This is a genomic window from Guptibacillus hwajinpoensis (genome assembly GCF_001039475.1).
Taxonomy (GTDB): Bacteria; Bacillota; Bacilli; order Bacillales; family Guptibacillaceae; genus Guptibacillus; species Guptibacillus hwajinpoensis.
Genome location: NZ_LELK01000001.1, coordinates 1,150,745 through 1,207,809, shown reverse-complemented (window position 1 = coordinate 1,207,809; position 57,065 = coordinate 1,150,745). Strand labels below are relative to the sequence as shown.

Genomic DNA, 57,065 nt, shown 5'->3' with positions numbered 1-57,065 from the left:
CGGTGGACAGAAGCAAAGAATTGCTATTGCAAGAGCGATTCTAACAGATCCTAGTATATTAATTCTCGATGACGCAACAAGCGCTGTTGATATGCAGACGGAAGGGAAAATCCAGAAAGCATTTCAAGAAGTAATGAAAGGAAGAACGACATTTATTATTGCGCATAGGATCTCTTCGTTAAAACACGCTGACGAAATACTCGTCTTAGATGAGGGGAAAGTTGTTGAGCGTGGAGGGCATAGTGACCTTATTGAGAATGATGGCTACTACCGTAGCATCTACGACATTCAATATCAGGATCGGGAGGAAATCAGGGCAAGGCAAACTGGTTGAAATGGGGTGTAGAGTTGAAACAAAATCGAAGAGCGAGGTTCCACTACTCGCAAGACACAGCAATAGAAAAGCAATTTAATTGGAAGCAAATGACGCGGCTACTTGGATATATGGATCCTTACAAGAAAAATTTGCTGCCAAAAGCGATTATCTCTATGCTTTTATCAACAGCTGTACGGTTAATTATACCTATTTTTATTGGGGTATTACTATTTGATCATGCGATTAAAGATCAAGATGAAACGCTGTTAGTTCAATTAATTATCGGGATTGCGGCCCTATACTTACTATCATGGGTTGCGAACACCTATCGGATTAAATGGACGAATCAGCTTGGGCAGTATATTATCTATGACATTCGACAGGGGCTCTTTAAGCATATTCAACGCTTATCGCACGGCTTTTTCGATAAACGTTCTGCAGGATCAATTTTAGTCAGGATTATTAATGATGTTAATTCCATGCAGGAGCTATTCACAAGTGGTGTTATTAACCTATTAATGGATATTGTTCTACTGTTCGGCATTATTGTTATTATGTTTGTTCTTAGTCCTCAGTTAACACTCGCCATCATGATTATTCTGCCATTAATGTTTTTGATTTCGACAAGCTTGAGAAAGAGAATTCGCCGGTCGTGGCAGCAAGTTCGAATTAAACAGGCAAAACTCAATTCTCACTTAAACGAAAGCATACAAGGAATTCGTGTTACCCAATCTTACACGCAGGAAAAAGGAAACATGGAATTCTTTGAAGGTGTTAATCATGAGAATTACGCTAGCTGGAGAGATGCAACACAAAAAAGTGCATTTTTTAGACCATTCGTTGAAATGTCGAATGCGATTGGGACTGCAATTCTGATTTGGTTTGGTGTCTATCTAATTCAAAATGGAATGGACTATGGTGTATTTGTTACATTTGCTTTCTATCTAGGGATGTTTTGGGAGCCTATTTCACGTCTTGGTCAAGTTTACAACCAATTGCTCGTTGCAATGGCTTCCTCCGAGCGAATTTTTGAATTTCTAGACGAACAACCGAACGTACCTGAGAAAAAGAATGCTATTGAAATGAAGGAAATGAAAGGCGAAATTACATTTAAAGATGTTGAGTTTTCTTATGATGAAAGCCGTAAAGCTCTTCATGAAATGAGCCTGAAAATGAAGGCAGGCGAGACGGTTGCGCTTGTTGGGCATACTGGATCAGGTAAGTCGACAATTGCAAACTTAATCAGTCGATTCTACGATCCTACCAATGGAACAGTACGAATTGATGGAGTTGACCTAAAAGATGTTAAACTTGATAGCTTACGAGAAAAGGTTAGCGTTGTACTCCAGGATACGTTTATCTTCTCAGGTACAATCATGGAAAATATTCGTTTCGGTCGACCTGATGCAACGGATGAAGAAGTGATAGAAGCCGCTGTTGCTGTTGGGGCGGATCATTTTATTAAACGATTGAGTAATGGGTATGCAACGGAAGTAGAAGAGCGAGGCAATGTTTTATCTGTAGGTGAACGACAGTTGCTATCTTTTGCTCGTGCACTCCTAGCAGATCCGAGAATTCTGATTCTCGATGAGGCAACAGCTAGCATTGATACAGAAACAGAACTGAAAATCCAAAAGGCTCTTAACGTAGTACTCAAAGGAAGAACAGCCATCATGATTGCTCACCGACTTTCTACCATTCGTGAAGCTGATAATATTATTGTATTGGATCATGGACGAATACTAGAGCAGGGTAATCATGGCGAATTAATGCGTAGTGGTGGCACGTATTATGAACTTGTTAAGTCTCAGTTTAATATGATGGACGCAGGATAAAGAAGCCGGTAGCGGCTTCTTTTTTTTGCTTATGTTAACAAACAGTGTTGATTTTTGGCTCATTTACGCCCTTTGGTGACCTTTCAGCAGAGCTGAAAGGCGATTGAAACTGAGGTTTCACTCGAATGAGCCAAAAATCGAGCAATATGAGCTAACATGGCCAATAAATAAGGATCTCTCAATCATTGCGCAATCCTTTTTTAATAGGCTCTTTTCTAAAAGATTGTTGCTTTTGAAAGAATTTCTTATATAAAAAGCCACACTTCGCTAATTGGAGCGGAAGGAGGCTCACCGCCCGCCCCGCGGAAAGCGAGCATCCTGGAATGGAAATCAACTCGCAATAGCAACAATGTCTTCGAAAAGGGTCTAAATTATATACTTTGTGATACTTGTCACAAAGTTAGAGATAGGTCATAATAAGGTTATTAACAAGCATATTATTTCAATCGTTTCTATTGATAGCAATGAGGGAAACAGATTAAGAGATAACTAGAAAACGGAAGAAAAGGGGATGGACGAGTTGGATTTGGATTCAGCGATGCTAAGTCGTATGTTAACAAGCTTAACACTCGGATTTCATATTATCTTTGCAACACTAGGTGTAGGGGTTCCGCTATTAATTAGCTTAGCAGAATTTATTGGTATTAAACGGAATGATCCTTACTACACATTACTCGCTCGTCGATGGACGAGGGGATTTGTTGTAACCGTCGCAGTTGGTGTTGTGACCGGAACAGCAATAGGACTTCAACTATCGCTATTATGGCCTAATTTCATGCAGCTTGCTGGACAGGTTATTAGTTTACCGCTATTCCTTGAAACGTTTGCTTTCTTCTTTGAAGCAATCTTTCTAGGAATCTACCTTTATACATGGGACCGGTTTAAGAAGCCGATTTATCACTGGATCATTTCAATACCAGTCATTATAGGGTCAACGCTTTCAGCAGTGTTTATTTCAACAGTGAATGCATTCATGAATGCTCCGCAAGGATTTACGATGGTCGGTGGTGTTTTGACGGATATCGAGCCACTCGTAGCCATGTTTAATCCAGCTACACCAACCAAGGTAGGGCATGTTGTGATGTCTGCCTATTTAACATCTGCAATGGTCCTTGCAGCGATAACAGCATTTAGTATGTTAAAAGGTAAGCGTAGCATCTATTATAAGAAAGCATTAAAACTTACAATGACAGCTGGGTTTATTTTTGCAATTGGGACAGCGGTTATTGGAGACTTCTCGGGTAAGTTTCTTGCAGAATACCAACCTGAGAAATTAGCAGCTGCAGAGTGGCATTTTGAAACGACAGAAAATGCTGATCTTGTTGTTGGAGGATTTCTAGATCGAGAAACGGAAGAAGTAAAGTATGGCCTTGTTCTACCTAATTTCTTAAGTATTCTTGCTCATGGTAATCCAAATTCAGAAGTAATGGGGCTAGATCAAGTTCCGGAAGACGAAATTCCACCTTTATTTATTCACTACTTATTTGATGGAATGGTAGGAATAGGTATGTTCCTTGCAGCACTAACCTTTTTCTACATGATTGCCCTGCGATTAAAACGATTTAACGTAGAAAACAAGTGGCTGCTTCGATTAATTGTTCTAGCAGGACCACTTTCTGTGCTTGCTATTGAGTTTGGTTGGATATTCTCTGAAGTTGGTCGTCAGCCATGGATTTTATGGGATATACTCAGAACGGGACACGCAGCAACAACTTCTGATAGCGTTGGATTAATGTTTATCCTTTTCTTATTGCTATACATCGTGTTAGGCACACTTTGTGTAACAGTGCTCCGTAAAATGTTTAAATCAAATCCAGCAGAGAACGAGCTAGAGGAAATTGCGAGAACGAAATAAAGAGGTCAGTTCGAGAGGGGTGAAGCAATGGACATTCAATTAGTAGGAATAACCGTACTTTGGGTTTTCCTTTACGGGTACTTAATTACGGCCTCCATCGATTTTGGAGCAGGTTTCTTTGCTTATTATGGGGAACTCACTGGACGTGAGCATATTATTAATAAAATTATTAGCCGTTATTTATCTCCGGTTTGGGAAGTAACGAACGTGTTTTTTGTTTTCTTTTTCGTTGGACTAGTCGGTTTCTTCCCAGATACAGCATATTATTATGGTACAGCTTTACTCGTTCCAGGTAGCATTGCAATTATTCTTATCGCCATACGGGGATCTTTCTATGCTTTTGGTAACTATGGCGCAAAGAAGAGTAGAGTATACACATTTCTATATGGCGTAACAGGATTATTAATTCCAGCATCTCTTTCAACAGCACTAACGCTATCGGAAGGAGGGTTCATTGAGGAGGTTAATGGAGAAGTTGTTTTCTTAGCAGGAGAACTATTTTCAAGCTTCTATTCATGGTCTGTTGTTCTTCTGGCAATTGTTTCTGTGCTCTTTATTAGCGCCGCCTTCCTTACGTATTATGCAAGCAGGGCGAACGATGAGCCCGCACTAGAGTTGCTACGAAAGTACGCGCTGTTCTGGAGTGCGCCAACGATTCTATCCAGTATCCTTGTTTTCGTAGCGCTTCAACAGCACAACCCAACTCATTTTGAACGCACTTTAGACTACGCGTGGTTTTTCATAGCGTCGTTATTAAGTTTTTTAATTGCAACATACCTGATTTTCAACAAAAAACGGTACGGAACGGCGTTTCTTTTTGTAATGTTACAGTTTTTCTTCGCCTTTTTTGGTTACGGAATTTCACATTTACCTTGGATTCTATATGATTATATTACAATCTACTCTGGGTATACGAATGAAACAACCGGTGTTTATCTTGTTATAGCCTTTATAGCAGGCCTTTGTCTTCTTGTGCCGTCGCTTATTCTGTTAATGAGGTTATTCCTATTTGATGCAGAATACGTAAAGGGGAACAAGTCGCAATGAGAACGTATTGACACTATGTATGAAAGTGGTAGGATAGAGTGGATAGTACGCCTACCATCTTGCTGGTAGCGTTTCTCTCTGGATAAGTAGGAGGAATGTAGGTTGAAAAAGCAATTTGCTGTAATTGGACTCGGTCGTTTTGGTGGTAGTATATGTAAGTCATTAAGTCAGCAGGGAATGGAAGTACTTGCGATTGATATGGATGAGGATAAAGTGAATGAATTCTCATCAGTGGCAACGCATGCTGTAATCGCTGACTCGACAGACGAGAGTGTCTTAAAAAACCTTGGTATTCGAAACTTCGATCATGTCATTGTAGCGATTGGAGATAATATTCAATCGAGTATTCTAACAACACTAATTCTTAAGGAATTAGGGGTTAGCAAAATCACTGTGAAAGCACAGAATGATTACCATGAAAAAGTGTTAAATAAAATTGGAGCGGATAAAATTGTGCATCCTGAACGCGATATGGGTGTTCGAATCGCGCACAATATCGTCTCTAATAGCGTATTAGATTACTTGGAACTATCAGATGAGCATAGCATCGTTGAGCTTATTGCTAATTCTAGAATGGATAATAAATCGATTATTGAACTGGATATTCGTGCTAAGTACGGGGCGAATATTGTAGCTATTAAAAATGGCGATGAGATCATCGTTTCACCACAAGCCGATCAAAAGATCTATAAAGGTGATATTCTAATTGTTATTGGCTCTGACCAGGATATTAATCGTCTTGAACGCCAATTATTAAATCGTGATTAATACGTATAGAACATAAAAAAACAGCCTGTCGGAATGACAGGCTGTTTTTTGGTTTATTAAATTTCCATAATGATCGGAAGGATCATTGGACGACGCTTTGTTTTCTCGTATAAGAAAGGAGCTAATGTATCAGTGATTTCATTTTTGATTTCTGACCACTGACTTGTGCGTTTTTCCATTACTCCGTTTAGATGCTTCGATAAGATCTCTTGAGCATCATTGATAAGGTCACCAGATTCTCTCATATAGACAAATCCTCTTGAAATGATGTCTGGTCCAGAAAGAATTTTGAACTCTTTCATGTTAATAGAAACAACTACAATAACAAGACCTTCTTCAGAAAGAATCTTTCTGTCACGAAGAACGATATTACCGATATCGCCAATTCCTTTTCCGTCAACATAAACAGAACCGGATGGGATTTTTCCGCTTATTGAAGCTTCATTCTCGCTAAGTGCAAGCACTTCACCATTATCCATGATAAAGGAGTGATCTTGCGGGATACCGCAATCTTGAGCAAGCTTTGTATGCATTTTTAACATGCGATACTCACCGTGGATGGGCATAAAGAACTTCGGCTTAATTAGACGGAGCATAAGTTTCTGCTCATCTTGTCCACCATGACCAGAAGTATGAATGTCGCTAAGCTTATGGTGAATAACGTCTGCACCAGCACGAGAGAGTTGGTTGATAATTCTAGAAACACTAACCTGGTTACCAGGAATAGGTGAAGAAGAGAATACAACCGTATCTCCGGGGATGATCTGAATTTGACGATGTGTTGCATTAGCAATTCTAGAAAGTGCTGCCATCGGTTCGCCCTGACTACCAGTACAAAGAATTGTAACTTTGTTCTCAGGTAGGCGGTTAATTTGGTGTGCATCAATAAAAGTATCTTTTGGAGCGTTAATATAACCAAGCTCTTGACCAATCGTGATGTTTGCTTCCATGCTTCGACCAAATACTGCAACTTTACGTCCATTTTCTACGGCAGCTTCAACAACTTGCTGTAGACGGTGTATGTTCGATGCAAATGTTGCGAATATAACACGTCCATCAACTTTTCTGAAGATGTCCTGAATCGTTTCGCCAACACGGCGTTCTGACATTGTGAATCCAGGCACTTCACTGTTTGTACTATCTGAAAGAAGAGCAAGAACGCCTTCTTTACCGATTTCAGCCATTTTAGTTAAGTTAGCTGGTTCTCCAACTGGAGTAAAGTCGAACTTAAAGTCACCAGTGTGAACAATGTTACCAGGTGGTGTCTTTACTACAACACCGTAAGAATCTGGAATACTGTGAGTTGTTCTAAAGAACATAACGGATGTTTTTCTAAATTTAATGATGTCTTCTTCTGTAATTTCATTTAGTGATGCACCACGTAGAAGGCCATGCTCTTCAAGTTTATTACGAATAAACCCAAGTGCAAGCTTTCCACCGTAGATAGGTACATTAATTTCACGAAGCAAGTAAGGGATGCCGCCTATGTGATCTTCGTGGCCGTGGGTAATAAATAATCCTTTGATCTTATCTTGATTTTTAACAAGGTAAGAGTAGTCAGGAATAACATAGTCAATTCCTAATAACTCCTCTTCAGGGAATTTAATTCCTGCGTCAACAAGAATAATTTCATCCTGAAACTGAATTCCGTACATGTTTTTACCGATCTCTCCGAGTCCGCCTAATGCGAAAACGGCTGTTTGATGATTTTTAACAAATTTCATAGTCTATACATTCTCCAATTCAAAGTGCTCTGATTTTTGCTCAAACTCAAGAAATTCATCTTCTACGGTTTGAATAAATTCGATGTTATGGTTACGTTCCTTTAATTTGTAACGAACTTCCCGTTCAGAATTAGCCTCAACGTACAGGCTCTTTGTTCGTTCTCTTACAGGAACCTCCTCTTTAGTGTCCTGATAAAAAACTTTATAAATCATTCTAAATCTCTCCTTAACTCAGACAATTTGTGTGCATCTCCATTTATTATATAGGAAATTGGTTTCTTTTTCATGTTTCTAGTGATATTTCCATTATAATTAGGAGAATTTGCACGATTTATTGAAAAAAAACGTTATTCAATAGAGTGTTTTGGTTGTGGGAAAAGTACATTTCTCCACGTTTGCTTTAGTTTACGCTTCATTTTTCGATACAAGTTTCTCATCCTTTCTTTTTTATTGGCTATTGTTATTATTTATCAGTACTCTATGAATTAGTTTGGAAAAAGGTGGGAATAAGTACCGAGAGACAGAAGTATGCATTTCCTGTACCATGTAAGAGGATGCATGAGTAGAGGAGTGGAGCCGTGAGACTTTTTGCAGCACTAATTTCATTAAGTTTAATTTGGGGCATGTCTTTCATGTTTATTAAATTAATTGTACCAGTTGTTGGACCATGGGGAGTTGTTTTTTATCGATGCCTACTTGGTGCTAGCGCAATCTTTATCTATCTCCTTATAAGAGGAAGGGTTTTAGAGTTGAAGAAGAAGCTACCGTGGGGTAGTCTGATCCTTGTAGGAATAATGAACGCAATCATTCCCTGGGGAATGATTGCATTAAGTGAAGAACGGATATCAAGCAGCCTTGCTGCAACATTAAATGCTACAACTCCGCTTTTCACAACTGTGCTTGGTGCCCTTTTCTTTGGGCGAATTCTAAAAGGTAAACAATGGTCTGGAATTATTGTGGGTTTTATTGGAATCCTTTTTCTAATTGATCTCGATCTAACAGCGTTATTTAAAGAAGATTGGCGCGGTATTGTTCCTATGTTGTTTGCTACAGCTTGCTATGGCTTTGCTTCTCAATATGCAAAAAAGAAACTTACAGCTGTCCCTGTAGACGTTCTTGCTCTCATTACATTATCGGTAGGAGCCCTTGGCGGATTAACTCTTATGTATTTAACGGGTGAAGGGACTGAGCAGTTTACGTTACTGCTTCAACGTGATATTCTAATATCGCTATTTGGTCTTGGTGTACTTGGATCAGGCATAGCGTATCTGTTGTTCTATTATATGATTCAAAAAGGTAGCGCTGAATTCGCGACGCTTGTAACATACCTTGTACCTGTAACGGCTTTGATTTGGGGAAGTACCTATTTAAATGAAGCTATTACAATCCCAATGATAGTTGGTCTGCTATGTGTTTTTGCAGGGGTATACATGTCTAGTCGATCTACAAAAATTGCGCGAAATTCTTATAAGAAATCTGCCTAAGGCTGATTAAAATAATAAAGATAGGTGAGATAAGATGAACAATGAGAAAATTGTATTCTTTGATATCGATGGAACACTTTTAGATCACGATAAACAAATTCCAGCCTCAACTAGGGAGTCACTTAAAAAACTTACTGAAAACGGAATTCATGTAGCGATTGCAACAGGTAGAGCGCCATTCATGTTCGCGAACCTTCGTAAAGATCTGGGAATAAACACATTTATTAGCTTTAATGGACAATATGTCAAGCATGAGGATAACGTTGTTCTTACCAATCCTCTTAGCAAAGATGAGATTATTTCGTTAGAGGAAGCGGCTAAAGAGAATAATCATCCAATGGTATTCCTTGATCATGAAGCGATGATGAGCAACCATGATCAGCATCCGCATATTATGAAAAGCATGGACGATCTTAAAATGCACTATCCGGGCTTTGATCCGTCTTACTATCATTCAAGAGAGATTTATCAAGCGTTATTATTCTGTGAAAGTAATGAAGAAGCTAATTACCGTAACACTTACGGCAACCTAGACTTTATTCGCTGGCATGATTTCTCGATGGATGTAATACCTCCTGGTGGTTCAAAAGCAAGAGGAATTGAAGCTATGATTGAGCATCTTGGATTTAAACGTGAGAATACGTATGCTTTTGGCGATGCGTTAAACGACATTGAGATGCTGAAGTTCGCTGGAACAGGGATAGCGATGGGGAATGCATACGAAGAAGTGAAGAAGGTAGCAGATGTGATCACTGACCCAGTTGATCAAAACGGCATACGAAGCGGCCTAGAAAAAGTTGGGCTGCTTTAATAAAGTTAGTAGACATTGTTGTTATTGCGGTTAATTTCCGCTCCAGGATGCTCGCTTTCCGCGGGGCGGGCGGTGAGCCGCTCCAATCAGCTAAGAATAGTTCTTTATACAAAAAATCTTTAAGTGCAATAATCTTTTAAGAAAAGAGGCTTAATACAGGGCGACCTTTCACTCGAATGAGCCAAAAATCGAGAAATCAACTATATGAGCTAACATAGCCAATAAAAAGGATCGCGCAATGATTGCGCGATCCTTTTTATTAACATACTACCGATTGAGTGGCGATAATCCGCTAGCTTCCTCATTATCAATGCGATCATAAAACATGATTCCGTCGAGGTGATCAATTTCGTGTTGAACAACGATCGCTGGCAAGCCCTTTAATCTAATTTTTACCGGTTCACCCTCAGCATTTGTGCCTTTCACGGTAATTCTCGCAAACCTTGGAACGGCTCCTGGTACTTCACGGTCAACAGAAAGACAGCCTTCTCCTCCATCTAGAAAAGTCTTTTCTACTGAATGACTGATAATTTTGGGGTTCATTATTCCGTAGCTATATAACGTTCCTTTATGGTCTGTTACGTGTACAGCAATCATTCGCTTTCCAATTCCTATTTGAGGTGCTGCAATTCCAATCCCTGAACGAAGCTCATATTCCAGTGCAGTTTCTGGATCTTGACTGTTAATTAAGAATTGCTGCATATCTCGAAGAATTTGTTTCTCCTCTTCAGTAGCTGGAAGATCAATCTCCATAGCCTGCTCAGTTAGGATCGGATCTCCTTCTCTGCGAATATCTTTCATTGTTAACATGTAGTGTTTCACTCCTATTCAAAACGGTCTTCCTACTATATAAGTATATTCAAATTTATTGAAGGAATAAAGGATAAAGTAATCCATCATGTGTTTAGGCTTAGTTTAGCATATTAGTGAAAGGTATTATCTAGTGAAGATTGTACGTGTCTATACGCCTTATACATTTTAATATGTTAGAATGATTTTTTTGTGAGGGTGAATCGATCGATATAATATGAAAAATGAACTGTTCTATTGGGTTCTGTATTATGGTATAGTAATCAAGGTATAAATCTAATGGAATCAATTGGATATGTGGGGGGACTTCTTTTGTTGCGTAAATATCGTTTAGGAATTATTTCTCTATTTTTCTGTATTCTCATGGTTGGTTTAACTGGATGTCAATTTGGAAGTAGTACAGAAGAAAAAATGTACGACCATCTAGAGGAAACGGTTGCTCTCGAAGAACAATTTAGAGAACAGCAAAAGCCACTGGCTGAAGCAGAGAAGAAAGAGCAAGATATTTATAATGAAATTGTAGCACTAAGTATGGACGAGTTTGATAAAATCGAAAAGCTTTCTAAAGAAGCTGAAGAATACACTGTTAAAAGACTTGAGTACTTAAAGAAAGAAAAAGAGAGCATTGATGAAGCATACGAAGAATTCGAGGAGATCAAAGATTTAAGCGAAGACCTTGAAGGTAATGTGAAGGAAGATGCTAACACGGTTATAGACAAGATGGATAAGCGCTATAATGCATATGAAAAGTTACATAGTGAATATGAAGCTGGTGTTAAAGAAGATAAGGAGTTGTATAGCTCACTTCAAGATAAGGAGCTTACATTGGAGCAACTTCAAGATCAAATTAAAGTAATCAATGAACAGTACAGCAAGGTTGCTGAGCAAAAAGATGCTTTTAACAAATACACATCAGAATTTAACGATGCAAAAAAGGCGTTTTATAAGTCAGCTGAACTAGATGTTAACTACGGCGAATAATTCAAAACCACTCATCTTGAGTGGTTTTTTTATATATTTTGGCTAAGTTAGCTCATATTGTAGATTTCTCGAATGAGCAAAAAAGCATCGCTGTTCATTAACATAGCCTATATTAAATATAGAAACAGCATGATGAGGGAGTGATTCCTGACTTGAAATCTGTTAGGCTAACCAATCAAGGTGCACATTCTTCTTATTTAAACTAATACAGTTTGGGAAATCAGAATGTAACAGTTACTTTTTGTGATGTAATCTATAAATGATAAATCAATTAATTGACTTGAAACATACTGTATTGTAAACTTAAAAACGAACTTACTCATGAAGAGAAGCACTCCCTTATTCTTACTGATACAGCCTAATAAACGCAGTAATACATAGTACTAGGGATTATTTCTCCAGAAATAAGGGTATGACATTGAGTGTTGTCTAAAGAAAGCAATTTAATCATTGCAATCTGTCATTTAATAACGTTGAAATGGACATGCTAGTTATGTCTGTAAACTGAACGACCCACTCACAATTGCTAGTGCAATTAAATAATCTATCTCTTTATGAATGAAAGGATGAGGTGAAAGGTATGGGAACAAAAACCATCGAAAACATCGAAGGCCAATTTGAAATGTTCCAGATTCTAAATGAAAATGGCGAAATCGTTAATAAAGAAGCGATGCCTGAACTATCAGACGAGCAGCTTCAAGAATTAATGCACCGCATGGTGTATACACGTATTCTTGATCAGCGTTCAATCTCGTTGAACCGTCAGGGGCGTCTTGGATTTTACGCGCCTACTGCAGGACAGGAAGCTTCACAACTAGGAAGTCAATATGCACTTGATAAAGAAGATTGGATTCTTCCAGGTTACCGTGATGTTCCACAGATTATCTGGCACGGTCTTCCACTATATAAAGCATTTCTATTCTCACGTGGTCACTTTGTAGGAAACCAGGCTGACGGCCTTAACGTGTTGAGCCCTCAAATCATCATTGGTGCTCAAATCACACAAACTGCTGGTGTTGCACTTGGACTTAAGAAAAAAGGTAAGAAAAACGTAGCAATTACTTACACTGGTGACGGTGGTGCTTCTCAAGGTGATTTCTATGAAGGAATGAACTTTGCAGGTGCTTATGCAGCTCCAGCAATCTTTGTTGTTCAAAACAACCGTTTTGCAATTTCAGTTCCAGTTGAAAAGCAATCTGCAGCGAAAACTATCGCTCAAAAAGCAGTAGCTGCTGGTATTCAGGGTGTACAGGTAGACGGCATGGACGTGCTTGCAGTTTATAAAGCTGTGACTGACGCTCGTGAACGTGCGATCAATGGTGAAGGTCCAACTCTTATTGAGACAATGACTTACCGTTATGGTCCACATACAATGGCTGGTGACGATCCAACACGTTATCGTTCTGAAGATCTTGATAGCGAGTGGGAAAAGAAAGATCCAATCGTTCGCTTCCGTAAGTATCTTGAAAGCAAAGACCTTTGGAATGAAGAAAAAGAAAACGAAGTTGTAGCTAAAGCAAAAGAAGAAATTAAAGCTGCTATCAAAAAAGCAGACGGAACTCCGAAGCAGAAAGTAACGGATCTCATTTCTCATATGTATGAAGAGCTTCCTTACAACCTTCGCGAGCAATACGAACAATATAGTGCAAAGGAGTCGAAGTAAGCTATGGCGCAAATGACAATGATTCAAGCAATCACTGATGCGATGCGTACGGAGTTGAAAAATGACGAGAACGTACTCGTATTTGGTGAGGACGTAGGTCAAAACGGCGGCGTTTTCCGTGCGACAGAAGGACTTCAAAAAGAATTTGGTGAAGATCGTGTATTCGATACTCCACTTGCTGAGTCAGGTATCGGTGGTATGGCTATCGGGCTTGCACTAACTGGATTCCGTCCAGTACCAGAAGTTCAGTTCTTTGGATTTGTATACGAGGTAATGGATGCTATTTCCGGTCAAATGGCACGCCTTCGTTACCGTTCAGGCGGCTCTTTCCACGCGCCAATTACAGTTCGCTCACCATTTGGTGGTGGCGTTAAAACTCCTGAACTTCACGCTGACAGCCTTGAAGGGTTAATGGCACAACAACCTGGACTTAAAGTTGTTATTCCTTCAAACCCATACGATGCTAAAGGACTTCTCATCTCTGCGATTCGTGACAACGATCCAGTTATTTTCCTTGAGCACATGAAGCTTTATCGTTCTTTCCGTCAGGAAGTTCCAGAAGAAGAATACACAATTGAGATTGGTAAAGCTGAAGTGAAGCGTGAAGGTACTGATATCACGATTGTAACTTACGGTGCTATGGTACAAGCATCACTTAAAGCGGCAGAAGAGCTTGAGAAGGACGGCATTAGTGCTGAAGTAATCGACCTTCGTACAGTTAGCCCACTCGACATTGATACAATCATTGGATCTGTTGAAAAGACAAATCGCGCAATTGTTGTTCAGGAAGCTCAGAAACAAGCTGGTATTGCTGCGAATGTCGTTGCAGAAATTAACGACCGCGCTATTCTTAGCTTAGAAGCTCCAGTGCTTCGCGTAACGGCTCCTGATACAGTGTTTGCATTCTCGGCAGCAGAAGATGTATGGCTACCAGACCACACTGATATTATCGAGAAAGCAACACAGGTTGTTAAATTTTAATTAATTATTAATAAAAAAACATGAAGTGAAGCTGCGATCCGCGCTTCGCTTCAGAATTTATATAAGCAAATTTTTTCTACAATTAGGAGGCGAAGTCCCGTGGCATTTCAATTCAAGATGCCGGATATCGGTGAAGGTATCCATGAAGGCGAAATCGTAAAATGGTTTGTTAAATCAGGAGACGAAGTTAAAGAAGACGACATTCTTGCAGAAGTGCAAAATGATAAAGCTGTAGTTGAAATTCCTTCTCCAGTAGACGGTACAGTTAAGGAAGTTCACGCAGAAGAAGGCGCAACTGTAATCGTTGGCGATGTAGTTATTACATTTGACGCTGAAGGCTATGAAGATGCAGAAGAGGAGCCTGAAGCAGAGCAACCTCAAGCTGAAGAAGAAGAGCCTAAAGCTGAAGCGAAAACAGAAGCTAAAGAAGACAGCGCAGGATCAAAGCCACTTCCTGAAGACGACGAAGAAACGGACCCAACGAAGCGCGTAATCGCAATGCCAGCAGTACGTAAGTATGCTCGCGAAAACGGTGTTAGCATTTCTAAGGTTTCTGGTTCAGGTAAAAATGGACGAGTTGTTAAAGAAGATATTGATAACCACGTTAATGGCGGCGGAGAAGCATCTAAACCAGCTGAAACGACAGAAGCTCCACAAGCTTCAGAAGAGAAAGCTGAAACGGCTACTCAAGAAACGAAACAGCAGCCTGCTGCAGCATCTGCACAGCCTGAAACTCGTGAGAAGATGAAAGGTATGCGTAAAGCAATTGCAAAAGCAATGGTTAACTCTAAGCATACTGCTCCTCACGTAACTCATATGGATGAAGTTGTTGTAACTGACCTTGTTGCTCATCGTAAGAAGTTTAAACAATACGCTGCAGACAAAGATGTGAAGCTAACTTACCTTCCGTACGTTGTGAAAGCTCTTGTTTCAGCACTTCGTGAATTCCCTATGCTTAATGCTTCAATTGACGATTCAACTGACGAGATCGTTCACAAGCATTACTACAATATCGGTATTGCTGCTAACACTGACGCTGGACTTGTTGTACCAGTTGTGAAGGAAGCAGACCGTAAGCCACTTCTTAACGTTTCATCTGAAATTAATGAGTTGGCTAAAAAAGCTCGCGATGGTAAACTATCAGGGGACGATATGAAAGGCAGCACTTGCACAATTTCTAACCTGGGTTCTGCAGGCGGACAATGGTTTACGCCAATTATTAACAACCCAGATGCTGCTATTCTAGGTATTGGTCGCATTGAGGAGAAACCAGTTGTTATCGACGGAGAAATCGTTGCTGCACCTGTTCTTGCTCTATCGATCAGCTACGACCACAGACTTATTGATGGTGTAACAGCACAACTTGCTCTAAACCACATCAAGCGTCTGTTGAACGATCCACAACTCTTAATGATGGAGGCGTAATAATATGGTAGTAGGAGATTTTCCAATCGAATTAGACACACTTGTAGTAGGAGCTGGACCAGGTGGATATGTGGCTGCAATTCGTGCAGCACAGCTTGGTCAAAAAGTTGCCATTGCTGACAAAGGTACTCTAGGCGGCGTTTGCTTAAACGTTGGTTGTATCCCTTCAAAAGCAATGATTAATGCATCTCATAAATATGAGTCTGCAAAGCATTCTGATGATATCGGAATTACAGCTGAGAACGTGAGCGTTGACATGAAGAAAGTTCAGGAGTGGAAGTCTTCTGTTGTTGACAAGCTTACTGGCGGTGTAGCTGGACTTATGAAATCGAATAAAGTAGACGTTATTAGTGGTGAAGTTTATTTCGTAGATAAGAACACTGTTCGTATCATGGATGAAAAGAACTCTCAAACGTATACATTTAACAATTGCATCATTGCAACAGGATCTCGTCCAATTGAGCTTCCAAGCTTCAAATGGAGTAAACGCGTTATTTCATCAACTGGTGCTCTTGCACTGGATGAAGTTCCTAAGAAAATGGTTGTTATCGGTGGAGGGTACATCGGAATCGAGCTAGGTTCTGTTTATGCTAACTTCGGCACTGAAGTAACAATTCTTGAAGGTACGAAGCAAATTCTACCTGGATTCGAAAAACAAATGAGCTCTCTTGTTTCTCGTCGTCTTAAGAAGAAAGGTAATGTAGAAATCATTACTGAAGCTCTTGCACAAGGCGTAGAAGAAAAAGAAGATGGCGTAACAGTAACAGCAGAAATCAAAGGTGAAACGAAGACGTTTGACGCTGATTATGTTCTAGTTACAGTTGGCCGTAAGCCAAATACAAATGAAATCGGTCTTGAAGAACTTGGCGTTGAAATGACGGACAAAGGTCTTGTGAAGATCGACAAGCAGTGTCGTACGAACTTCGATAATATCTATGCAATTGGAGATATCGTTGAAGGTCCTGCACTTGCTCACAAAGCTTCTTATGAAGGTAAAGTTGCTGCTGAGGCTATTAGCGGTGAAAATTCCGTCATTGACTATCTAGCGATTCCTGCAGTTGTATTCTCTGAGCCAGAATTGGCATCAGTTGGATACTCTGAGAAGGAAGCGAAAGATGCAGGATTTGATGCGAAAGCATCTAAGTTCCCATTCGGAGCTAACGGTCGTGCTCTTTCTCTAAACGATAGTGAAGGCTTTATGAAGCTAATCACTCGTAAGGAAGACGGTCTTGTGATCGGCGCTCAAATTGCTGGTCCTAACGCTTCTGATATGATTGCTGAGCTTGGCCTAGCAATTGAAGCTGGTATGACAGCTGAAGATATTGCACTTACAATCCACGCTCACCCAACACTTGGAGAAATTACAATGGAAGCTGCAGAAGTAGCTCTAGGTACTCCAATTCATATTGGTTAATAACTAAACGAAGACTCGGTGAATCATTCACCGGGTCTTTTTTAGTTTCTTTTCTAACTGATTGTTGCTTTTGAAATATTTATTAAATAGAAAACCACACTTCGCTAATTGGAGCATCCGGGAGCAGAAATTAACTATTCCTTTATTAAGAAAGCAGCTTTTTTCTATCTTTAAATTGTTGTTAAATAAGGTAAATGAACATATTAAAGAGTATTCCAGCATATACGTTCAGCGTAAGGAGGGAAAAGCTTGCTAAGACATGGGGGAGTTCTATTCATACAACTATGTATTTGGTTCGCATTTTTTCTTGTGATTCACCAATCTGGACACGATCATTTATCATATAAAGTGATGCTATTCTTTGTGTTTCTTTATCTGATTTGCACGCTTACCGTTAAACTTATTGCTAAAAGCAAAGCAATCCTTATTTTGATGACTCTTTCTACAACGCTCTATCTTATGACAGAGCTCCTATTAATTATTAGTTAAGAGATCTTCTCATACATAAAAAAAGCCACCACCGAACATTTGGTAGTGGCTTCTTCTTGTTATTTAGTATTAGATTCATCTTTTTTAGAACGTGGTGGTACTTTCTCTTCTTTAAAGGCCTTTATGAGTGAAATAATCATCCCGATGATAATAATTGCAAATGGGAAGGCTGCTATGATTGACGCCGTTTGAAGTGCACCAAGTCCTCCAGACCAAAGTAGCACAGCTGCTGCAGAAGATTGAATCACACCCCAAGTTAATTTAATCTTGGTAGAAGGATTCATACTTCCGTTCGTTGTTTGCATACCAAGTACAAACGTTGCAGAATCGGCAGAAGTAATAAAGAAAGTACTAATTAGTAGGATCGCAATAATAGACATAATCGTACCCAATGGATATTGCTCTAATACAGCAAAGAGTGCTACTTCCATACCCTGATTGCTAATGATGTCATAAATACCGGTACCAGCCATATCAAGTGAGATGGCAGATCCACCGAATACTGAGAACCACAAACCACCAAAGATGGTAGGAACCAATAGAACTCCTAGAACAAACTCACGTATTGTTCTCCCTTTAGATACACGAGCGATAAATGTACCAACGAATGGTGCCCATGCAATCCACCATGCCCAGTAGAAGATTGTCCAACTTTGTATCCAAGATGATCCTTCAAATGGTCTCATGCGAAGACTCATGCTAGGCAAATTCTGAACGTATGAGCCTAGAGTAGAAGTGAAGAGATCCATAATAAAGTTTGTTGGACCAGCGAAAAGTAAGAAGAACATAAGTAATATCGCAAGAACGATATTTGTATTACTGAGATACTTTATGCCTTTTGAAATTCCAGTGGAAGCGGAAATCATGTAAAGCACTGTAACAATCAATATAATGATGAACTGTGTATTAAATGAATTCTCGACGCCTGTTAAGTAAGAAACTCCTCCACCAATTTGAGAAGCACCGAATCCAAGGGAAGTTGCAACACCAAATACAGTTGCGATAACTGCGATAACATCAATAATCTTACCAATCGGACCATAAACACGATCACCGAGGATCGGATAGAAAACGGCACTTATAAGACCAGGTGCACCTTTTCTGAATTTAAAGAAAGCAAGTGCTAAAGCAACGATCGTATAGATTGCCCATGGGTGAAGTCCCCAATGAAAGAAACTGTACTGAAAGGCCAAGCGAGCAGCTTCGTCAGATTCTGAAGCTGCACCTGCTGGTGGGTCATAGTAGTGAAACATTGGCTCTGCTACGCCCCAGAATACTAGCCCAATTCCCATACCAGCGGAGAAAAGCATTGCAAACCATGTGATGAGGTTATACTCTGGCACATCCGTCTCTTTTCCTAGACGGAGTCTACCGTATTTAGAGAAGATGAGGTAAATAGCAAAAATCAAGAATCCGGATGCTGCTAGTAGATAAAACCAGCCAAACTTCACTTGTAGAAAACTTTGAAGTGAGGATGTCGTAGAATCTAATGATTCTGGAGAAATTGTTCCCCATGAAATAAAGAGGATCGACAATATGACAGAAATAATAAAGACTGTAGTAAGTTTATTCATATTACATCATTACCTTTCTAATATCTTATTTTTCTTAAGAAGCTTTTCTTGACGATTGGTGTTAGTAAAGAGGGTATCGGATTAATATCACCCTATGTACTTGGTTGAAGCGTAAAACGCCAGGAGCAGAAATCAATCACTGCGTGCAACAAGATTTATTAAGTATGATGTTCTAAATGTTGCCCGCTGTTGACAAAACTATGCAATCCACTATTGCATTACCAGTGTTTTACAGAAAGTTTTCAGTTACGAAAAAGGCACGCTTTCTAGTATATTTGTTGTTTACAATGATGTAAAGGAAAAACACATGGCAGGTATTTAGTCAGAATAATAGTTTAATTACACCAATAAGATGGTTAATTGTGACAATCTTCTCTTTATCCTCCTCATCACTTGGTATATGATGAGGAGAGACTATAGAGGGAGAGAAAGATATGAAAAAAATACTTAAATGGGTAACACTAGCTACTTTGCTTTTGGTAGCAGCGTGTTCGACAAATGCTGGGACGGAAACAAACGAAACTAATGAGCAACAAGGTACTAATAACGAAGAAACAAATGAGGCAACTGCAAATAAAGATAGCGAGGAAACGCAAGACGAAACTTCTGAAGAGCCTAAGGATAAAGAAGAAGAGGTAGTAACAGAAGAAAACGCTACTCCTGAATATAGGTTAAATGAAGCAATATGGGGTTTTGAACCAATTAATGATGCGCCAGAGGAAGCCGTTCTACTTACAATTGATGATGCACCAGATGAAAATTCTGTAGACATGGCAAAAACACTTAAGGAACTTGATGCCCCAGCGATTTTCTTTGTAAACGGTCATTTTCTTGATACTGAAGAAGAAAAAGCGCGTTTGAAAGAAATTCATGATATGGGATTTGCGATTGGAAATCACACGATGTCACATTCAGATCTTAAAACATTATCAGAAGAAGAACAAAGAGAAGAAATTTTGAAATTAAGTGACTTAATCGAAGAAATAATAGGAGAAAAACCTGAATTTTTCCGAGCGCCGTTTGGTTCTAATACAGATTATTCGAAATCCCTAGTGAAAGAAGAGGGTATGCTCCTAATGAACTGGACGTATGGCTACGACTGGGAAAAGCAATATCAGGAGAAAGGTGCACTTGCAGACATCATGGTCAATACATCACTTCTTCAGAATGGTGCAAACCTCTTAATGCATGATCGGGATTGGACAGCAGCTGCGCTAGAAGATATTGTAACTGGATTGAGAGAAAAAGACTACAGCTTAATCAAGCCCGAAGAAATTGAACCGTTACAAAAATAAACAGCCCACCGGGCTGTTTATTTTTGTGAATGGTGAATGACTCTACCGTTGAAAAGTGTCAATTCCGCCTTTAATTTCATAGCAAGAAACTTACACAATTCATTTGCCTTCGCCTTATCTCCATGAGTTGATTGATCAGGTAGTACTACCTGAATACCCTTTTCTGATAATCCAATAATAATCATTCTGTAATTCTCATTTTTACCCTTTAAATAAAACCACTCATTTCCTTCTTTCTCAACTAATTCATATGGATAGGCAGAGTCACCATAAGACCATGAGAGCTGTTCACCGGTTTTTGTCATGATTTCTTCGTAATAGATGAGAAGGTCTTTGACTGTGGCAAGGTTAATGTCGCCTATTTCCCTTGGAGTGAGATAAGCACTTTGAGGCATAGAATTCCCCCTTCTTCATAGATATAGTTTACATCCAAAGTAGTTTTCTGACAATTAACTATTTATGATGCAAATGAACACATAATGAACATAAAAAGAATACAATGTGATATACAATATAGTGTTGACAAAACAATTGTGACACACTATTATGGAGTTAAGCGAAACGGAAGCGTTTTCAAAATTACTTAGGGAGTGTTGAAAATGGGTATTATTATTTGTTCTACTTGTGAGAAAACAATTGATCATGTAAGCGGAGAGAAAGTAAGCACACTATACAGCAGATGTCCAGAATGCAATAAAAAAGATAGAAAATAAGATAATAAATAAGAGGTGGCCAAATGGCTACCTCTTATTTAATTGCCTTATATTCTTTTATAACACGAATCATCTTCAATTCATCATCTTCTGGTCCTTGTACAGGAAGCCCGGCTTCAATGTTCTCATCTATATATTGAAGATTTTCTTCCGTAATCACTTCACCGGGGATGAAAATTGGAATGCCTGGTGGATATACCATTACGAATTCAGCAATCGTTCTACCCGCTGATTCTTTAAATGGAATGACCTCTGTTTCTGAATAGAAAGCATCTCGTGGCGAAACAGCTAGAATTGGAATATCTGGCGCATGAACATCAAATTTCTTCGTTGTTTCTCCTCCTGATTCTCGAAATGCTTCTACCATATCTTTTAACGCATAAACAAGTGCACTTGTTGTTTCCTCAGTATCTCCGGGCGTAACGATGCAAAGAAGATTATATAAGTCTGAAAGCTCAACTTCTAAATTTGCTTCTTTTCGTAACCATACCTCTGCTTCGTATCCTGTAATGCCAAGGTCATGAACTGAAATAATCAGTTTTGTAGGGTCGTAATCATACGTAGCATCTGTCCCAAGAATTTCTTTCCCTACACAATATAGCGGAGAGATCCCATTGATCTCTTCACGCGTTTTTTCTGCTAGTTGAATGGACTGCTCAATCAGTTCATAACCGTCCATCACAAGTCTCTTTCTCGCTACATCAAGTGAAGCGAGGAGAAGGTAAGAAGTAGAGGTAGTCGTTAACATACTAATAATGGTTTGGACACGCTTTGCAGATATAAGACCTTCCTTAACATTTAGCACAGAGCTTTGAGTCATCGACCCACCAAGCTTGTGCACACTTGTAGCTGCCATATCAGCTCCAGCTTGCATAGCTGAAAGGGGAAGACGATCATGGAAATGAATATGAACACCATGAGCTTCATCTACTAATACAGGAACATCATAATCGTGAGAGATTGAAACAATTTCTTCAAGATTCGCTGATATTCCAAAATAAGTTGGATTGATGACAAGTACGCCTTTTGCATCTGGGTGCTGTTCAAGTGCTTTTTTAACTGCATTTGGTGTAATGCCGTGTGATATGCCAAGCTTTGGATCTATTTCAGGGTGAATGAACACTGGAGTTGCACCCGAGAAGATAATGGCAGACATAACGGACTTATGAACGTTTCTTGGAACAATAATTTTATCTCCAGGCGAACAAACCGTCATTACCATCGTCATAATGGCTCCACTTGTCCCCTGAACTGAAAAGAACGTTGCATCGGCTCCAAATGCTTCAGCTGCAAGATCCTGCGCTTTCTTAATCATGCCATGAGGATGATGTAGATCATCGAGAGGTTGAATATTAATTAAATCAATTGATAGGGCGTTATCCCCAATAAAGGAACGAAATTCAGGATCCATTCCTTTCCCTTTTTTGTGTCCGGGTATATGAAATTGAATCGGGTTTTTAGTAGCGTGGTTTACTAAACCGGTAAATAGTGGTGTTTCGTTTTGTTGCAAATTCAGCACCTCTTTATTTATACTTTAAAAGATAAAGCTCTCCACAGTATAGAATGGAAAGCCTAGTTGTTATGGAATTAAACTTCATGTAGTATATTTCTTTTATAGTGACATTTTCCCCTACGTATTCCTTAAACAAACTGAGTATAATCACCTGGAACATAATTTGCAAGTTTTATTTTCATGGACCACATCATTACTAGTGTAAAGAGGACTTTTAAGTCGATTCTCGAATTGTCTAAAACAAGGAGAGGATAACAATGAAGTGGAATACTCGTCTAACTAAATTACTTGGAATTGAACGTCCAATTATCCAGGGTGGCCTTGCATATCTTGCATACCATGAGCTTGCTTCTGCTGTTAGCAATGCAGGCGGTCTTGGTCAATTAACGGCTATGTCGATGGACTCAGCAGAACAATTAAGGGAAGAAATTAAGCTAACAAAAAGAAAGACATCCAGGCCATTTGCAGTGAACTTTGCAATTGGGCAACACGGAAGACCTTTTGAACATATGATTGAAGCTGCTTTGGATGAAGGAATAACGATTATCTCTGTTACAGGAGGGAACCCAAAACCCATTTTCGATCTTGTAAAAGGAACAGAAGTTAAGGTCCTCGTATTAACAGCAGGTAAACGACAAGCTCTCAAAGCTGAGGAATTAGGTGCCGCTGCAGTCATGGTAGTTGGTCAAGAAGGTGGAGGTCACCTTGGGAAAGAAGACACGGGTACAATGGTGCTTGTTCCTCAAGTTGTAGATGCTCTTTCTATTCCAGTAATTGCATCTGGGGGAATTGCTAACGGTCGTGGATTGATGGCCTCACTTGCGCTTGGTGCAGAAGGTATAGAGATGGGGACAAGGTTTATTGCAACAAAGGAATGCACACACGCTCATACTAACTATAAGGAAAGAATACTTGCAAGTAGTGAAACAGATACTGCTATTATTAAAAGGAGTATTGGCGCCCCAGCAAGAGTCATTCGAAATTCGTTCACTGATCAAATCAATGAGATTGATAACGGCGACTATGAAAGACTTAAACCATACATAAGTGGTGAAGCGAACAGGAAGTTTATTTATGAAGGCAGAGAAGAAGAAGGATTTGCTTGGGCAGGCCAAGTAATTGGTGCAATTAACGATGTGCCATCCGTTCAAGAATTATTTGATCGGATTGATCTTGAAGCAGAACAAATAATATCAAAATGGAACTTTATGAAAGGGGAATGAGAATGGAAGTGCAATACCCGCTTTCGATTGAGTGGAGCAAAGAAGAAGTTATTAAGGTGGTTTCCTTTTTCCAATTAATCGAGAAAGCTTACGATAACGGAGTTAATAAAGGGCAATTAGTTAGTGCATATCATGAATTTAAAGATGTTGTACCATCTAAGTCCGAAGAAAAACAGCTGTTTAAACAATTTGATAGGGAAACAGGCTATTCAACTTATCATACCGTAAAAGAAGCGAGAGAAACGGAACGTGACAAGGTGTTAATGAATAAATAGAACCAGGAGGCAATGCCTCCTGGTTCTATTTGCTTTCTTCTAAAGAAAGTTTATAAATTGGCATTACTGTTTCGAAGGTTTCTTTAACAGCAGCAATAAACTTATCTCCATCTTTAAGGATTGGATCATCACTAGAAATATGTCGACCGACTAAGAACTCGCCTTTTTTAACATCTCGAAAACGTGTGAGAACCTTTTCTAAATCTGCGTCTTTGACTATTTCACTAGCACCTTTTTTGGTGTGATCAGTAGAAATCATGTAGGATGACGGAATTCGTTTGTGAATTTCATTAAGATGATCTAGAAACATAGTAGCCATTTCTTGCTTTCCGGGTAATTCGTATATATAAGCTAACCAGATAAAGACGTGATCATCAAACAACCCAATTTGGAAATGAGGAAGCATCTTATAACCACGTTTGCTATCTGAAAACGCCATCCATGTATCAACTGGCGGGTTTTTTGTACGCCGTGCATGTTTTGCAATGTGCAAGTGCATTTCATTTCCTGTAAGTATTTCTAACTCACTTTGAACACCTTTACTAATTTCTATGAATTTTGGCTGAATGCGTTCTTGAATTGCTTCCATTCTTGATTCTAACCCTTCAATTTGGAATGCATCAAAATCGCTAAGTGTAAATCCATTAAATGACATAATAACCTCCAGTATGACAATATATGATGCTCATAGTTTATCATATAAAAGGGTTGAGTATGAAAGTTGACGCTTTATGCACATACCTAGGTTTGAAAAATACGCAAAAGAGGAAAAATACTAACAAATAAAGAGGTTGCATAGTTGGAAGAGAAGGCATAAGATATAGTAATCAAAGCAGAAATATCAGAATATTCAGTTTTATGTTCTGGTATCGCATATACTGCTTAAATGAAAAGAAGAGGGGTGTAGGTTACCATGAAACAAGTGATTCAGTCATTGCAGAGAAACGAGGCAGAAAAACGGATTCCGGTGCTGAGAATGGAAATTGACTATGAATTGGCAACACTACACGATGCAATGACGGCTAGTGATAAAGATGAGATGAAACGATGCAAAGGAAAGCTTGAACTGTTAAGGCAGGAAATGATTCGATTAGAGGCATGATGAACGAACCTTGCAAAAAGGTTCGTTTTTTCTGTTTTTCCTGTCATAATAATATATATAGAATGAAATTATAGTTAAAGGAGAACGAATCATGACACTAGAAACCAACTGGAATCAGATATATGAAGATGCAAAAGGGTGGATTCGTGAAGCGGGTGAAGAAATCATTGCTTCTTTTACAACCTCCTTTGCAATTGATACGAAAAGCAACCCGAATGATCTTGTAACGGATATTGATAAGGAAACAGAGAAGTTTTTTATTGAACGCATTAAGAAGATATATCCTAGCCACAGGATCATGGGAGAAGAAGGCTTCGGAGATCAAGTTGAAGATTTGAGCGGAGTGATTTGGTTTCTTGATCCTATTGATGGAACGATGAATTTCGTTCATCAGCAAACGAATTTTGCAATCTCTATCGGGATTTATGAAGATGGGGTTGGAAAAGCCGCTTTTATCTATGATGTAACAAAGGATGAGCTATACCATTGTTCGAAAGGGACAGGGTTATATTTAAATAATGAGAAATTAAAACCACTGGAACCTGTTAAGCTTTCTGAATCCCTTCTTGCTATTAATGCAACGTGGGTAACAGAGAACCACCGCATAGATCCGAGAACATTTTCACCACTGTTAAAAAAAATCAGAGGAACCAGATCTTACGGAAGTGCTGCCATTGAAATGGCTTATGTTGCTGCAGGTAGACTGGACGGGTATGTGTCGTTGCGCCTTGCGCCCTGGGATTTCGCTGCAGGGAAATTACTGATTGAGGAAGCAGGCGGTGTATGTACAACCGTTGATAACAAGCCCATTAACCTTCTAGATAAAAACACGATTTTTGTAGGTAACGAAACATTCCATTCTCAAGTGCAAAAAGATTACATACAACCTGCTCTTGATCAGAACTATTATTTGAAGACGCCTTCAACGAAATGATTGGAGTTCATCGTAAAGAGTTTGATGGAAGCCTTGTTGATTATCTCTTTGAATGGACAAGCTCTGATCATAAATGGCTATTAGAGGAACTGGGCAGACTACCTAGTGAGGAAGATTTGATTTCCTATGTCCAGATGTATGAAGGAATGGGTTGTGTTTTTCAAGTATGGCTTAAGAATAACGAACCGGTAGCAATAACATGCGTGCTAAACAAAGCACCATCTAATCATAAACCTTGGATTGGCATGATCGTCGTTCGTCCCGAATGTAGACGTGAAGGGATTGGACGTGAGGTTATTCAAGAAATAACTGGAGAATTTGCTGATGTCGTTTTTGCTGGCATTCCATACGACATGAATGATTGGAGTCTTTTTCTAGGACAAAGCGGATTTGAACAATACGGTATTGAGAAACAAGAAAAGGGTAACTATCTAATTTTTGTTCATCCTGGATAATTAACAAAAAAATAAACAGAGCTATTGAAAAACAGCTCTGTTTATCGGTTACTGTTCTGCTTTTCGTTTAATTCGAAAGCCCATTCCCATAAAGAAACCTACTCCAAGAAAAGAAAGAATCCCACCGATCCAGCTTTGTTCAGCTATAGATACGCCGATTGCGCACATACTCGCAACCGCTAGAATGGCCATTAAGAGTAAAAGGAAATTATGCTTGTTCATGCGGAAAGCCCCCTTTATAATACTAGTGTACAATAACCAGGTTCATGGTGAAAGAAGAGAAATTTCGCGTAAAGCAATATATGTGTTATAATGGTCTAGTTATTGAGTTTATCGTCAGATATAAGACGAGAATACGAGGAGAGAATAATTAATGGCAATAAGAGAAGATATTCGTAACATCGCAATCATTGCCCACGTTGACCACGGTAAAACGACGCTGGTAGACCAAATGCTACATCAGTCAGGTACATTCCGTGACAACGAGCAAGTAAGCGAACGTGCGATGGATTCGAATGACCTTGAAAGAGAACGCGGGATTACAATCCTTGCTAAAAATACGGCAATTAACTATGAAGACAAACGAATCAACATTATGGATACACCTGGACACGCTGACTTCGGTGGTGAAGTTGAACGTATCATGAAAATGGTAGATGGTGTTCTTCTAGTTGTTGACGCTTATGAAGGCTGTATGCCACAGACGCGTTTCGTGCTTAAGAAAGCTCTTGAGCAGAAACTTACACCAATCGTAGTTCTTAACAAAATTGACCGTCCTGCAGCACGTCCTGAGGAAGTTGTGGATGAAGTCGTTGATTTATTTATTGATCTTGGAGCAGATGAAGATCAGCTTGACTTCCCTGTTGTATATGCATCTGCAATTAACGGTACGGCTAGCCTTGATCCTGAAGTGCAAGATGACGATATGAAAGTTCTTATGAACACAATTATCGATAACATTCCTGCGCCAATTGACAATAGTGATGAGCCACTTCAATTCCAGATCACACTTCTTGACTACAACGATTACCTTGGAAGAATTGGTATCGGACGTGTGTTTAGAGGAACCATGAAAGTCGGCCAACAAGTTGCATTGATGAAGGTTGATGGAACAGTTAAACAATTTAGAGTAACAAAGCTCTTCGGTTTCATTGGTTTGAAACGAACAGAGATTGAAGAAGCAAAAGCTGGAGACCTCGTTGCAGTATCTGGTATGGAAGAGATCAACGTTGGAGAAACAGTTTGTCCATATGATCATCAGGAAGCACTTCCAATCCTGCGCATTGATGAGCCAACTCTACAAATGACGTTCCTTGTAAACAACAGTCCTTTTGCTGGTAAAGAAGGTAAGTATATTACAAGTCGTAAAATTGAAGAGCGTCTTAGAGCACAGCTTGAGACAGACGTAAGTCTACGCGTTGAGAACACAGATTCTCCAGATGCATGGGTTGTATCAGGACGTGGTGAGCTTCACCTTTCAATCCTGATTGAGAACATGCGTCGTGAAGGATTTGAGCTTCAAGTTTCAAAACCTGAAGTTATCGTACGAGAAGTAAACGGTGTTGCAAGTGAGCCTGTTGAACGCGTTCAAATCGACGTACCTGAAGACTACACTGGTTCTGTAATGGAATCACTTGGTGAGCGTAAAGGTGAAATGGTCAACATGGTGAACAACGGTTCAGGCCAAGTTCGTCTTGAGTTTATGGTACCTGCACGTGGTTTGATTGGTTACTCAACTGAGTTCCTTACACAAACTCGCGGATATGGTATTATCAACCACACATTTGAAACGTATATGCCTCTTATTAGCGGCCGTGTAGGTGGACGTCGTGCTGGTGTGCTTGTTTCCATGGAAAAAGGAAAAGCATCAGAATACGGCATTATGGGTGTTGAAGACCGCGGTACAATATTCGTAGCTCCAGGTACTGAAGTATACGAAGGTATGATTGTTGGTGAGCATACGCGTGAGAATGACATCACAGTTAACATTGTTAAAGTGAAGCAAATGACTAACATGCGTTCAGCTAACAAAGACCAAACGGTATCCATGAAGAAGCCTCGCGTTCTAACGCTTGAAGAAGCACTTGAATACTTGAACGATGATGAGTATTGCGAAGTAACGCCGGATTCAATCCGTCTTCGTAAGAAAATTCTTGATAAAAACGAACGTGAAAAGAACGCTAAAAAGAAAAAAACAGCCCAGTAAGGGTGTCTAAGGCGATTCAAAAGGGGCATCCTTTTGAATCGCTTTTTTTTTGGCTATGTTAATGAGCCAAAAATCGAGAAATCAACAATATGAGTTAACATAGCCTTTTTATTAGAATTTAATACAATGAAATAAGGTACATACATCAAATGAGCTGTGATAAAGTTGATATTAATCTGGGGGTGTCAAAGTGAATACTGAACCTGCAATAGCATCCAATGACCTTTCCTTTTTTGCGAAATTAGTAGGAATTGAAGACAATATGACGGTAGGCTTTTATTTGCTTTATGCGATTATCGTTGCGCTATGTATAGTCGTTTATCGTCTTGGTTTCGCTAAGAAATTACCAGTATTGAAAAACGCAATAATCTACGCAGTACTTGTGATTGGCTGCTTCCCATTAACCTTTTTTGGAATAGGATTACCTGTTGCTGAAGGATTAGTGGCCTCAGCTGTCGTATTAATTATTTATAAGGTTAGACTTCACCAATCCAAGAATAAAGAAGCTTAACGTCAAATACCCGGAGGGAACATTTGAATCTTCAGGATGCGATGTATAATTGGCTTAGCATTAAAGTAGTTGCCGAGGAGAGAGAGACCGATCAAGCAGCACAGGATACGAGTCGTTTTTTCGAAGAGATCTTAATAGAAGATCACGGGTTAACAGATATTAAGATTGAAGTTACAACCGACTATTATGTAGTGAACTATCAAATGAACAATCAACAGAATTTTAAGAAATTTCCTATTGAACTCATTGATGCATTGCTACTCTCGATCCAAAATGAACCGAAGTACAACCAATGAATAGAAAGAAAGACGTGCAGAGTGCACGTCTTTCTTAAAAACAAGTTACTTTTCATTCATTGTATACACAGCAAATAGAATCACTGCATAAATGGCGTGTCCGAGAGTCCAGTACCCGATTGCACTAAGATCCATCAAGTCGGGAGTTGGTTTAATAGCAAGGTAAGTTAATGGGAAGTAAAGAAAAACAGTTGGTAAGGTCAGCACGTATGCTAAGACTGCTTGGGCCTTCTTTCTTCCTGGGAAGTAGCGGGCGCAACCTACACTATAAACAACTCCGATTATTAATGAGATAATAAGATGGAATGCGAATTCGATTATTTCTGGCCAGTTAATGCTCCCCATAATCGGTATAAAGTCGATATTTAGGAGTAGCGTGTACACAAGGTCACCTGTTAAAGCCTGGATTCCTTTTAAGATAAGACCAAGTGCAATGCCGGAAATTGTTCCTGCAATTAGTCCGAGCTTTACTCTACCAATCATCGTTTGACTCATCCTGATGATAAAGCTTGAAATCGCCTGTATCCTTTCGTTCTTTCGTTCGAGTTTCGATCCGTTCATTGCAGGAATCACACATGTAGGTGTGGATCGGTCTGTTGCGAAGCTTCTTTGCAAGTGGACTTCCGCTATCAATATTTTCGATTTTATCACATAGGACGCATTTTACTCGCATCGTAAACACCTCTCATTCCTTGTTGTTAGTATAGCATGAATAAAACGGTGATTTGCAGTGTTATGCGCCAGAAAGCACATTTAATTATGGAGGGATGATCATGCCAAATAAAGTGGATACAACACTTTCGAATGAGCTATTAACTCTATTAAAACGAGAACAGTATGTATTGCTTTCTACAATTGACCATGAAACGACGGGACCAAATGTGAGTGCGATTTCCTGGCTTTATGCGGTAAATGAGCGTTCGATTGTATTTGCTGTTGATAGCGAGTCGAGAATTGTTAAGAATATTCGGGCGAATGACGAAATCACAATTACCCTAATTGGTAATGAGAGTACGTATTCAATTGGTGGTAAAGCAATGCTTGTTGAAGAGCGGATGGAGGGTGTTCCGCTTAAGCTTACGAAATATATGCTTCAAATTAAAGAAGTAAGAGATGTGATGTTCTATGGTGCGAAAATGTCGGTAGAACCAGCATATGAGAAGACATATGATCCGGAAGCAGCAGCTAAACTTGATCGTTCTGTCATGTCTGAGCTAAAGAAATCAAATGCATTAACATAGAAAAAACGGCCAATTAGGCCGTTTTTCTATTGCTCTAGATCTTGTTTCTCTTGCTGCTGTTTCAGTTGTTTCTCATCTTTTCCAGGAAGTTGCTTATCATTGGAACGGACCGGTTCAGGCTCTGATTTATTGGATTTACTTGGAACCTCTGGCATTAGTCGTCCAACAATGTCTGCAAGTTCTTCCATTACTCCTCCGACGGGGTGACCTCTTTGGATTTGTGTGGCGATTTCTTTAAGTCGATAGGTTGTATCAGCATCTGCTGTTATTACAGCATTTGCACCGTAAGGATCTTTTTGTAATGCTTCTGCGACTGTGTACTTAATGGTACTTACGCGAGATCGATCTAGTTTCTGATTTACATCAATGCCTACAACTGCATATTTACCTGTTACGACTGCAGTTGCGTCATTCACATTAGGAACATGTTTTGCAATTGTTACAAGATGCTCCGCTATTTCTGTTGCAGAGCGGGTCTCATTTTCAGGCGTTCGTACAGACTGCTTCACATATTGAACCCGGTCCGTTTGTTCCTTCTTCTCAGCCACAGGTTCATCATTAGCTTGACAGGCTATGAGAAGACACATGATTCCGAGGACACCCAATCTCATTCTCTTCATATTGATTACCTCCATAATAGGTTAGTCGTCTCAAAATAAATCATTTTGCTAATTATTTTCTGAATAACCGTCTAACTTTATACACCTGTTCATAGATTATAAAAAACGTAGATAGTCCCAGTTGCCATTCGTACTTGTGATAACAACTTAAATCTTGTCAGGAGGCGAAGTGTTGGATAAGGTTTACGTCCTAGACACTAACGTGTTACTACAGGATCCAAATGCAATTTACTCATTTGATACGAACGAGATTGTCATTCCTGCTGTGGTTCTAGAAGAAGTGGATTCGAAGAAGAGGTATATGGATGAAATAGGGAGAAATGCTAGGCAAGTATCACGTATGATTGATGGTTTCCGTGAGCGTGGTAAACTTCATGAATCCATTCCACTTGAAAATGGTGGCACACTCCGTATCGAATTAAACCACCGATCATTTCAATATTTACAAGACAAATTTGTGGAAAAAACAAATGATAATCGAATCCTAGCGGTTGCCTTAAATTTGTTCTTAGAAGAAGGGAAGATGAAGTCAGGTAGAACAGTGATACTAGTTAGTAAAGATGCCCTTGTCCGTGTCAAGGCAGATGCGATGGGAATCCAAGCTGAAGATTTTCTAAGTGATCGAGTTGTAGAATTCAACCAGATCTACACTGGGTACGAAGAGCGCTATGTGGATGGTGAGTTATTAAAAAGTTTCTTTGAACACCATTTTATTGATCAAAAGCAATTAAAGGGTAGACCACTTTACCCAAATCAATATGTTATTTTAAAAGATCCGCTTCAATCTTCCTCATCTGGAATTGGGAAGGTTGATATGAATGGAAAGCGTATTGAGAAAACAGCAATGGAAACGGAATACATGTGGGGGATAGGACCGAGGAATGTTCAGCAGCGAATGGCCCTTGATCTTCTAGTAAGGAAAGACATCCCGCTTGTTACGCTTGTAGGAAAAGCGGGTACTGGTAAAACACTTCTAGCTATGGCAGCGGGATTAATGCAAACCGAAGATTTAAACCAATACAAAAAGTTGTTTATCGCAAGACCAATTGTACCTGTTGGGAAGGATATCGGCTTTCTACCAGGGGAGAAAGAAGAAAAACTGCGACCGTGGATGCAGCCAATTTTCGATAATCTAGAATACTTATTTAACGTGAAGAAAACCGGGGAACTTGAAAAAATCCTTTCGGGAATCGGTTCCATTCAGGTAGAGGCTCTCACGTATATAAGAGGAAGAAGTTTACCAGATCAGTTTATCATTATTGATGAAGCACAGAATTTAACAAAGCATGAAGTGAAAACGATTTTAACGAGGGTTGGTGAAGGGAGTAAGATTGTTCTTCTCGGAGATCCTCAGCAAATTGATCATCCTTATCTTGATGAATACACGAACGGTCTAACGTACGTTGTAGAGAAATTTAAAGAACAACCGCTAAGCGGACACGTTAAGCTTGAGAAAGGTGAACGATCTCTGCTTGCCCGAATTGCGGCTGATCTTCTTTAAATGATTGCGATACTTGAAATGTGTTTATATGGATCTGAAGCATTGGAACCATCACCATAATAAAAATGGACTGGTCCATCTTCTCTGAGCGGTTTTCCGTCTTTCGAAAAGCGAAGAAAACCGTTCACTGCTTCTTCCATCGTAAGTACGTATGAATCACCATTTTCACTAATTAGCTGGACATTAAGCTCATTATCAATGGGATCAGCGTTTTCTAAGAATGGTGCAAGCGGGATGACAAAGCTTCCAGTTAGTACGCGTTCTTTCTCAAACCGTTTGATACTCCTATTCACAGGAGGTTTAATTCCAGTCCGCTCTCTTTCCCATCTTTCAGATTGAGTCTTGATGTAATCGTTCTCATTCTTTTCTGTGGAATTATCGAATTTCAAAAATTCCTCTAGTTCAACTTTTCGATCATCAAAAATCCATACGCTTGCATCTAATGTAATGGAATAATTGACTTTCCCCTTAATGGGTATAATCGTTTCCATCTTGCACACCCCACAATCAAAATCTTTTGCAAAACAAGTATACCCGTTATGCTTGTATTTGTCACATTTGGGGAACAGTATGGTGAGAGTCAATACGTTAGAGCGGGAGGATTCGATATGAGATGTCGTAAAGAAGAAGAATTAGTTGAACTAGTGAGACGGAATAAGAATTATATTAAGGATGGTAAAGTAGCGGATTATATCCCAGCGCTAGCTAAAGCAGACCCAGATAAATTAGCAATTGCGATTTACTCAAAAGAGGAAGGGTGTTTGTCTGCAGGTGATGTAGGTGAATTGTTCACACTTCAGAGTATTTCGAAAGTGCTTACGCTTGCACTTGCCATTATGGATGTAGGAAAAGAACAAGTTTTCTCGAGGGTAGGAATGGAGCCAACAGGAGATCCGTTTAACTCGATTGCAAAGCTTGAAACGATGGTTCCTTCAAAGCCATTAAATCCGATGATTAATGCAGGTGCGCTAGTAGTCACAAACATGATACACGGAAGCTCTGTGGAAGAAAAAGTTGGACGGATTTTGCAGCTTATCCATGATATGACGAATAACCCTACGATCGGAATCAATGACGAAGTTGCCGATTCAGAGTACGAGTCAGCAAACCTTAATCGAGCGCTAAGCTATTTTATGAAGCAACATGGGATTATTGACGACGATGTCGAAATGCTGCTTGAAGCCTATACGAAGCAGTGTGCTATTGAAGTGAACTGCAAAGATTTAGCAAGGATCGGAATGGTTCTTGCGAATGAAGGTAAAGATCCTGAAACGGAAAGACCAATCATCCCAAGGTACATTGCAAGAATCGTAAAAACGTTTATGGTTACATGTGGCATGTACAACGCTTCCGGAGAATTTGCTATTAATGTAGCAATTCCAGCAAAAAGTGGCGTGTCTGGTGGGATATTAAGTCTTGTTCCTAATGAGATGGGAATTGGGGTATATAGTCCGCCTCTTGATCAAAAAGGAAATAGTCTTGCAGGAAACAAGCTTCTTGAAAATTTATCTGCACAATATGAATTAAGCATTTTCTAATCTGTCTTACCCTGCTTTTTCTTGCAATTTCTTCGCATTCCTTTTATGATAATAGAAGGAATGGGAAAGGGAACGGAGGGATCAGATTTGTCAACTGGGATGGCAACAGGACATCGTGAAAAGGCATACGAGCTGTTAAAGGCCGATGCGCACAAGATCCTAAAACTCATCGAAGTTCAAATGGAGAACTTAACTATGCCTCAGTGTCCTCTGTATGAAGAGGTTCTAGATACACAAATGTTTGGTTTATCTCGTGAAATAGATTTTGCTGTTCGTCTTGGCCTTGTAAATGAAGAGGATGGGAAGGAACTGCTTGAGTCACTAGAGAGGCAGCTTTCAGCTCTGCATGAAGCTAGTATAGAGAAATAACAGGAACTCAAACTATCGTCGATAGTTTGAGTTTTTTTGTTGCCACATACGAACCCAAACATAAAATATGATAGAATACGAGTAGGTCTTAATAGAATTCAGAAGATTTAGGAGTAGATATGAATGAACGATTTGCTCATGGTGATCCTTGTCATTTCTCCACTCAGTCTTTTACTTCATGAGACAGGGCATACGCTAGCTGCGAATGTCTTTACGAAAGCTTGCGTAAAACTTCACCTGGGCATTGGTCCAAGACTCTTTACCTGGAAACATGCTCGAGGAGAAGTAGCAATTAATGCCATTTATTTTGCCGGTGGAATGACAATCAGTCCACAGCCCGAGAAGGCTTACAGCAAGGTTGTCATTGCACTAGCTGGTCCTTTCGTTAATCTCTGTGTAGCTGCACTTACGCCTTTTCTTCCTCTCCAACCATCAATGATTGCTTGGATTCTATTCTTTAATCTCTGGCTTGGTATAACAAACCTCATTCCGTTTAAATTCTTTGGAAAACACTCAGACGGCTGGACCGTAATGAAAGTCATCTTCCATAGACCTTAATTTATACAGGACAGGCAGGTTTAACCCAAAAACCATCGAATCCTATACATACTTAGAAAAGCGAAGACGAGCGTTTAGAAACGTAGTTATTGGAACTCTTGAATGGGAACACGTACTTTGTGTTCTCATGAAAGAGTGAAATAACGGAGTTTCTGGGAGTCGCAGCTCCTCAAAACAGAGAAGAACGAAGTGAAAAGACTAATAATCTAATTAACAACAATGATGGAGTTAATCAGTTGCTGGTACAAACTTCTTGAAGAGAAAATAAACAGGTAGGATGACGTTTATGATTAAAAAATTATTTAAGCACTATGATTATTCATTAATCATTAGTGTATTACTCCTTTGCGGGTTTGGACTCGTGATGGTGTACAGTGCAAGTATGGTATGGGCAGTAATGAGACATGAAACGAACAGTGCTTTTTTCTTTAATAGGCAAATAATCTGGCTTGTCGTTTCACTCGTCATGTTTTTAATTGCAATGCTTTTTCCTTATAAAGCATACCGGAAATTTATTGTACCAATTCTCGGTGTTTCAATTTTAATGCTAGTTCTTGTAAGGTTTGTAGGTTCAACTACAAACAATGCTCGAAGCTGGATCGAGCTAGGACCGTTTAGCTTTCAGCCTTCTGAATTCGTTAAACTTGGTTTAATTATCTACTTAGCAGCCATTTATTCTAAAAAGCAGGCTTATATTTCTAATTTTGTAAGGGGAGCACTTCCGCCTTTGATGGTCATAGGGTTAATTTTCGCTTTAGTAGCATCTCAGCCTGATCTCGGAACAGCTATGATCATTGCGTTAACTTCAGGGATTGTTATTATTTGTTCAGGTATGAAATGGAAGCATATCTTTGGACTAGTAATCATTGGTATTATCCTTTTCGCAGGCGCATGGATGTCGCTCTCACCTGAACAGGCTTCTCGATTCACGGGTGCTTATAACCCATTCTCAGACCCAGAAGATAGTGGGTTTCACTTGATTAACTCTTATATTGCTATAGCATCAGGAGGAATTACTGGCCAGGGGTTTGGTCAAAGTATTCAAAAATATGGTTTTCTACCAGAACCGCATACAGATTTCATTATGGCAATTATTGCAGAAGAACTTGGGTTGCTAGGCGTTGTCTTTGTCATAGGGTTGCTCGGGTACATTGTTTTTAAAGGCTTTGTAATTGGAATTAGGTGTAAAGATACATTCGGTAGCCTACTTGCCATTGGGATATCAGGTATGATCGGTGTTCAGACAGTTGTTAACCTAGGTGCTATCACAGGCTGGCTTCCTGTTACAGGTGTTCCGCTTCCGTTCATAAGCTACGGAGGTTCTTCGTTAATCTTGCTAATGATATCTGTTGGTATTCTAATTAATATCTCCGCTTTTGTTAACATAAGAAAAGAACAGAAAACGAGCTACATTAAGAACGATCAGGCAGTTCAAATGGAACTCTGACTCAGTCCAAGGAGGAAATTAACATGACAGCTATTTCAAAAATTCTTGTTGCCAATAGAGGCGAAATTGCAATTCGTATCTTTCGTGCTTGTACAGAATTAAATATTCGTACAGTAGCGATTTATTCTAAAGAAGACAGCGGTTCTTATCACCGATATAAAGCTGATGAAGCATATCTTGTGGGAGAAGACAAAAAGCCGATCGATGCTTATCTTGATATTGAAGGCATTATTGAAATAGCAAAAGCAAATCATATCGATGCTATTCACCCTGGATATGGTTTCCTTTCGGAGAATCTTCAATTTGCTAAACGATGTCAAGAGGAAGGCATTATCTTTATTGGACCTGAACTCGAACACCTTCGTATGTTCGGTGATAAAGTAGAAGCTCGTAAGCAGGCTATTCTAGCAGGATTACCAGTTATTCCAGGTACAGATGGTCCAGTAGATGGGCTTGATGAGGTTAGGGAATTTGCGAGTGAAAATGGCTATCCTCTTATGATTAAAGCTGCCCTAGGTGGCGGCGGTAGAGGAATGAGAATTGTAAGGAGCGAAGAGGCACTTGCAGATGCGTATGACCGAGCAAAGTCAGAAGCAAAAGCTGCTTTCGGACGAGATGAAATATACGTTGAGAAGTTTGTAGAGAACCCCAAACATATTGAGGTACAAATTCTGGGGGATAAACATGGGAATACCTTACATTTATATGAAAGAGATTGTTCCGTTCAGCGTCGACATCAAAAAGTTGTAGAAGTTGCCCCGAGCGTATCTCTTAGCGAGCAGTCTCGTAAAGACATTTGTGAAGCAGCTGTTAAGTTAATGGATAATGTGCAGTATGTTAATGCAGGGACTGTTGAATTCCTAGTTAATCAAGATGGCGAATTTTACTTTATTGAAGTTAATCCCCGTGTTCAAGTGGAACACACGATTACAGAAATGATTACAGGAATCGATATTGTGCAGTCTCAAATAATGATTGCTGAAGGAGAACACCTTCATGGAGAGAAACTTGGCATTCCGGCACAGGAGAAAATCGACTGTCATGGTGTTGCTATTCAATGCCGAGTAACAACAGAAGATCCTGAGAACAATTTCATGCCGGATACAGGTAAGCTAATGGCTTATCGATCAGGTGGCGGATTTGGTGTTCGTCTCGATGCTGGAAATGCTTATCAAGGTGCCGTAATTACGCCACATTATGATTCACTACTCGTTAAGCTTTCAACCTGGGCGCTAAGCTTTGATCATGCTTCTAGCAAAATGGTTAGAAATCTGAAAGAGTTTAGAATAAGAGGAATTAAAACGAACATTGCATTTCTTGAGAATGTCATTAAACATGAGAATTTCCGTTCAGGCGTTTACAATACTTCTTTTATTGACTCTTCGCCAGAGCTCTTTGTATTTCCGAAACGAAAAGACCGTGGAACGAAGATGCTTTCTTATATTGGAAATATCACAGTAAATGGGTTTCCTGGACTTGATCGGAAGAAAAAGCCAGCCTTTTCAAAACGAAGAATTCCACACTTGAAATATAGTGAAGAAATACCTAAAGGCACGAAACAAATACTTGATGAACAAGGTGCCGAAGGACTTGTGAACTGGGTGAAGGAACAGAAGAAGACGTTGTTAACAGATACAACTTTCCGTGATGGACATCAATCACTTCTTGCAACAAGAGTACGAACAACTGATTTACTTCACATTGCAGAGCCAACATCTCGTATGCTTCCAGAGTTGTTTTCGATGGAAATGTGGGGAGGCGCTACATTCGATGTGTCGTTGCGGTACTTGAAAGAAGATCCGTGGGATCGATTAATCAAACTTAGAGAGAAAGTTCCTAATGTTATGTTCCAAATGTTACTTAGAGCATCCAACGCTGTTGGTTATAAAAATTATCCCGATAACTTGATTCGAGAATTTGTAGAAAAATCTGCTGATGCAGGAATTGATGTATTCCGTATTTTCGACAGTTTAAACTGGGTTGAAGGGATGACCAAAGCCATAGAAGCTGTTCGTGAAACAGGAAAGGTAGCAGAAGCTTCCATTTGTTATACAGGTGATATCTCAGACGCTTCCAAAACAAAATACGATCTTGCATACTATCAAAGACTTGCAAAAGAACTTGAGCTTGCGGGAGCCCATATACTTGGGATCAAAGATATGGCAGGATTGTTAAAGCCACAGTCTGCATTCGAATTGATTTCAACACTCAAAGAAACAGTGGATATTCCTATTCACCTTCATACGCATGATACAAGTGGTAACGGAATCTATACATATGCGAAAGCCATAGAGGCAGGCGTAGATATCGTAGATGTAGCTGTAAGCTCAATGGCTGGTTTAACTTCTCAGCCAAGTGCCAATTCACTATACTATGCGTTAGATGGATTCGAAAGACAACCGGACATTAACATCAAAGCTCTCGAAGAGCTTTCTCACTACTGGGAAGATACACGCAAATATTATTCTGGATTTGAAAGTGGGATGACAGCTCCTCATACAGAGGTTTACGAACACGAAATGCCTGGTGGCCAATATAGTAATCTTCAACAGCAGGCAAAAGGCGTAGGACTTGGTGAACGTTGGGATGAAGTAAAGCGCATGTACCGCCGAGTTAACGAAATGTTTGGAGATCTTGTTAAAGTAACACCTTCTTCTAAGGTTGTAGGTGATATGGCTCTCTATATGGTACAAAATAACTTAACCGAAGATGATGTTTATGATCGAGGTGAGTCACTCGATTTCCCTGACTCTGTTGTTGAACTGTTTCAAGGATACCTTGGACAACCTTATGAAGGGTTTCCTAAAGAATTGCAGCAAATTATTCTTAAAGGCAGAGAACCGATTACAACAAGACCAGGGGAACTTTTAGAGCCTGTTAACTTCACTGACTTGAAGGAGACGCTTTATCATAAATTGAATCGTCAGGTTACGAGTCATGACCTTATTTCATATGCGCTCTATCCTAAAGTTTATCTCGATTATGAAGATGTAAGAGATATGTTCGGAGACGTTTCGGTACTTGATACACCAACGTTCTTATATGGAATGCGCCTTGGAGAAGAAGTGGAAGTAGAGATTGAACAAGGTAAAACGCTGATCGTTAAGCTTGTATCTATAGGTGAACCGAATGTTGAAGGCAAGCGTACACTTTATTTTGAATTAAATGGTCAGCCTCGTGAAGTTGTGATTAAAGATGAAAATATCAAAACTGCGGTTACGGCTAAGCCAAAAGCAGATCGAACAAATGCTAATCACATTGGAGCGACTATGCCAGGAACAGTCATTAAAGTGCTTGTTGAAAAAGGCGAGAGAGTTAACAAAGGTGATCATTTAATGATTACAGAAGCGATGAAAATGGAAACAACTGTTCAAGCACCTCGAAGTGGTGTAATTGATCATATTCACGTTTCCAATGGAGAAGGTATTGAAACAGGAGATCTGTTACTAGAATTAAATGAGTAGAAAAAAAGCTGCGCGGTTGCGCAGCTTTTTCTATTGTCTTCTACTTCGAAGAGAGAGCATAACGAGATAAAGTAATACTGTAAATAATCCTGAAATGAAAAGACCGTGGAATAGAGCAAGAAAGAGGTTAAGGTTAGATACAACTACGAGAATACCGCTAAGTGCCTGTAGACAAACAAATGTAAATGCCAAAATGATGCCTCGTCGCATTGTAATTTCGTTCTTTAGCTCTTTCATTCCAATAATTAATATATAAAGTAACCATACGAAAATTAGAACTGCTGCAGTTCGATGGAGCATTTGGATACCTTGTTGCCCTGAAAAGGCAAATAGTTGTCCGTCCGTACAAAATGGCACATTGTCACAAGCCATACTAGCGCCTGTATGCCTAACAAGTGCGCCCGTGTACACAACGATATAAGAATAAATAGTAACTCCGTAAAGATTGAGTCGAATACGTTTCGGTACGACGGGAGTCTTCTGAGATCCAGACGCCTCGAATGCAAGAATCGTTAATAGAACCACACTCGCAAAACTTGCTAAAGAAAACCCGAAATGAGAAGCAAGAACGATATCTGATTGCCCCCATACAACGGCTGCAGCTCCAAGCAATCCTTGAAACACAATCAAGAATACTGAGAGAATTGCTAGGTATTTAGTCTCGCGGATGTGGCTAAGTTTTCTCCATGACCAGATCGCGAGAATGATAACCAACAACCCTAGGGCAGCAGACACTACGCGATGACTTAGCTCGATGATCGTTTCAATCTCTGGAGCTTCAGGAAGTATTTCTCCGTAACAAAGTGGCCAAGAGTTTCCGCACCCATCACCAGATCCTGTTTTTGTAACAACAGCTCCCATTAAAAGAACGAGAAGCATGCCAAGAGACGTAATGATCCCGAACAATTTCAACAATTTATTCACAAATAACACCTTCTTATCATATTGTCGCTGATTCATAGTACAATGAATGTGTGATGAAGCAGACGATATTTACTTCTTTCTTACAAAAGAAAGCACAAATCCTCACATTTAAACAACGTATACAAAACAAGTAGATTCGTTTATAATGGATAAGGATTGCGGATACTGCTTCCTTTCACAAAACCAACATTATCTTACCATAGCTGTAACATTCATATAATAGAAAGATGTGAAGATTGAATTACATTTTCTAATCAGCTAGTAAGAAACCTGGAGGGGTAATCGTGATAACTAATTATCAACAAGGCTTGTACAGTCTTCTTATAAGATTGTTAAAAATGAACAATGAAAATGGAAAGGGAGGTGTATAGATTGAGTAAAACTAGAACGGCTTACGAAGCCTCAAACCGAGTAATGGAGCCAGGTCCACTTTCTGAAGCTAATCCATCAGGTACTTGGAAAGATTTTCTTACACTAACGAAGCTTGGTATTGTGTTTGATAATTTAATTACGGCTTTTACAGGTTTGTGGGTTGCTTCAGTAGCTTCAGGGTTTGATCTATTCGCTAATCCGATGGTGCTTATTTTAACGATGTTGGGAACAGCTTTTGTTGTTGCCGGGGGAACATCTTTAAATAACTATATTGATCGTGACATTGATCAGGTGATGGCAAGAACAAATACAAGACCTTCTGTAACAGGGAAAATTCCTGCTAAACAGGTTCTCTTTGTAGGCCTTGGCTTATCTATAGCCGGGACGATTATGCTCTTAATAATAGAGCCTATGGCAGCACTATTGGGACTTTTGGGACTTGTTATTTACGTGGTTCTTTATACAATGTGGACAAAACGTACAACTTCATTGAACACTGTTGTAGGATCATTTTCAGGTGCGTTACCACCACTAATTGGTTGGGCGGCTATTGATCCAAATCTAAGTCCAGTAGCATGGGGAATGTTTTTAATCATGTTTATCTGGCAACCACCGCATTTCCTTGCTCTTGCAATGAAACGAGTGGATGATTACCGAGACGCAGGTATTCCAATGCTTCCTGTTGTGGCTGGATTCCCTATGACGAAGCGTCAAATTGTGCTTTATACTGCAGCACTAGTACCAGTATCACTATTGTTATACAGCTTCGGTCCAGTTTACATTACAGTCGCATCGATCCTTGGATTTGGATGGTTTGCAATTGGCATAGCTGGTTTCTTTATGAAAGATGATATTAAATGGGCAAGAATTATGTTTGTCTACTCACTGAACTATATTACGATTCTATTTATTGTTATGATTGCAGTAAATATTAATCCTTAAGAACAGTGACAATTACTAAAGTATGGTCAGTCAATGCGGGATCTTCCCGCATTGACTTCCTATAACTCAATTTGAGTAAAGCTACTAAGAAAGTGAGGTTTAAGGTGCAAATGAAACGTTGGAGAAATGCTTGGCGTTTTTTACCACTGCTATCGGTAATTGCGTTAACACTTACGGGTTGCGGTAACGAACAGCTAACGACTTTGCTCCCTAAAGGGGAAGGGTCTGAGATGCAATTTAATCTCATGATGTTAAGCCTTTACATCATGATTGGGGTTTTCGTTGTAGTAGCACTTATTTATACAATTGTGCTTGTTCGCTTCAGACGACGTGGTGAAAGCGACAATGAAATTCCAGAACAGACGGAAGGAAATGTAGTACTTGAGATTCTATGGACAGTTGTTCCTATTATTCTTCTTTTAATCCTTGCCGTTCCGACAGTAATGGCGACGTTTGCATTAGACGAAGGGACTGAAAAAGTACCTGAAGGTGCAACCGTAGTCAAAGTAACAGCTCACCAATATTGGTGGGAATTTGAGTATCCAGATCTTGGTGTGAAAACGGCTCAAGATTTGTATATTCCTTCTGGAGAAAGAGTTTATTTTGAACTCGCTTCCAAAGATGTCCTTCACTCTTTCTGGGTTCCGACTTTAGGTGGGAAAATGGATACGAATACAGCTACGGTTAATAAAATGTGGCTAAATGCTCAGGAACCAGGTACATATTATGGTAAATGTGCTGAGCTTTGTGGACCGGCACATGCCTTGATGGACTTCAAGGTAATTGCACAAGAGAAAGAAGATTTCGAAGCCTGGGCAGAAAGCATGAAGGAAGCAAGCTCACAAGCTTCAACTGATCAGGCAGCACAAGGCGAAGAGATTTTTGCGAACAGCTGTATTGGCTGTCACGCTGTCGGTGCTGATGGTGGTAATACAGGTCCCAACTTAACAAACTTTGGTGACCGAGAGAAAGTTGCAGGCATTCTTGATCACACAGATGAGAACATCAAAGCTTGGATTGCTAAACCATCTGAATTTAAACCTGGTAACAACATGCCAGCGTTTGAAGACCAATTAAATGATGAAGAGCTTAATGCTCTTGTAGCTTATCTAAATGGTCTAAAGGTTGAAGAATAGTCATCGGAAATAAGGAGGTTTAATTCGTGTCAGCACATGCTTATAAAAAGAAAAATCCTATATGGGATTGGCTTACAACCGTTGACCACAAGAAGATCGGGATTCTTTATCTCGCTTCCGGTGCTTTCTTCTTTCTAATTGGCGGTTTGGAAGCAATCTTACTACGGGTGCAGTTGCTTTATCCAGAATTTAATTTTGTAGGCGCTGAAACATTTAATCAGTTGCTTACAATGCACGGAACGACTATGATCTTCCTCGCAGCCATGCCCCTCATATTTGGGTTTATGAATGCGATTATACCGCTCCAAATTGGGGCGAGAGACGTAGCGTTTCCATTTTTAAACTCACTCGGCTTCTGGCTATTTTCTGCAGGTGGTATTCTACTGAACCTTGGTTGGTTCATGGGTGGAGCTGCGGATGCAGGCTGGACTGGTTATGCACCACTTTCAACAACGAGTCCTGGTAATGGGGTAGACTTCTACGTATTAGGACTTCAAGTATCAGGTATTGGTACATTAATTGGGGGAATTAACTTCCTCGTAACGATTATTAACATGCGTGCACCAGGCATGACATTCATGCGTATGCCGCTATTTACATGGTCTAGTTTTATAACATCTGGTCTTATTCTTTTTGCATTCCCTGCACTAACAATCGGTCTTGCACTTCTTATGTTTGATCGTTTGTTTGGTACTCAGTTCTTTGCGGCTGAAGCAGGTGGTAACCCGATTATTTATGAACATTTATTCTGGATTTTCGGGCACCCGGAAGTTTACATTCTTGTGCTTCCAGCATTCGGTATGTTCTCTGAAATCATTGCAACATTTGCTCGTAAGCGTCTATTCGGTTATTCAGCTATGGTATTTGCTACAGCGCTTATTGGTTTCTTAGGATTTATGGTTTGGGTTCACCATATGTTTACGGTTGGACTTGGACCAATTGCGAACTCGATTTTCGCGGTTGCTACAATGTTAATCGCTGTACCTACAGGTGTTAAGATCTTTAACTGGCTCTTTACCATGTGGGGAGGAAAAGTAAGTTTCCCAACAGCAAACCTGTTTGCGGTTGGATTTATTCCTTCATTTGTACTTGGTGGTATGACAGGCGTTATGCTAAGCGTTCCGCCTGCTGACTATCAATATCATGACAGCTACTTTGTAGTAGCCCATTTCCACTACGTTATCGTTGGTGGTGTTGTATTCGGTCTATTCGCTGGTATGTACTACTGGTGGCCAAAGATTTTCGGAACAGTGTTAAACGAAGTTCTAGGAAAGCTTCATTTCTGGCTCTTCTTCATTGGCTTCCATTTAACGTTCTTCCCGATGCACTTCCTTGGTCTAATGGGAATGCCTCGTCGTGTATATACTTACCTTTCAGGACAGAGTCTTGATGAGGCGAACTTTGCTGCGACGATCGGAGCATTCTTGATGGGTCTTGCTACGATAATTATGGTTTGGAATATTATCCAAACTGCTGTTAAAGGTAAAAAAGCTGGAAACGATCCATGGGATGGTAGAACCCTTGAATGGGCAATTTCTTCGCCAGCACCAGAATACAACTTTGCGCAGACACCACTTGTACGTGGACTTGATGCATGGTGGCTTGAAAAACGTGCAGGCAATAAAGCAATGGTTCCTGCTGAACCACTTGATGATATTCATATGCCTGATGCGTCGATCCTGCCATTCTTGTTGTCCCTTGGCTTTTTCATTGCATCGTTAGCAGCGATATTTGCTAACTGGGCAATCGCAATTGGAGGCCTTGGTGTTGTCGCATTAGCGATGATTCTTCGCTCTGTGATCGATTATCATGGATATCATATTCATAAAGAAGACCTGCCTGATGAAGGGGGGGAAGGCAAATGAAACCTGAATCAATGAACAAATTGCCTGCCAATCCAGAACGGGCTACATTAGAAGGAAAAAATAAATTTCTTGGTTTCTGGTTCTTCCTTGGAGGCGAAACCGTGCTTTTCGCCTCGCTTTTTGGGGTATACTTAGGACTAAGGAATGCAACAAATGGTGGAGTGACAGCAAGTGAAATGTTTGAACTTCCGCTTGTATTTATTGCAACGATGCTCCTTTTAACAAGTAGTTTAACGTCTGTATTCGCAACGATGGCACTCAAAACAAATCAGTTTAAACGAATGATTGGCTGGTTTGTTGTTACAGGACTTCTTGGACTTGCGTTCCTTGGTCTTGAGATTTACGAATTCACTCATTATGTACATGAATATGAACATACCATTCGTAGTAGTGCATGGGGTTCTGCGTTCTACACGCTAGTCGGAACTCACGGTGCCCACGTATTCGTAGGGATTTCCTGGCTTACACTTCTTATTATTCGTAATTTGAAACGTGGCATGGATCTCTATACAGCACCAAAGTTCTATCTATTCGCTCTTTACTGGCACTTTATCGATGTTGTATGGATCTTTATCTTTACTGTTGTTTATTTAATGGGAAAGGTGGGTTAATTAAATGGCACATCATGAAGGCACAGAAACAGTATCTGAGCACGATCAGAGTCACCTTGACATTCATCACAAGATCGCTCATGAGAAGGAATTCAAACAGCAAATTGTATCCTTTGCCATGATGATTTTCCTGACTATGATTGCATTTATCGCAGTGGCAAGTGACGCGATCTCTGATGCATTCACAGTTGTTTTCATTATGATTCTTGCAGGGATTCAACTGGTTTTCCAGCTATATATGTTCATGCATTTAAGCCACAAAGGTCATCAATATCCGGCATGGGGAATCTTTTTTGGAGTCTTCGTTGCAGGAACTGCGGTTATTGCCTTAATGGGAATGATCTGGTAATAACGTAGAAAAGAAGCTGCTCTTATTGAGCAGCTTCTTTTTGTTGGTAACAAAAAACGTGGCAAATGCCACGTTTATTCCTATTACAGTTTAAAATTAATCCTTATTAACCCTGCTTCTCTTGCTGAGTTGAAGGCAATTAGTAGGATTGGACCGATAATAAAGCCCATAATTCCAAGGAGTTGCAACCCTATATACATTGAAATTAACGTAGATAGTGGTGAAAGACCAATGTGACGTCCCATTACTTTAGGTTCTATTGTTCGGCGGATAATTAGGAGAACAACAGCAAGGATAGCCATTTGGCTACCTGTGGCTATATCACCTATGATTAAGTAATAAAGTGCCCATGGACCTAGTATAACGATTGATCCTATAATTGGAATAAAATCAATCACCCAAATAATAAATGCCATAAGTAGAGCGACTTTAGGTGTAATCATGAGTAATCCAATTAAACTGACTACAAATATAATAATACTAACGAGAAATTGTGCTTTGAAGAATCCAAAGATCACATAAGATAAACGACCTGTCATAAACTGAACTTTTTCAGCAGTTTGTGCAGATAAATACGAATAAGATTTTTGCTTTAATTTAGGTAATTCCATCAAGAATAAGAATAATGCAATTAAATATACGAGAATACTTACAAGATAATTTGGAATTCCGGTTACGATGATGGTGATGATTTTTAAATAGTCGATACTACTTATTGTATTCTTCGTATTCTCAAGAAATCGGTCAACTTGATTAGTGAATTCTTGAACAAATTCTTTAGGAAAACTTTTCGAGACTGCTTCCATATTTGATTCCATGCTATTCCACATTTGAGTAATATTCTGTATGTACAGAGGAGAATTCTCCACAAGTGCGATACCCTCAGTAACTACTTTAGTTACGAGGAAGTAGCCTAGAAGTGCAATAAGAATAACAAATAAGGTGAATACAATAATAACTGGAAAGTACCTCTTTAGCTTTGTATTCTTTTGAATCAATTTAACAGCAGGATCAAGTGCAAGTGCGCTGAAAAATGCAAGAATCAGTGGAATAGAGACGGGTAAAATCCAGAACGCTAAAACGGCTAAAAACGTGATGACCAATAATATGAGTAAAAAGCGTTTTGAGAGGATCTTTGGCAATCTTGTTCTCCTTTCTAAGTCAAACCATCTATTCTTATTATAGTACGGACTATGGTGCTTTACCAGTAGAGAGAAACGAATTATTAAACGCATAAAACGATTTTGTCTCCTCATATAGTAGGTATAGGGAAGGTTAAAGGGGGAACATCACACCATGAGAAAAGAATATAATCAGGGAACCCTTGTTATTTCAGAGAGCGTAATCGACTTTATCGTGGATGTTGCTGTCAAAGAAACAGAAGGGGTTGAACTTATTGTTGCACCTGTAAAACATACTCTTAGAAAAATAGTGGGCATAAGAAAAAGAAATAAATCACAGTATGAAGATGGAATAGAAGAGACGGGGCTTTCGTTACGAGTAGAAGTAGCGATCGATTTTGGTGAAATTATTCCAATTACTTGCTTTATGCTTCAAGAACGTATCAAAAACGATGTTGAACGAATGACTGGACTAAAGGTTGAAGAAGTGAATGTCATAGTCAACAGGTTGATCCTACCTGTAGAAGAAGGTATAGAAAATGACTAACTTAAAGATCCCTACTCAATTGAGAAGGGATCTTTTTTTATGACACTTTTCGTAGATATTGGTGCTTTGAGAGTTAATTTCCGCTCCAATTAGCGGAGTTTGGTTTTCTATACAAAAATCTTTTAGTAAGAGCCTCTTATTTTGAGATGAACATTTGTGTCCAATAATGACCATAAGAGCCACCAGAGACATAACCAACGCCTATTTGAGTGTAGCCTGGGTTTAGGATATTTTTTCGATGTCCCGCACTATTCATCCAAGCTTGTACGACTTCTTCTGCAGTTGACTGGCCTGCAGCAATGTTTTCACCAGCACTGCGGTAGGAAACACCGAAATTCTTTAGCATTGTAAAAGGTGATCCGTACGTTGGTGATTGATGCGAGAAGTAATTTTTATCTCTCATATCGGCAGATTTGTATCTCGCAACCCTCGCAACTTCCCAATTCCATGTTAGTGGTGAAAGGCCGTTTTTCGCTCTTTCTTGATTCGTCAAATCCATTACTTGCTGTCCAATATCTTTTGATTTGTTAATGGAAGTGTTACCGGTTGGAACGTTTACTCGATCACCAGGATAAATCAAGTCTGGATTATTAAACTGAGGATTGGCGTTAATGATTTCGGTTAGTCCAATTTTGTACCTTTTTGAGATCTTCCACAGCGTGTCACCTGATTTTACGGTGTATGTAGTCTGTCCATGGGCGGTTTCAGGTGAAAATAGGCTAGCCGCAAGAAGAAATACAACTAATAATGGGATATACTTTTTCATCTCTTCATCTCCTTTCAATCGTAGTTTCACCAAAAGTGATAATAATACCCTACCTTTTCACAGAATTATTTATTTCTAGTATCCACGCAAAACAATAATATAGAAGCTATAATCGAGCATAATGGTAAGTAAACATTGCAACTGCACTGTCCCTTATACTATTATTAGAGAGTGGACTTGTTGTGAAATACAAAGGAGGCAAACGGATAATGAAATTTGAGAACACTGGTCTGGAATCAACGATTGTTCAGTTTTCCATTTTAGACCATATCATGCATGAAAACGGTTTAGTACTTGCAGGCCAATGGGATTATGAGCGAGTTACATATGATTATAAATTTGAAGATATGACAAACGGTGATGTTTATTATCTTCGAGTACCTGGTGTATCGATTGAGGGAATGGTTGAATCAGCACACGCTGTGATTAAACTAGGTAAACCTTATGTTGGAAAACACTATTATCCACATGGCGTTGAGTATGACGAAGAATTTCCAGAAACGATTATTAGCACATGCAATAAGAAGTTAGCGATCGTTAGAGATCAATTAGGGTCTGCACTGCAGAGAAGCATGGTATCAGTAGGTGAACTTGCGAAGCGAGTAACTCCTTGTAAACCATCAGATAACGTGTCTGTGGCTGCCGCTGTCATGAAAAATGAGAACGTTACAATTGTTCCTGTGTGTGACGAGAATGAGCATTTAATGGGTATTGTAACGGATCGTGCTATTGCCGTTGGTGGATTTGCGGATAATGAAGCGGGTGCTACGAAGGTAGAAGAACTAGTGGAGAAACCCGAATTTACTCTTTCTCCAGATATGAAACCAGAACAGGCTGCAGACATCATGAATGAATCACGTCTAACAGAAGTGATCGTTTTAGATGGCGAGCGTTTTGTTGGTATTGTTTCTTACTTCTTACTGAAAGAAAAAATTAATGCATAAAAGGAAGAGCCCGCGGGCTCTTCTTTTTTTGACGTGAAATTTGGATTTGTGACGTAAACGAGAACAGGTGCTTGAAATGTACGCTATAGTGTTAAACCGTTGCGATTGATAGGAGGGATAAGGCATAATAGATACAATGAAATGGAGGCGATCTAATGATTGGGAACATGCTTCGCTTCGTAATACTAATCGTCATAATAGTGATTGGACTGGATGTATATGAACGAATAGACTGGAACACAGTTGTTCCAGAAGTTGAACGGATTATTAATGAAGAGACAGAAGTGCTTGATGAAACGACTAAAGATAAAGATGAGCCTGAGATAACTAGCGAACCATTGCCTGCACTAACTGGTATAGAAAAGTGGATTGGAAATAGTTCGGAAGGCATTACGCAGGAGCTTGGAGAACCCGATCGAGTAGATCCTTCTTCCTATGGCTACGAGTGGTGGATTTATGAGCAGTCAAGTTCAGAATATCTCCAAGTAGGTATTGAAGAGGGAAAAGTAGTAACGGTTTTCTTTATGGGGAATGTTGAAGCTGGTGATAACTATCCTATGGGTGAGAATGCTGAAACGGTTTTTAATGATACAAGGCCAGATAAGGAAATTTCACTTAAAGTAAATGATTATGACTATCGCTTCCAACTTTCAAGCGAAGAATTACAGCAAAAACCTCTCGTGAAAATCCATGACGAACTTTTTGCGCAATATTACTTCGATAAATTTAATGGAAGCTTAAGAGCTGTAAGACTTGCTGAACCACACGTTCTTGTGAAGCAACGACCATACGCCGTTTCTTATCGCGGTGAATTAATGGATGCCGAAACGCTTTCTAATAGTCAGTGGGAAGAAGTTCAAACAGCAATGGAGAAGCAAATCTTCGCTATGACAAACGTTCTTAGAAACCTTTCCGATAAGAAACCCCTTTCTTATAATCAAGAAGTATCCAAAGTTGCGTTCGGTCATAGCAAAGATATGGGTGATAATAACTACTTCTCACATACTTCTCCATCAGAAGGCGAACTTTCTGACCGATTGAAGAGTGGTGATGTGTTATATAGTTACGCTGGAGAGAATATTGCAGCAAGGTATCCAGATGCAGGAGCATCTATGATTGGATGGTTAAACAGTAAAGGGCACCGTGAAGCGCTTCTAAATGAAGAGTTTACGGAAATAGGCGTTGGTGTTTATCGGGAATATTATACTCAGAATTTCATTAAACCTTTCTAGGTATTATCATGAAATTGCCTGTTGCGGTTGCAATGATTGTCTGATCATCACGAAATACGTTTGCCTTTACAACCCACCTCGTCTCACTTTTAAACAATACTTGAGAGCGGCATCTTAATTCTTGCCCACTTCCTTTAGCTAGGTAGTGAATGTTCATCTCTGATGTTACAGCTGCTTTAGTTGAGGGGAGAGACTGATGGACAAGTGAACCCATTGCAATATCAATAAGAGAAGCTGTGACCCCTCCATGGGCAATCTGGAGAGGGTTATGAATAAGCTCTCGATTTGGTATGATGCTTTCGTATGTATTGTCGTTAATGAGTTTACTGCTAATTCCTAAATAACCTGCTAAATACGTTTTGTAATGGTTACTTTGTTTCTTCTTTACTCCTTCTAGTAAGGAGTAAAGATTTTTTCTTTCTTCGTTTGTTGACTTTTCAAGTATTTCTGATAAAAGTGCATGTATGTTTTCCTTTTCCAATTTTGAATTCCTTTCCTAAGCAAGATCGTTACGTATTCATTTTAACAATAATGGTCGTATGCACCAACAAATAGGCGCACAATTGTCAAAAGTCTAATTATTATGTAGTAAGACCATTTATGGTTAGCAAGAAATGGAGGTGGCGAATATGCCTGAAACGCAGTCGAGTCAAAAAGTTCAGGAATTTAAAACATTCGTCAAAGCAAATCCTTTTGTTCTTAAGAAGGTGAAGCGTGGTGAAAAAACTCTTCAGGAGCTTTTTGAGGAGTGGATGCTTTTCGGTGAGGATGATCAAACCTGGTTTGACGATGAGGAGGATCAAGGAGAAAAAGAGGCAACTACAGCTGATAAAAGCAACAAAGTAGCTGGTATGCTTTCTGCTATTAAACAAATGAACTTAGACGAAGTGCAAAAAGGAATTGAACAATTTAGCGGAGCGGTTTATTCAATACAAGAAGTTCTTTCACAATTCCGTTCCAAGCCAAAGCAGCAAGCACCTTATATTCACTCCCATTCCCCATTTCCATTTCGTCATGACTAGGAGGGGGTTTAATGCGTGAAGAAGTGCAGGATTTTTTATCTTCACGGCAAGATTTAGTCTATTTCTTAAGAAACCAACCGATATGGTATCGACGCTTAAGCAGAGAACCATATGCACTAAAGGAATTCGAAGAAGCTTCAAAAGTTTTTTATGGTCAAACTTTTCCACAACGGGTTGATCGATTCCAAAACCAATTAAACATGGTGAATATGATGCTTGCATTAGTGACCCAATTGAAAAATTAGGGTCCTTTTTTATGTGAATTTAAGTTGTTTTAATGGAAATTCTAATCTTAATTCATTAATTAAAGTGGTTTGGGCACACTGAAGAGCAAAGGGGTGTGTCCAAAATGAAAGTGAGCGGTCGAGGCTGGAAACAAGTGATTGTCGTTTTACTGATGATTCTTTGTTGTGTTCCAGTAGTTGGATTCAGCGAATCATTGGAGGAAGAGGTCGCAGCAAAGTCAGATCCTGTTCTTGTTAATCATCGAATAAAGAACAAAGATTTGTTCGTTGAATGTGTGATTCCTAATTTCTCATTTGATCCACATAATGATAAAAAAGATTATCATGGGTATATTGATGTATTCCTTGATGGCAAAAAGCAAAAATCCGTCAAACAAGCTGCCTTTATTGTTCATAACCTACCAGAAGGAAAACACATCATTCGGTTGGATATTATGCGAAAAGACGGTGGAAGGTACTTATCTCTTGAAGAATTTGAAGTAGAAATAAAATAAGTCTCTATATAGAGACTTATTCGTTATGATATATGTCGGTAAGGTGTTGTTGGAGGAACGAGTGGGGGGAACTGATCCTGCAAGTAATTGAAAATCATTTTTTCGATTTGAATACCTTGTTGAACTAGAGCTTGATTTCCGAACAAACAATTGAATTCTAAGAAGTAATACTTCCCATTAGCGAAAACAACGTCAAATCCGGCATGGTCGATTCCTAATGCTTTAGCTGTTTTGTCTACGAGCTGAAGAGCCTCTTCAGGTATATTATGAAAAGAAAGTTTGCCACCTTGTGCTACGTTATTATGGAAAGAGTCTCCACCGATTCGCCAGTAGGCAGATACAACGGTATTTCCTACATAAACGACACGTAGATCTTTTTCGATTGGTAAGTACTCTTGGACATATAGAACGTCATTTTGTTCAGCGTATGCAAGGAAATCTTCTCGTGAGCGAATAAGAAAGACACCTTTACCCATCGAGCTGCGCACTTCCTTTGCGACAAATGGAAATGGAAATGTATCTAGAATACGTTCAATCGTTGCTTTTGAACTCCCCGCAATTTCAGTATAAGGCATAAGATCAGGTTTGATTGACCAGAACGCCCTTGTCATTTCAATTTTATCGAATCCTAGTTGAATGGATTGAATGGAGGGGAAAATCTTTTTATTTAAACCATAAACAAGAGAGTTCACCTGCCACTTTTCAGGGAAAAGCAGCACATCTGATGCGCGGATTTCGTCTATTTTATTAAACATGTGATCGGGTTTAACGTAAGAAATACCTGGCATACCTAGTGTTCGGAATGGATTAAAGGTGAGAAGTTTCACAGTTTGATTTGTCTTCCTTTCTAAGATGAAAACACATAAATCTAGAAAATTATAGATCTGAATACATAATAAGTCAATAACCAAATAGTGGGCAGTGACTTCTGTTTGCTTTAGAAGACTGGTCAGCGCCTTGCTTAAAGTGGTAAGATAAGGGCGGAGGTGTAAGTATGATTGCTACTCTAGATAGTGTTATGATTTTAGACCAGGCTGAAGAGCTTGGGTTCATGATAAAAGATTCAGAAGTTGCTCATGATTATCATGAGGCAAGAAAGAAGTTAGCAAAGAATAAGGAAGCACAAGGACTCATAAAACGTTTCTCTGAATTAAAGGAACTTTATGATGAGGTTCAGCGATTTGGGAGATACCATCCTGACTTCATGACGATTACAGTGAAGGTTCGTGAGGCTAAGCGAGATATGGATCTACACGATGATGTAGCGGCATTCAAGAAAGCAGAGACCGATCTTGAATCATTGCTTGTTGAAGTATGTTCTCTTCTTGCTGGAGAAGTTTCACCTTCAATAAAAGTTCCATCAGGTAACCCGTTCTTTGATAATCAATCTTGTGGAGGCGGTTGCGGCTCAGGCGGCAGCTGTGGATGCGGTTAACCAGAGCAATATGCTCTGGTTTTTTTTATTCTCTGAAGCGAATACAATCTGGACAAAGATTACCACAGCAGAACATTTTTTCTTGTGGAACGAGAAAGCGTACGCGATACACCATAAGTGATTGATCCTCACGAACAAATGAATAGTCCATCTGTAATCGCTTACCTTTCATAACCTTAGCTGCCTCTACTTTTATTAAGGTTTCAATCGTAGCTTTTCCGATGCCTGTATTTACTGTAAAATAGAGAAAGGGTATACCGGTGATTTTTTTTTTAGAAACGGTGCTAACAGCAGTTGATTTCGCTAGTTGGGTTAAAAACGGTGTCCATATATCATCAAGGTTCATTGTATTGCATCCTTTCTCATACACAGTCTACTGTTATCCTAACCGAAACATATTCAAATGACCAACACTCTGTTCATTCTTGATATCAAGCACCTTTCGTGCTAGGTTTGAATAAGAAGATTTCAAAAGTAAAGGGGAAACGAGTCATGTTTGTAGAACGAGTTGGCTTAGCAGTCTATATTCAGTCACTAAAGCATGCCAAACAATTAAGAAGGTTTGGAAATGTACATTATGTTTCCTCGAAACAGAAGTATGTTGTAATTTATATTAATCTTGATCAGCTTGAGGCGACTAAAGAACGATTGAATTCCCTTCATTTTGTGAAGCGAGTGGAACCCTCTAAGCGTCCAGAAGTGCAAACTGAATATCAGAATGCAAAGCCTGATAAAGCGAAACAATACGATTATAAAATGGGTCTATAGAAAGCCGTTCCTATTGATGGATGGCTTTTTTATTTTGCTTCTATACAGAAATGCAAATTCTACATAAAAGGTTACATTTACGGATAAGATTGAATGTATTTTAGTGCAATTTCTATCTATGTACAAGAAAAGCAGGAGTCGGGACTCCTGCTTTTCTTGTTATGTATGGCGATTAGCTTAGAGGGGGAATTAAGTTATTTAGTCTAAGAATGCCAATAATATAGTTGTAATATAACTCTTTTTCGTTAAATTCACTTGAAGGCTTTACTTCAATAGGAATGATGGGTATCTCTAATGTCTCACTCATTTCTTCAAATAGCTGCAATCTCCTAACAGAAGGGTCTTTTGCAGGAATGCCTTCTCTACAAATATAAAGTGGTTGAAGATTTCCTTCACCAGCCGGCTTCAATACAACAACAGGCGAAACGACTTCACGGTTTTTAGTGACGGTTTTAAGTAATAATAGACGGTGAACACGATTAGAATTGGTTCTCGCAAGTTCGACTAGCTCATAAATATCAGAATAGCCTTCTCCGAGTTCAATAAAACGTTGAATCATGATAGTGTACTCCTTTCATTCTGTTCAGAAATCCTCTCATAATGTAGCATGAATTCTTTATGATGGAAAGGATAAAGCGTTTGCATTAAAATGATAAGAAAGGAGGTTCTTCTATGGGATCGATTCTGCTTCTAGTTACGTTAGTAGGAGGTTTACTCTATTTGTACTGGAAAGGAAGAAATGCTAAAGAGGAAACCATTGATAAAAAACTAATTCAGGGACTGATCATTGCTGACATTCTTGCTGTACTTGTTCTCCACGGCGTTATCACGGCTGCTGAGGCAGAGTTACTGTCAGATCAATCTTTGTCAGATGTCGAAGATTATCTGTATAACCATACAACTATTACGGAGGATGAGTTAGGTGATTGGATCCATCATGATTGGAATGGTATTCAAGTAGCTGATCTACCATTTGATCTTGATTCAGGTTGATCTTAAAGGTCTTACTTATTTTAGTCTATGTTAATGAACAGTGTTGATTTTTGGCTCATTTACGCACTGCGGCGAATGGTCAGCGAGTGAAACTAAGGTTTCAATCGAATGAGCCAAAAATCGAGAAATCAACAATTTGAGATAACATAGCCTTATTTTAAAAGATTTTTGTTTTTTAAAGAGATTTTGAATAAAAACTACACTTCGTTGTTGATTGGAGCGGAAGGTGCTCGACTCCTGCGGGACTAGCGGGACAGACCCCACAGGAGCGTTAGCGACGAGGAGGCTCACCGCCCGCCCCGCGGAAAGCGAGCATCCTGGAGCGGAAATCAACTACCACTCTTAGCCATTCAAAAAAAATACCCGCAGGATATACTTCCTGCGGGTGCCTTAAGCCGTTAAGCTAAGGCAATGGGAGAGGAGAAACCGGAGGAAGAACTTATGGGGAAACGTAAGTCTTCTCCGTGGTAGCAGCAACGTTAACCTGAAACGATGCTGCTACGTTTAGTATCACCATGAACTTTTCGTTTATACATTGATTTTAGCTTTCCCTTTTTTTGTGGTAGGATAAGTAGGAATATGGAATGGATAAGGTTGTGAGAGAGATGCGTATCATTGCAGGAGAGTGTAAAGGAAGGCATATTAAGCCTGTTCCTGGTATGTCCACAAGACCAACAACAGATAAAGTCAGAGAGTCTATCTATAATATGATCGGTCCTTTTTTCGATGGAGGACAAGCTCTCGATCTCTATGGTGGAAGTGGAGCACTGGGCATTGAAGCTTTGAGTAGAGGTATGAGCAAATGTATTTTTGTAGATCGTGATAGCAAAGCGATTGAGACTATTAAATGGAACCTTGAAC

64 protein-coding genes and 1 pseudogene (2 of these 65 running past the window's edge) are annotated in these 57,065 nt (G+C 39.5%); 46 read left to right on the top strand and 19 right to left on the bottom strand.

Translation table 11 applies throughout. The annotated features are described in order from the left end of the window. The 5 genes from AB986_RS06120 to AB986_RS06100 form a co-directional block, all read left to right on the top strand. Window positions 1–334 carry the 3' end of an ABC transporter ATP-binding protein gene (locus tag AB986_RS06120; protein ID WP_048309980.1) on the top strand. It extends 1,421 nt beyond the left edge of the window, so the window shows 334 of its 1,755 coding nt (coding positions 1,422–1,755); the start codon falls outside the window, past its left edge; its stop codon occupies window positions 332–334. A 14-nt stretch (window positions 335–348) separates the two neighbouring features. Continuing rightward, window positions 349–2,151 (top strand): ABC transporter ATP-binding protein, encoded by a 1,803-nt coding sequence (locus tag AB986_RS06115; RefSeq protein WP_236690310.1) that lies wholly within the window; start codon window positions 349–351, stop codon window positions 2,149–2,151. 520 nt (window positions 2,152–2,671) lie between these two features. Then, window positions 2,672–4,006 (top strand): cytochrome ubiquinol oxidase subunit I, encoded by a 1,335-nt coding sequence (locus AB986_RS06110; protein ID WP_201779259.1) that lies wholly within the window; start codon window positions 2,672–2,674, stop codon window positions 4,004–4,006. A 27-nt stretch (window positions 4,007–4,033) separates the two neighbouring features. Next, window positions 4,034–5,053 (top strand): cytochrome d ubiquinol oxidase subunit II, encoded by a 1,020-nt coding sequence (locus AB986_RS06105; protein WP_048309977.1) that lies wholly within the window; start codon window positions 4,034–4,036, stop codon window positions 5,051–5,053. A 102-nt stretch (window positions 5,054–5,155) separates the two neighbouring features. Next, on the top strand, window positions 5,156–5,821 hold the full coding sequence (locus AB986_RS06100; RefSeq protein WP_048309976.1) for a potassium channel family protein: 666 nt from the start codon (window positions 5,156–5,158) through the stop codon (window positions 5,819–5,821). Between the two features lie 56 nt (window positions 5,822–5,877). Here the strand turns inward: AB986_RS06100 and rnjA are convergent, their stop codons facing one another. Next, on the bottom strand, window positions 5,878–7,545 hold the full coding sequence (gene rnjA, locus AB986_RS06095; RefSeq protein ID WP_048309975.1) for a ribonuclease J1: 1,668 nt from the start codon (window positions 7,543–7,545) through the stop codon (window positions 5,878–5,880). A 3-nt stretch (window positions 7,546–7,548) separates the two neighbouring features. Beyond that, window positions 7,549–7,758, bottom strand: a complete 210-nt coding sequence (locus AB986_RS06090; protein ID WP_048309974.1) for a DNA-dependent RNA polymerase subunit epsilon — start codon at window positions 7,756–7,758, stop codon at window positions 7,549–7,551. A gap of 365 nt (window positions 7,759–8,123) precedes the next feature. Between AB986_RS06090 and AB986_RS06085 the strand changes: the two genes are divergently transcribed. Next, entirely contained in the window at window positions 8,124–9,029 is a 906-nt protein-coding gene (locus AB986_RS06085; protein ID WP_084006413.1) for a DMT family transporter, read from the top strand. Between the two features lie 34 nt (window positions 9,030–9,063). Beyond that, the gene (locus AB986_RS06080) at window positions 9,064–9,840 is read left to right on the top strand and encodes a Cof-type HAD-IIB family hydrolase (protein ID WP_048309972.1); all 777 of its coding nucleotides are present in this window, start codon (window positions 9,064–9,066) and stop codon (window positions 9,838–9,840) included. 267 nt (window positions 9,841–10,107) lie between these two features. Here AB986_RS06080 and def read toward each other — a convergent pair whose 3' ends face one another. Continuing rightward, window positions 10,108–10,650, bottom strand: coding sequence for a peptide deformylase (gene def / locus AB986_RS06075; RefSeq protein WP_048309971.1), 543 nt, complete (start codon window positions 10,648–10,650; stop codon window positions 10,108–10,110). Window positions 10,651–10,965: 315 nt separating this feature from the next. Here def and AB986_RS06070 point away from each other — a divergent pair, with 315 nt between their 5' ends. The 6 genes from AB986_RS06070 (at window position 10,966) to AB986_RS06045 (ending at window position 17,603) form a co-directional block, all read left to right on the top strand. Next, window positions 10,966–11,631 (top strand): YkyA family protein, encoded by a 666-nt coding sequence (locus AB986_RS06070; protein ID WP_161797336.1) that lies wholly within the window; start codon window positions 10,966–10,968, stop codon window positions 11,629–11,631. Window positions 11,632–12,211: 580 nt separating this feature from the next. After that, entirely contained in the window at window positions 12,212–13,294 is a 1,083-nt protein-coding gene (gene pdhA / locus AB986_RS06065; protein ID WP_048309970.1) for a pyruvate dehydrogenase (acetyl-transferring) E1 component subunit alpha, read from the top strand. 3 nt (window positions 13,295–13,297) lie between these two features. Next, window positions 13,298–14,275, top strand: a complete 978-nt coding sequence (locus AB986_RS06060) for an alpha-ketoacid dehydrogenase subunit beta (RefSeq protein WP_048309969.1) — start codon at window positions 13,298–13,300, stop codon at window positions 14,273–14,275. Between the two features lie 99 nt (window positions 14,276–14,374). After that, window positions 14,375–15,700, top strand: coding sequence for a dihydrolipoamide acetyltransferase family protein (locus tag AB986_RS06055; RefSeq protein ID WP_048309968.1), 1,326 nt, complete (start codon window positions 14,375–14,377; stop codon window positions 15,698–15,700). Between the two features lie 4 nt (window positions 15,701–15,704). Further along, a complete protein-coding gene (gene lpdA, locus AB986_RS06050; RefSeq protein ID WP_048309967.1) occupies window positions 15,705–17,114 on the top strand; it encodes a dihydrolipoyl dehydrogenase in 1,410 nt (469 codons plus the stop codon). 249 nt (window positions 17,115–17,363) lie between these two features. Beyond that, complete coding sequence (locus tag AB986_RS06045; RefSeq protein ID WP_048309966.1) at window positions 17,364–17,603, top strand: hypothetical protein; 240 nt, start codon at window positions 17,364–17,366, stop codon at window positions 17,601–17,603. Between the two features lie 59 nt (window positions 17,604–17,662). Here AB986_RS06045 and AB986_RS06040 read toward each other — a convergent pair whose 3' ends face one another. Next, on the bottom strand, window positions 17,663–19,177 hold the full coding sequence (locus tag AB986_RS06040; RefSeq protein ID WP_048309965.1) for a glycine betaine uptake BCCT transporter: 1,515 nt from the start codon (window positions 19,175–19,177) through the stop codon (window positions 17,663–17,665). Between the two features lie 434 nt (window positions 19,178–19,611). Between AB986_RS06040 and AB986_RS06035 the strand changes: the two genes are divergently transcribed. Further along, a complete protein-coding gene (locus tag AB986_RS06035; RefSeq protein ID WP_048309964.1) occupies window positions 19,612–20,472 on the top strand; it encodes a polysaccharide deacetylase family protein in 861 nt (286 codons plus the stop codon). A 17-nt stretch (window positions 20,473–20,489) separates the two neighbouring features. Here the strand turns inward: AB986_RS06035 and AB986_RS06030 are convergent, their stop codons facing one another. Next, window positions 20,490–20,867 (bottom strand): DUF1885 family protein, encoded by a 378-nt coding sequence (locus AB986_RS06030; protein ID WP_048309963.1) that lies wholly within the window; start codon window positions 20,865–20,867, stop codon window positions 20,490–20,492. 204 nt (window positions 20,868–21,071) lie between these two features. On the opposite strand from AB986_RS06030, the gene AB986_RS21495 reads away from it, so the two are divergent. Continuing rightward, a complete protein-coding gene (locus AB986_RS21495; RefSeq protein WP_084006411.1) occupies window positions 21,072–21,185 on the top strand; it encodes a GapA-binding peptide SR1P in 114 nt (37 codons plus the stop codon). Between the two features lie 34 nt (window positions 21,186–21,219). On the opposite strand, the gene AB986_RS06025 is transcribed toward AB986_RS21495, so the two are convergent. Next, window positions 21,220–22,695: an aminotransferase class I/II-fold pyridoxal phosphate-dependent enzyme gene (locus tag AB986_RS06025; RefSeq protein WP_048309962.1), complete on the bottom strand. Its 1,476-nt coding sequence runs from the start codon at window positions 22,693–22,695 to the stop codon at window positions 21,220–21,222. Between the two features lie 260 nt (window positions 22,696–22,955). Here AB986_RS06025 and AB986_RS06020 point away from each other — a divergent pair, with 260 nt between their 5' ends. Together AB986_RS06020 and AB986_RS06015 are read left to right on the top strand one after the other, a co-directional pair. Further along, window positions 22,956–23,921 carry an NAD(P)H-dependent flavin oxidoreductase gene (locus tag AB986_RS06020; RefSeq protein ID WP_048309961.1) on the top strand — a complete coding sequence of 322 codons (966 nt, stop codon included), beginning with the start codon at window positions 22,956–22,958 and terminating at the stop codon, window positions 23,919–23,921. 2 nt (window positions 23,922–23,923) lie between these two features. Beyond that, window positions 23,924–24,196 (top strand): UPF0223 family protein, encoded by a 273-nt coding sequence (locus AB986_RS06015; RefSeq protein ID WP_048309960.1) that lies wholly within the window; start codon window positions 23,924–23,926, stop codon window positions 24,194–24,196. A 25-nt stretch (window positions 24,197–24,221) separates the two neighbouring features. Here the strand turns inward: AB986_RS06015 and AB986_RS06010 are convergent, their stop codons facing one another. Continuing rightward, entirely contained in the window at window positions 24,222–24,851 is a 630-nt protein-coding gene (locus AB986_RS06010) for a YktB family protein (protein WP_048309959.1), read from the bottom strand. A 258-nt stretch (window positions 24,852–25,109) separates the two neighbouring features. Between AB986_RS06010 and AB986_RS06005 the strand changes: the two genes are divergently transcribed. From AB986_RS06005 to AB986_RS05995, 3 genes are all read left to right on the top strand, one after another. Continuing rightward, the gene (locus AB986_RS06005) at window positions 25,110–25,298 is read left to right on the top strand and encodes a hypothetical protein (protein WP_048309958.1); all 189 of its coding nucleotides are present in this window, start codon (window positions 25,110–25,112) and stop codon (window positions 25,296–25,298) included. A 91-nt stretch (window positions 25,299–25,389) separates the two neighbouring features. Next, a complete protein-coding gene (locus AB986_RS06000) occupies window positions 25,390–26,232 on the top strand; it encodes an inositol monophosphatase family protein (RefSeq protein WP_048309957.1) in 843 nt (280 codons plus the stop codon). Beyond that, a complete protein-coding gene (locus AB986_RS05995; protein ID WP_053216050.1) occupies window positions 26,229–26,687 on the top strand; it encodes a GNAT family N-acetyltransferase in 459 nt (152 codons plus the stop codon). Before AB986_RS06000 ends, AB986_RS05995 begins: the two co-directional genes overlap by 4 nt. Before the next feature lie 48 nt (window positions 26,688–26,735). Here the strand turns inward: AB986_RS05995 and AB986_RS22260 are convergent, their stop codons facing one another. Further along, window positions 26,736–26,909 (bottom strand): DUF5325 family protein, encoded by a 174-nt coding sequence (locus AB986_RS22260; RefSeq protein ID WP_161797335.1) that lies wholly within the window; start codon window positions 26,907–26,909, stop codon window positions 26,736–26,738. Between the two features lie 151 nt (window positions 26,910–27,060). On the opposite strand from AB986_RS22260, the gene typA reads away from it, so the two are divergent. From typA to AB986_RS05980, 3 genes are all read left to right on the top strand, one after another. Then, entirely contained in the window at window positions 27,061–28,893 is a 1,833-nt protein-coding gene (gene typA / locus AB986_RS05990) for a translational GTPase TypA (RefSeq protein WP_048309956.1), read from the top strand. A 262-nt stretch (window positions 28,894–29,155) separates the two neighbouring features. Continuing rightward, window positions 29,156–29,404, top strand: a complete 249-nt coding sequence (locus AB986_RS05985; protein ID WP_048310926.1) for a YlaH-like family protein — start codon at window positions 29,156–29,158, stop codon at window positions 29,402–29,404. A 23-nt stretch (window positions 29,405–29,427) separates the two neighbouring features. Further along, window positions 29,428–29,700 (top strand): hypothetical protein, encoded by a 273-nt coding sequence (locus tag AB986_RS05980; protein ID WP_048309955.1) that lies wholly within the window; start codon window positions 29,428–29,430, stop codon window positions 29,698–29,700. A 45-nt stretch (window positions 29,701–29,745) separates the two neighbouring features. Here AB986_RS05980 and AB986_RS05975 read toward each other — a convergent pair whose 3' ends face one another. Then, window positions 29,746–30,183 carry a hypothetical protein gene (locus AB986_RS05975; protein ID WP_048309954.1) on the bottom strand — a complete coding sequence of 146 codons (438 nt, stop codon included), beginning with the start codon at window positions 30,181–30,183 and terminating at the stop codon, window positions 29,746–29,748. Beyond that, window positions 30,173–30,373, bottom strand: a complete 201-nt coding sequence (locus tag AB986_RS05970; RefSeq protein WP_048309953.1) for a YlaI family protein — start codon at window positions 30,371–30,373, stop codon at window positions 30,173–30,175. The genes AB986_RS05975 and AB986_RS05970 overlap by 11 nt, the downstream gene beginning before the upstream one ends. 100 nt (window positions 30,374–30,473) lie before the next feature. On the opposite strand from AB986_RS05970, the gene AB986_RS05965 reads away from it, so the two are divergent. Next, entirely contained in the window at window positions 30,474–30,941 is a 468-nt protein-coding gene (locus AB986_RS05965; RefSeq protein WP_048309951.1) for a pyridoxamine 5'-phosphate oxidase family protein, read from the top strand. 26 nt (window positions 30,942–30,967) lie between these two features. Here the strand turns inward: AB986_RS05965 and AB986_RS05960 are convergent, their stop codons facing one another. Continuing rightward, entirely contained in the window at window positions 30,968–31,561 is a 594-nt protein-coding gene (locus tag AB986_RS05960; protein ID WP_236690309.1) for a YhcN/YlaJ family sporulation lipoprotein, read from the bottom strand. Window positions 31,562–31,733: 172 nt separating this feature from the next. Between AB986_RS05960 and AB986_RS05955 the strand changes: the two genes are divergently transcribed. Continuing rightward, on the top strand, window positions 31,734–33,062 hold the full coding sequence (locus tag AB986_RS05955) for a PhoH family protein (protein WP_048309950.1): 1,329 nt from the start codon (window positions 31,734–31,736) through the stop codon (window positions 33,060–33,062). Here AB986_RS05955 and AB986_RS05950 read toward each other — a convergent pair. After that, window positions 33,059–33,553: a hypothetical protein gene (locus AB986_RS05950; protein ID WP_048309948.1), complete on the bottom strand. Its 495-nt coding sequence runs from the start codon at window positions 33,551–33,553 to the stop codon at window positions 33,059–33,061. The two genes, AB986_RS05955 and AB986_RS05950, sit on opposite strands and share 4 nt — an antisense overlap. Window positions 33,554–33,670: 117 nt before the next feature. On the opposite strand from AB986_RS05950, the gene glsA reads away from it, so the two are divergent. From glsA to pyc, 5 genes are all read left to right on the top strand, one after another. Beyond that, complete coding sequence (gene glsA, locus AB986_RS05945) at window positions 33,671–34,600, top strand: glutaminase A (RefSeq protein ID WP_048309947.1); 930 nt, start codon at window positions 33,671–33,673, stop codon at window positions 34,598–34,600. 99 nt (window positions 34,601–34,699) lie between these two features. Further along, on the top strand, window positions 34,700–34,969 hold the full coding sequence (locus AB986_RS05940) for an Fpa/YlaN family protein (RefSeq protein WP_394175133.1): 270 nt from the start codon (window positions 34,700–34,702) through the stop codon (window positions 34,967–34,969). A gap of 123 nt (window positions 34,970–35,092) precedes the next feature. Beyond that, window positions 35,093–35,527, top strand: coding sequence for a site-2 protease family protein (locus tag AB986_RS05935; RefSeq protein ID WP_048309945.1), 435 nt, complete (start codon window positions 35,093–35,095; stop codon window positions 35,525–35,527). Between the two features lie 286 nt (window positions 35,528–35,813). After that, entirely contained in the window at window positions 35,814–36,974 is a 1,161-nt protein-coding gene (ftsW, locus tag AB986_RS05930) for a putative lipid II flippase FtsW (protein WP_048309944.1), read from the top strand. Window positions 36,975–36,997: 23 nt separating this feature from the next. Then, complete coding sequence (gene pyc / locus AB986_RS05925) at window positions 36,998–40,438, top strand: pyruvate carboxylase (RefSeq protein WP_048309943.1); 3,441 nt, start codon at window positions 36,998–37,000, stop codon at window positions 40,436–40,438. A gap of 30 nt (window positions 40,439–40,468) precedes the next feature. Here pyc and AB986_RS05920 read toward each other — a convergent pair whose 3' ends face one another. Continuing rightward, window positions 40,469–41,362 (bottom strand): COX15/CtaA family protein, encoded by an 894-nt coding sequence (locus AB986_RS05920; RefSeq protein ID WP_048309942.1) that lies wholly within the window; start codon window positions 41,360–41,362, stop codon window positions 40,469–40,471. 372 nt (window positions 41,363–41,734) lie between these two features. Here AB986_RS05920 and cyoE point away from each other — a divergent pair, with 372 nt between their 5' ends. The 5 genes from cyoE (at window position 41,735) to AB986_RS05895 (ending at window position 46,637) form a co-directional block, all read left to right on the top strand. After that, complete coding sequence (gene cyoE / locus AB986_RS05915; RefSeq protein ID WP_152670929.1) at window positions 41,735–42,676, top strand: heme o synthase; 942 nt, start codon at window positions 41,735–41,737, stop codon at window positions 42,674–42,676. Window positions 42,677–42,786: 110 nt separating this feature from the next. Then, window positions 42,787–43,812: a cytochrome c oxidase subunit II gene (gene coxB / locus AB986_RS05910; protein WP_048310923.1), complete on the top strand. Its 1,026-nt coding sequence runs from the start codon at window positions 42,787–42,789 to the stop codon at window positions 43,810–43,812. A gap of 26 nt (window positions 43,813–43,838) precedes the next feature. Continuing rightward, on the top strand, window positions 43,839–45,677 hold the full coding sequence (gene ctaD, locus AB986_RS05905) for a cytochrome c oxidase subunit I (RefSeq protein WP_048309939.1): 1,839 nt from the start codon (window positions 43,839–43,841) through the stop codon (window positions 45,675–45,677). Next, window positions 45,674–46,288 carry a cytochrome c oxidase subunit 3 gene (locus tag AB986_RS05900; RefSeq protein ID WP_048309937.1) on the top strand — a complete coding sequence of 205 codons (615 nt, stop codon included), beginning with the start codon at window positions 45,674–45,676 and terminating at the stop codon, window positions 46,286–46,288. The genes ctaD and AB986_RS05900 overlap by 4 nt, the downstream gene beginning before the upstream one ends. Window positions 46,289–46,292: 4 nt before the next feature. Further along, window positions 46,293–46,637, top strand: a complete 345-nt coding sequence (locus AB986_RS05895; RefSeq protein WP_048309935.1) for a cytochrome C oxidase subunit IV family protein — start codon at window positions 46,293–46,295, stop codon at window positions 46,635–46,637. A gap of 83 nt (window positions 46,638–46,720) precedes the next feature. Here AB986_RS05895 and ytvI read toward each other — a convergent pair whose 3' ends face one another. Further along, on the bottom strand, window positions 46,721–47,779 hold the full coding sequence (ytvI, locus tag AB986_RS05890) for a sporulation integral membrane protein YtvI (RefSeq protein ID WP_048309933.1): 1,059 nt from the start codon (window positions 47,777–47,779) through the stop codon (window positions 46,721–46,723). Window positions 47,780–47,933: 154 nt separating this feature from the next. On the opposite strand from ytvI, the gene AB986_RS05885 reads away from it, so the two are divergent. Further along, a complete protein-coding gene (locus tag AB986_RS05885) occupies window positions 47,934–48,305 on the top strand; it encodes an Asp23/Gls24 family envelope stress response protein (protein WP_048309931.1) in 372 nt (123 codons plus the stop codon). A gap of 136 nt (window positions 48,306–48,441) precedes the next feature. Here the strand turns inward: AB986_RS05885 and safA are convergent, their stop codons facing one another. Continuing rightward, entirely contained in the window at window positions 48,442–49,071 is a 630-nt protein-coding gene (gene safA, locus AB986_RS05880) for a SafA/ExsA family spore coat assembly protein (RefSeq protein WP_048309930.1), read from the bottom strand. Between the two features lie 209 nt (window positions 49,072–49,280). Here safA and AB986_RS22660 point away from each other — a divergent pair. The 3 genes and pseudogenes from AB986_RS22660 to AB986_RS05870 form a co-directional block, all read left to right on the top strand. Beyond that, window positions 49,281–49,622, top strand: a pseudogene (locus AB986_RS22660) (YugN family protein); the annotation flags it as partial. Between the two features lie 21 nt (window positions 49,623–49,643). Continuing rightward, on the top strand, window positions 49,644–50,015 hold the full coding sequence (locus tag AB986_RS22655) for a CBS domain-containing protein (protein ID WP_236690358.1): 372 nt from the start codon (window positions 49,644–49,646) through the stop codon (window positions 50,013–50,015). Window positions 50,016–50,170: 155 nt separating this feature from the next. Then, complete coding sequence (locus tag AB986_RS05870) at window positions 50,171–51,247, top strand: CAP domain-containing protein (RefSeq protein ID WP_053216049.1); 1,077 nt, start codon at window positions 50,171–50,173, stop codon at window positions 51,245–51,247. On the opposite strand, the gene AB986_RS05865 is transcribed toward AB986_RS05870, so the two are convergent. Further along, on the bottom strand, window positions 51,234–51,728 hold the full coding sequence (locus tag AB986_RS05865; protein ID WP_053216048.1) for a PaaI family thioesterase: 495 nt from the start codon (window positions 51,726–51,728) through the stop codon (window positions 51,234–51,236). The genes AB986_RS05870 and AB986_RS05865 overlap by 14 nt on opposite strands. A gap of 148 nt (window positions 51,729–51,876) precedes the next feature. Between AB986_RS05865 and ylbD the strand changes: the two genes are divergently transcribed. The 3 genes from ylbD to AB986_RS05850 all read left to right on the top strand — a co-directional run bounded on the left by ylbD (window position 51,877) and on the right by AB986_RS05850 (window position 53,008). After that, window positions 51,877–52,269: a spore coat protein YlbD gene (ylbD, locus tag AB986_RS05860; protein WP_048309929.1), complete on the top strand. Its 393-nt coding sequence runs from the start codon at window positions 51,877–51,879 to the stop codon at window positions 52,267–52,269. An 11-nt stretch (window positions 52,270–52,280) separates the two neighbouring features. Then, the gene (locus AB986_RS05855) at window positions 52,281–52,514 is read left to right on the top strand and encodes a YlbE-like family protein (RefSeq protein ID WP_048309928.1); all 234 of its coding nucleotides are present in this window, start codon (window positions 52,281–52,283) and stop codon (window positions 52,512–52,514) included. Between the two features lie 104 nt (window positions 52,515–52,618). Continuing rightward, on the top strand, window positions 52,619–53,008 hold the full coding sequence (locus AB986_RS05850; RefSeq protein ID WP_053216047.1) for a hypothetical protein: 390 nt from the start codon (window positions 52,619–52,621) through the stop codon (window positions 53,006–53,008). A 23-nt stretch (window positions 53,009–53,031) separates the two neighbouring features. Here the strand turns inward: AB986_RS05850 and AB986_RS05845 are convergent, their stop codons facing one another. Then, complete coding sequence (locus AB986_RS05845; protein ID WP_152670928.1) at window positions 53,032–53,835, bottom strand: ATP-grasp domain-containing protein; 804 nt, start codon at window positions 53,833–53,835, stop codon at window positions 53,032–53,034. A gap of 167 nt (window positions 53,836–54,002) precedes the next feature. Here AB986_RS05845 and AB986_RS05840 point away from each other — a divergent pair, with 167 nt between their 5' ends. Then, window positions 54,003–54,443, top strand: a complete 441-nt coding sequence (locus AB986_RS05840) for a YlbF/YmcA family competence regulator (protein ID WP_048309927.1) — start codon at window positions 54,003–54,005, stop codon at window positions 54,441–54,443. A gap of 25 nt (window positions 54,444–54,468) precedes the next feature. Here the strand turns inward: AB986_RS05840 and AB986_RS05835 are convergent, their stop codons facing one another. Then, window positions 54,469–54,789, bottom strand: coding sequence for a hypothetical protein (locus AB986_RS05835; protein WP_048309926.1), 321 nt, complete (start codon window positions 54,787–54,789; stop codon window positions 54,469–54,471). A gap of 146 nt (window positions 54,790–54,935) precedes the next feature. On the opposite strand from AB986_RS05835, the gene AB986_RS05830 reads away from it, so the two are divergent. Next, complete coding sequence (locus AB986_RS05830; RefSeq protein WP_048309924.1) at window positions 54,936–55,211, top strand: YlbG family protein; 276 nt, start codon at window positions 54,936–54,938, stop codon at window positions 55,209–55,211. A 172-nt stretch (window positions 55,212–55,383) separates the two neighbouring features. Here AB986_RS05830 and AB986_RS05825 read toward each other — a convergent pair whose 3' ends face one another. Further along, complete coding sequence (locus AB986_RS05825; protein ID WP_048309923.1) at window positions 55,384–55,770, bottom strand: DUF7147 family protein; 387 nt, start codon at window positions 55,768–55,770, stop codon at window positions 55,384–55,386. 113 nt (window positions 55,771–55,883) lie between these two features. On the opposite strand from AB986_RS05825, the gene AB986_RS05820 reads away from it, so the two are divergent. After that, the gene (locus AB986_RS05820) at window positions 55,884–56,204 is read left to right on the top strand and encodes a hypothetical protein (RefSeq protein WP_048309922.1); all 321 of its coding nucleotides are present in this window, start codon (window positions 55,884–55,886) and stop codon (window positions 56,202–56,204) included. Window positions 56,205–56,788: 584 nt separating this feature from the next. Further along, on the top strand, window positions 56,789–57,065 hold the 5' portion of the coding sequence (rsmD, locus tag AB986_RS05815) for a 16S rRNA (guanine(966)-N(2))-methyltransferase RsmD (RefSeq protein ID WP_269082689.1). 323 nt of this gene lie beyond the right edge of the window; only the first 277 of its 600 coding nucleotides appear in the window; it begins with the start codon at window positions 56,789–56,791; its stop codon lies off the right edge, out of view.

Excerpts from the sequence above, each read along its gene's own strand:
- AB986_RS06005 (WP_048309958.1), top strand. The coding sequence starts at position 25,110 with ATGAAACAAGTGATTCAGTCATTGCAGAGAAACGAGGCAGAAAAACGG.
- AB986_RS05885 (WP_048309931.1), top strand. The coding sequence starts at position 47,934 with ATGAGAAAAGAATATAATCAGGGAACCCTTGTTATTTCAGAGAGCGTA.
- AB986_RS06090 (WP_048309974.1), bottom strand. The coding sequence starts at position 7,758 with ATGATTTATAAAGTTTTTTATCAGGACACTAAAGAGGAGGTTCCTGTA.
- rnjA (WP_048309975.1), bottom strand. The coding sequence starts at position 7,545 with ATGAAATTTGTTAAAAATCATCAAACAGCCGTTTTCGCATTAGGCGGA.
- AB986_RS05870 (WP_053216049.1), top strand. The coding sequence starts at position 50,171 with ATGATTGGGAACATGCTTCGCTTCGTAATACTAATCGTCATAATAGTG.
- AB986_RS05895 (WP_048309935.1), top strand. The coding sequence starts at position 46,293 with ATGGCACATCATGAAGGCACAGAAACAGTATCTGAGCACGATCAGAGT.
- AB986_RS05950 (WP_048309948.1), bottom strand. The coding sequence starts at position 33,553 with ATGGAAACGATTATACCCATTAAGGGGAAAGTCAATTATTCCATTACA.
- ylbD (WP_048309929.1), top strand. The coding sequence starts at position 51,877 with ATGCCTGAAACGCAGTCGAGTCAAAAAGTTCAGGAATTTAAAACATTC.
- AB986_RS05830 (WP_048309924.1), top strand. The coding sequence starts at position 54,936 with ATGTTTGTAGAACGAGTTGGCTTAGCAGTCTATATTCAGTCACTAAAG.
- safA (WP_048309930.1), bottom strand. The coding sequence starts at position 49,071 with ATGAAAAAGTATATCCCATTATTAGTTGTATTTCTTCTTGCGGCTAGC.
- coxB (WP_048310923.1), top strand. The coding sequence starts at position 42,787 with ATGAAACGTTGGAGAAATGCTTGGCGTTTTTTACCACTGCTATCGGTA.
- ftsW (WP_048309944.1), top strand. The coding sequence starts at position 35,814 with ATGATTAAAAAATTATTTAAGCACTATGATTATTCATTAATCATTAGT.
- AB986_RS05855 (WP_048309928.1), top strand. The coding sequence starts at position 52,281 with ATGCGTGAAGAAGTGCAGGATTTTTTATCTTCACGGCAAGATTTAGTC.
- AB986_RS05970 (WP_048309953.1), bottom strand. The coding sequence starts at position 30,373 with ATGCGAGTAAAATGCGTCCTATGTGATAAAATCGAAAATATTGATAGC.
- typA (WP_048309956.1), top strand. The coding sequence starts at position 27,061 with ATGGCAATAAGAGAAGATATTCGTAACATCGCAATCATTGCCCACGTT.
- AB986_RS06010 (WP_048309959.1), bottom strand. The coding sequence starts at position 24,851 with ATGTCATTTAATGGATTTACACTTAGCGATTTTGATGCATTCCAAATT.
- AB986_RS05960 (WP_236690309.1), bottom strand. The coding sequence starts at position 31,561 with ATGAAGAGAATGAGATTGGGTGTCCTCGGAATCATGTGTCTTCTCATA.
- lpdA (WP_048309967.1), top strand. The coding sequence starts at position 15,705 with ATGGTAGTAGGAGATTTTCCAATCGAATTAGACACACTTGTAGTAGGA.
- glsA (WP_048309947.1), top strand. The coding sequence starts at position 33,671 with ATGAGATGTCGTAAAGAAGAAGAATTAGTTGAACTAGTGAGACGGAAT.
- pdhA (WP_048309970.1), top strand. The coding sequence starts at position 12,212 with ATGGGAACAAAAACCATCGAAAACATCGAAGGCCAATTTGAAATGTTC.
- AB986_RS05850 (WP_053216047.1), top strand. The coding sequence starts at position 52,619 with ATGAAAGTGAGCGGTCGAGGCTGGAAACAAGTGATTGTCGTTTTACTG.
- AB986_RS05820 (WP_048309922.1), top strand. The coding sequence starts at position 55,884 with ATGGGATCGATTCTGCTTCTAGTTACGTTAGTAGGAGGTTTACTCTAT.
- AB986_RS05840 (WP_048309927.1), top strand. The coding sequence starts at position 54,003 with ATGATTGCTACTCTAGATAGTGTTATGATTTTAGACCAGGCTGAAGAG.
- AB986_RS05935 (WP_048309945.1), top strand. The coding sequence starts at position 35,093 with ATGAACGATTTGCTCATGGTGATCCTTGTCATTTCTCCACTCAGTCTT.
- AB986_RS06105 (WP_048309977.1), top strand. The coding sequence starts at position 4,034 with ATGGACATTCAATTAGTAGGAATAACCGTACTTTGGGTTTTCCTTTAC.
- AB986_RS06040 (WP_048309965.1), bottom strand. The coding sequence starts at position 19,177 with ATGAATAAACTTACTACAGTCTTTATTATTTCTGTCATATTGTCGATC.
- AB986_RS05940 (WP_394175133.1), top strand. The coding sequence starts at position 34,700 with ATGGCAACAGGACATCGTGAAAAGGCATACGAGCTGTTAAAGGCCGAT.
- AB986_RS06080 (WP_048309972.1), top strand. The coding sequence starts at position 9,064 with ATGAACAATGAGAAAATTGTATTCTTTGATATCGATGGAACACTTTTA.
- AB986_RS05995 (WP_053216050.1), top strand. The coding sequence starts at position 26,229 with ATGATTGGAGTTCATCGTAAAGAGTTTGATGGAAGCCTTGTTGATTAT.
- AB986_RS05975 (WP_048309954.1), bottom strand. The coding sequence starts at position 30,183 with ATGATTGGTAGAGTAAAGCTCGGACTAATTGCAGGAACAATTTCCGGC.
- pyc (WP_048309943.1), top strand. The coding sequence starts at position 36,998 with ATGACAGCTATTTCAAAAATTCTTGTTGCCAATAGAGGCGAAATTGCA.
- AB986_RS06020 (WP_048309961.1), top strand. The coding sequence starts at position 22,956 with ATGAAGTGGAATACTCGTCTAACTAAATTACTTGGAATTGAACGTCCA.
- AB986_RS06015 (WP_048309960.1), top strand. The coding sequence starts at position 23,924 with ATGGAAGTGCAATACCCGCTTTCGATTGAGTGGAGCAAAGAAGAAGTT.
- AB986_RS06000 (WP_048309957.1), top strand. The coding sequence starts at position 25,390 with ATGACACTAGAAACCAACTGGAATCAGATATATGAAGATGCAAAAGGG.
- AB986_RS05835 (WP_048309926.1), bottom strand. The coding sequence starts at position 54,789 with ATGAACCTTGATGATATATGGACACCGTTTTTAACCCAACTAGCGAAA.
- AB986_RS22260 (WP_161797335.1), bottom strand. The coding sequence starts at position 26,909 with ATGAACAAGCATAATTTCCTTTTACTCTTAATGGCCATTCTAGCGGTT.
- AB986_RS05965 (WP_048309951.1), top strand. The coding sequence starts at position 30,474 with ATGCCAAATAAAGTGGATACAACACTTTCGAATGAGCTATTAACTCTA.
- AB986_RS05985 (WP_048310926.1), top strand. The coding sequence starts at position 29,156 with ATGACGGTAGGCTTTTATTTGCTTTATGCGATTATCGTTGCGCTATGT.
- AB986_RS21495 (WP_084006411.1), top strand. The coding sequence starts at position 21,072 with ATGGGTATTATTATTTGTTCTACTTGTGAGAAAACAATTGATCATGTA.
- AB986_RS05825 (WP_048309923.1), bottom strand. The coding sequence starts at position 55,770 with ATGATTCAACGTTTTATTGAACTCGGAGAAGGCTATTCTGATATTTAT.
- def (WP_048309971.1), bottom strand. The coding sequence starts at position 10,650 with ATGTTAACAATGAAAGATATTCGCAGAGAAGGAGATCCGATCCTAACT.
- AB986_RS06030 (WP_048309963.1), bottom strand. The coding sequence starts at position 20,867 with ATGCCTCAAAGTGCTTATCTCACTCCAAGGGAAATAGGCGACATTAAC.
- AB986_RS22655 (WP_236690358.1), top strand. The coding sequence starts at position 49,644 with ATGGTATCAGTAGGTGAACTTGCGAAGCGAGTAACTCCTTGTAAACCA.
- AB986_RS06060 (WP_048309969.1), top strand. The coding sequence starts at position 13,298 with ATGGCGCAAATGACAATGATTCAAGCAATCACTGATGCGATGCGTACG.
- AB986_RS05900 (WP_048309937.1), top strand. The coding sequence starts at position 45,674 with ATGAAACCTGAATCAATGAACAAATTGCCTGCCAATCCAGAACGGGCT.
- AB986_RS06035 (WP_048309964.1), top strand. The coding sequence starts at position 19,612 with ATGAAAAAAATACTTAAATGGGTAACACTAGCTACTTTGCTTTTGGTA.